This is a genomic window from Phaeobacter italicus, assembly GCF_019801785.1.
GTDB classification, from domain to species: Bacteria; Pseudomonadota; Alphaproteobacteria; order Rhodobacterales; family Rhodobacteraceae; genus Phaeobacter; species Phaeobacter italicus.
The window spans coordinates 334,089-389,914 of sequence record NZ_JAHVIJ010000003.1; the positions used below are offsets into that span (position 1 = coordinate 334,089).

At 61.5% G+C, this 55,826-nt stretch carries 56 protein-coding genes (2 of these 56 cut by a window edge); 27 read left to right on the forward strand and 29 right to left on the reverse strand.

Annotated features, from left to right (window positions below; all coding sequences use genetic code 11):
* The 3 genes in view from KUV39_RS09230 to KUV39_RS09240 are tightly spaced (at most 47 nt apart) and all read right to left on the reverse strand, a layout consistent with a single transcriptional unit that may run on beyond the window.
* Positions 1-781: the 5' portion of a Ppx/GppA family phosphatase gene (locus KUV39_RS09230; protein ID WP_046211037.1), read on the reverse strand. The gene continues 767 nt to the left of window position 1, outside the view; only the first 781 of its 1,548 coding nucleotides appear in the window; the start codon lies at positions 779-781; its stop codon lies beyond the left edge, outside the window.
* Between the two features lie 47 nt (positions 782-828).
* Positions 829-1,632 carry a P-loop NTPase family protein gene (locus KUV39_RS09235; protein ID WP_222459606.1) on the reverse strand — a complete coding sequence of 268 codons (804 nt, stop codon included), beginning with the start codon at positions 1,630-1,632 and terminating at the stop codon, positions 829-831.
* An 8-nt stretch (positions 1,633-1,640) separates the two neighbouring features.
* Positions 1,641-2,708, reverse strand: coding sequence for an AI-2E family transporter (locus KUV39_RS09240; protein ID WP_008561907.1), 1,068 nt, complete (start codon positions 2,706-2,708; stop codon positions 1,641-1,643).
* Between the two features lie 290 nt (positions 2,709-2,998).
* Here KUV39_RS09240 and proS point away from each other — a divergent pair, with 290 nt between their 5' ends.
* The 4 genes from proS (at position 2,999) to KUV39_RS09260 (ending at position 7,327) form a co-directional block, all read left to right on the forward strand.
* Entirely contained in the window at positions 2,999-4,351 is a 1,353-nt protein-coding gene (gene proS / locus KUV39_RS09245; protein WP_008559255.1) for a proline--tRNA ligase, read from the forward strand.
* 139 nt (positions 4,352-4,490) lie between these two features.
* Positions 4,491-5,006, forward strand: a complete 516-nt coding sequence (locus tag KUV39_RS09250; RefSeq protein WP_222459607.1) for a carboxymuconolactone decarboxylase family protein — start codon at positions 4,491-4,493, stop codon at positions 5,004-5,006.
* 334 nt (positions 5,007-5,340) lie between these two features.
* Positions 5,341-6,633 carry a lipoprotein-releasing ABC transporter permease subunit gene (locus KUV39_RS09255; RefSeq protein WP_222459608.1) on the forward strand — a complete coding sequence of 431 codons (1,293 nt, stop codon included), beginning with the start codon at positions 5,341-5,343 and terminating at the stop codon, positions 6,631-6,633.
* The gene (locus KUV39_RS09260; RefSeq protein ID WP_222459609.1) at positions 6,626-7,327 is read left to right on the forward strand and encodes an ABC transporter ATP-binding protein; all 702 of its coding nucleotides are present in this window, start codon (positions 6,626-6,628) and stop codon (positions 7,325-7,327) included. The genes KUV39_RS09255 and KUV39_RS09260 overlap by 8 nt, the downstream gene beginning before the upstream one ends.
* Positions 7,328-7,381: 54 nt before the next feature.
* Here the strand turns inward: KUV39_RS09260 and KUV39_RS09265 are convergent, their stop codons facing one another.
* The 6 genes from KUV39_RS09265 to parE all read right to left on the reverse strand — a co-directional run bounded on the left by KUV39_RS09265 (position 7,382) and on the right by parE (position 15,510).
* Complete coding sequence (locus tag KUV39_RS09265) at positions 7,382-8,152, reverse strand: hypothetical protein (RefSeq protein ID WP_244998301.1); 771 nt, start codon at positions 8,150-8,152, stop codon at positions 7,382-7,384.
* Between the two features lie 133 nt (positions 8,153-8,285).
* A complete protein-coding gene (locus KUV39_RS09270) occupies positions 8,286-10,373 on the reverse strand; it encodes a molybdopterin-dependent oxidoreductase (protein WP_222459610.1) in 2,088 nt (695 codons plus the stop codon).
* A 194-nt stretch (positions 10,374-10,567) separates the two neighbouring features.
* A complete protein-coding gene (locus KUV39_RS09275) occupies positions 10,568-11,320 on the reverse strand; it encodes a hypothetical protein (RefSeq protein WP_008559111.1) in 753 nt (250 codons plus the stop codon).
* A 527-nt stretch (positions 11,321-11,847) separates the two neighbouring features.
* A complete protein-coding gene (locus tag KUV39_RS09280; RefSeq protein ID WP_222459611.1) occupies positions 11,848-12,315 on the reverse strand; it encodes a GIY-YIG nuclease family protein in 468 nt (155 codons plus the stop codon).
* Between the two features lie 424 nt (positions 12,316-12,739).
* A complete protein-coding gene (locus KUV39_RS09285; protein WP_222459612.1) occupies positions 12,740-13,444 on the reverse strand; it encodes a hypothetical protein in 705 nt (234 codons plus the stop codon).
* A 107-nt stretch (positions 13,445-13,551) separates the two neighbouring features.
* A complete protein-coding gene (parE, locus tag KUV39_RS09290) occupies positions 13,552-15,510 on the reverse strand; it encodes a DNA topoisomerase IV subunit B (protein WP_008561322.1) in 1,959 nt (652 codons plus the stop codon).
* Positions 15,511-15,749: 239 nt separating this feature from the next.
* On the opposite strand from parE, the gene KUV39_RS09295 reads away from it, so the two are divergent.
* The 4 genes from KUV39_RS09295 to KUV39_RS09310 all read left to right on the forward strand — a co-directional run bounded on the left by KUV39_RS09295 (position 15,750) and on the right by KUV39_RS09310 (position 20,495).
* Positions 15,750-16,259 carry a hypothetical protein gene (locus tag KUV39_RS09295; protein ID WP_222459613.1) on the forward strand — a complete coding sequence of 170 codons (510 nt, stop codon included), beginning with the start codon at positions 15,750-15,752 and terminating at the stop codon, positions 16,257-16,259.
* A 140-nt stretch (positions 16,260-16,399) separates the two neighbouring features.
* Complete coding sequence (locus KUV39_RS09300) at positions 16,400-17,818, forward strand: pyridoxal phosphate-dependent decarboxylase family protein (RefSeq protein WP_222459614.1); 1,419 nt, start codon at positions 16,400-16,402, stop codon at positions 17,816-17,818.
* A 197-nt stretch (positions 17,819-18,015) separates the two neighbouring features.
* A complete protein-coding gene (ppk2, locus tag KUV39_RS09305; RefSeq protein WP_046211028.1) occupies positions 18,016-18,957 on the forward strand; it encodes a polyphosphate kinase 2 in 942 nt (313 codons plus the stop codon).
* A 143-nt stretch (positions 18,958-19,100) separates the two neighbouring features.
* Positions 19,101-20,495 (forward strand): MATE family efflux transporter, encoded by a 1,395-nt coding sequence (locus tag KUV39_RS09310; protein WP_222459706.1) that lies wholly within the window; start codon positions 19,101-19,103, stop codon positions 20,493-20,495.
* 127 nt (positions 20,496-20,622) lie between these two features.
* Here KUV39_RS09310 and KUV39_RS09315 read toward each other — a convergent pair whose 3' ends face one another.
* Positions 20,623-21,078 carry a hypothetical protein gene (locus tag KUV39_RS09315; RefSeq protein WP_222459615.1) on the reverse strand — a complete coding sequence of 152 codons (456 nt, stop codon included), beginning with the start codon at positions 21,076-21,078 and terminating at the stop codon, positions 20,623-20,625.
* 9 nt (positions 21,079-21,087) lie between these two features.
* Positions 21,088-22,290 (reverse strand): pyridoxal phosphate-dependent aminotransferase, encoded by a 1,203-nt coding sequence (locus KUV39_RS09320; protein ID WP_222459616.1) that lies wholly within the window; start codon positions 22,288-22,290, stop codon positions 21,088-21,090.
* A 97-nt stretch (positions 22,291-22,387) separates the two neighbouring features.
* On the opposite strand from KUV39_RS09320, the gene KUV39_RS09325 reads away from it, so the two are divergent.
* From KUV39_RS09325 to KUV39_RS09335, 3 genes are all read left to right on the forward strand, one after another.
* The gene (locus KUV39_RS09325; RefSeq protein WP_008560282.1) at positions 22,388-22,783 is read left to right on the forward strand and encodes a helix-turn-helix domain-containing protein; all 396 of its coding nucleotides are present in this window, start codon (positions 22,388-22,390) and stop codon (positions 22,781-22,783) included.
* A complete protein-coding gene (locus tag KUV39_RS09330; protein ID WP_008560859.1) occupies positions 22,780-23,064 on the forward strand; it encodes a succinate dehydrogenase assembly factor 2 in 285 nt (94 codons plus the stop codon). Before KUV39_RS09325 ends, KUV39_RS09330 begins: the two co-directional genes overlap by 4 nt.
* A gap of 79 nt (positions 23,065-23,143) precedes the next feature.
* Complete coding sequence (locus tag KUV39_RS09335) at positions 23,144-23,641, forward strand: MarR family winged helix-turn-helix transcriptional regulator (protein ID WP_173644470.1); 498 nt, start codon at positions 23,144-23,146, stop codon at positions 23,639-23,641.
* A 573-nt stretch (positions 23,642-24,214) separates the two neighbouring features.
* Here the strand turns inward: KUV39_RS09335 and KUV39_RS09340 are convergent.
* The 3 genes from KUV39_RS09340 to KUV39_RS09350 all read right to left on the reverse strand — a co-directional run bounded on the left by KUV39_RS09340 (position 24,215) and on the right by KUV39_RS09350 (position 27,126).
* Complete coding sequence (locus KUV39_RS09340) at positions 24,215-24,643, reverse strand: VOC family protein (protein ID WP_222459617.1); 429 nt, start codon at positions 24,641-24,643, stop codon at positions 24,215-24,217.
* A gap of 118 nt (positions 24,644-24,761) precedes the next feature.
* Positions 24,762-26,183, reverse strand: a complete 1,422-nt coding sequence (locus KUV39_RS09345) for a surface lipoprotein assembly modifier (RefSeq protein WP_222459618.1) — start codon at positions 26,181-26,183, stop codon at positions 24,762-24,764.
* Between the two features lie 4 nt (positions 26,184-26,187).
* Positions 26,188-27,126 carry a hypothetical protein gene (locus KUV39_RS09350; protein ID WP_046211024.1) on the reverse strand — a complete coding sequence of 313 codons (939 nt, stop codon included), beginning with the start codon at positions 27,124-27,126 and terminating at the stop codon, positions 26,188-26,190.
* A 221-nt stretch (positions 27,127-27,347) separates the two neighbouring features.
* On the opposite strand from KUV39_RS09350, the gene KUV39_RS09355 reads away from it, so the two are divergent.
* Together KUV39_RS09355 and KUV39_RS09360 are read left to right on the forward strand one after the other, a co-directional pair.
* Entirely contained in the window at positions 27,348-28,181 is an 834-nt protein-coding gene (locus KUV39_RS09355) for a thymidylate synthase (RefSeq protein WP_222459619.1), read from the forward strand.
* Positions 28,182-28,266: 85 nt separating this feature from the next.
* A complete protein-coding gene (locus tag KUV39_RS09360) occupies positions 28,267-28,743 on the forward strand; it encodes a dihydrofolate reductase (RefSeq protein ID WP_222459620.1) in 477 nt (158 codons plus the stop codon).
* A 201-nt stretch (positions 28,744-28,944) separates the two neighbouring features.
* On the opposite strand, the gene KUV39_RS09365 is transcribed toward KUV39_RS09360, so the two are convergent.
* Positions 28,945-29,151 (reverse strand): cold-shock protein, encoded by a 207-nt coding sequence (locus tag KUV39_RS09365; RefSeq protein ID WP_008563275.1) that lies wholly within the window; start codon positions 29,149-29,151, stop codon positions 28,945-28,947.
* A 221-nt stretch (positions 29,152-29,372) separates the two neighbouring features.
* Here KUV39_RS09365 and KUV39_RS09370 point away from each other — a divergent pair, with 221 nt between their 5' ends.
* The gene (locus tag KUV39_RS09370) at positions 29,373-29,693 is read left to right on the forward strand and encodes an arsenate reductase family protein (protein ID WP_046211215.1); all 321 of its coding nucleotides are present in this window, start codon (positions 29,373-29,375) and stop codon (positions 29,691-29,693) included.
* 41 nt (positions 29,694-29,734) lie between these two features.
* Positions 29,735-30,103 carry a hypothetical protein gene (locus KUV39_RS09375; RefSeq protein WP_008560964.1) on the forward strand — a complete coding sequence of 123 codons (369 nt, stop codon included), beginning with the start codon at positions 29,735-29,737 and terminating at the stop codon, positions 30,101-30,103.
* An 84-nt stretch (positions 30,104-30,187) separates the two neighbouring features.
* On the opposite strand, the gene KUV39_RS09380 is transcribed toward KUV39_RS09375, so the two are convergent.
* The 6 genes from KUV39_RS09380 to KUV39_RS09405 all read right to left on the reverse strand — a co-directional run bounded on the left by KUV39_RS09380 (position 30,188) and on the right by KUV39_RS09405 (position 36,287).
* A complete protein-coding gene (locus tag KUV39_RS09380) occupies positions 30,188-30,754 on the reverse strand; it encodes a DoxX family protein (RefSeq protein ID WP_008563181.1) in 567 nt (188 codons plus the stop codon).
* Between the two features lie 6 nt (positions 30,755-30,760).
* Positions 30,761-31,516 (reverse strand): HvfC/BufC N-terminal domain-containing protein, encoded by a 756-nt coding sequence (locus tag KUV39_RS09385; RefSeq protein ID WP_222459621.1) that lies wholly within the window; start codon positions 31,514-31,516, stop codon positions 30,761-30,763.
* Positions 31,513-32,361, reverse strand: a complete 849-nt coding sequence (bufB, locus tag KUV39_RS09390; RefSeq protein WP_050672263.1) for an MNIO family bufferin maturase — start codon at positions 32,359-32,361, stop codon at positions 31,513-31,515. Before bufB ends, KUV39_RS09385 begins: the two co-directional genes overlap by 4 nt.
* 276 nt (positions 32,362-32,637) lie before the next feature.
* Complete coding sequence (locus tag KUV39_RS09395; RefSeq protein ID WP_008559644.1) at positions 32,638-32,943, reverse strand: BufA1 family periplasmic bufferin-type metallophore; 306 nt, start codon at positions 32,941-32,943, stop codon at positions 32,638-32,640.
* Positions 32,944-33,177: 234 nt separating this feature from the next.
* A complete protein-coding gene (gene thrS / locus KUV39_RS09400) occupies positions 33,178-35,124 on the reverse strand; it encodes a threonine--tRNA ligase (RefSeq protein WP_008562321.1) in 1,947 nt (648 codons plus the stop codon).
* 158 nt (positions 35,125-35,282) lie between these two features.
* Positions 35,283-36,287: an Lnb N-terminal periplasmic domain-containing protein gene (locus KUV39_RS09405; protein WP_222459622.1), complete on the reverse strand. Its 1,005-nt coding sequence runs from the start codon at positions 36,285-36,287 to the stop codon at positions 35,283-35,285.
* Between the two features lie 220 nt (positions 36,288-36,507).
* On the opposite strand from KUV39_RS09405, the gene KUV39_RS09410 reads away from it, so the two are divergent.
* The 3 genes from KUV39_RS09410 to KUV39_RS09420 all read left to right on the forward strand — a co-directional run bounded on the left by KUV39_RS09410 (position 36,508) and on the right by KUV39_RS09420 (position 38,760).
* On the forward strand, positions 36,508-37,254 hold the full coding sequence (locus KUV39_RS09410) for an alpha/beta fold hydrolase (protein WP_046211018.1): 747 nt from the start codon (positions 36,508-36,510) through the stop codon (positions 37,252-37,254).
* A gap of 227 nt (positions 37,255-37,481) precedes the next feature.
* Complete coding sequence (locus KUV39_RS09415; RefSeq protein ID WP_222459623.1) at positions 37,482-37,913, forward strand: VOC family protein; 432 nt, start codon at positions 37,482-37,484, stop codon at positions 37,911-37,913.
* Complete coding sequence (locus tag KUV39_RS09420) at positions 37,903-38,760, forward strand: alpha/beta fold hydrolase (RefSeq protein ID WP_222459707.1); 858 nt, start codon at positions 37,903-37,905, stop codon at positions 38,758-38,760. Before KUV39_RS09415 ends, KUV39_RS09420 begins: the two co-directional genes overlap by 11 nt.
* 30 nt (positions 38,761-38,790) lie before the next feature.
* Here the strand turns inward: KUV39_RS09420 and KUV39_RS09425 are convergent, their stop codons facing one another.
* On the reverse strand, positions 38,791-39,363 hold the full coding sequence (locus KUV39_RS09425; protein WP_046211016.1) for a DUF6151 family protein: 573 nt from the start codon (positions 39,361-39,363) through the stop codon (positions 38,791-38,793).
* Between the two features lie 105 nt (positions 39,364-39,468).
* Entirely contained in the window at positions 39,469-40,743 is a 1,275-nt protein-coding gene (phaZ, locus tag KUV39_RS09430; protein WP_222459624.1) for a polyhydroxyalkanoate depolymerase, read from the reverse strand.
* 148 nt (positions 40,744-40,891) lie between these two features.
* On the opposite strand from phaZ, the gene phaC reads away from it, so the two are divergent.
* The 8 genes from phaC (at position 40,892) to KUV39_RS09470 (ending at position 50,495) form a co-directional block, all read left to right on the forward strand.
* Complete coding sequence (gene phaC / locus KUV39_RS09435) at positions 40,892-42,721, forward strand: class I poly(R)-hydroxyalkanoic acid synthase (RefSeq protein ID WP_222459625.1); 1,830 nt, start codon at positions 40,892-40,894, stop codon at positions 42,719-42,721.
* A gap of 163 nt (positions 42,722-42,884) precedes the next feature.
* The gene (locus KUV39_RS09440) at positions 42,885-43,328 is read left to right on the forward strand and encodes a phasin family protein (RefSeq protein WP_046211013.1); all 444 of its coding nucleotides are present in this window, start codon (positions 42,885-42,887) and stop codon (positions 43,326-43,328) included.
* A 310-nt stretch (positions 43,329-43,638) separates the two neighbouring features.
* Positions 43,639-44,199, forward strand: a complete 561-nt coding sequence (gene phaR / locus KUV39_RS09445; protein WP_046211012.1) for a polyhydroxyalkanoate synthesis repressor PhaR — start codon at positions 43,639-43,641, stop codon at positions 44,197-44,199.
* A 153-nt stretch (positions 44,200-44,352) separates the two neighbouring features.
* Positions 44,353-45,357 (forward strand): XdhC family protein, encoded by a 1,005-nt coding sequence (locus KUV39_RS09450; RefSeq protein ID WP_222459626.1) that lies wholly within the window; start codon positions 44,353-44,355, stop codon positions 45,355-45,357.
* Complete coding sequence (locus KUV39_RS09455; protein WP_222459627.1) at positions 45,354-46,370, forward strand: molybdopterin-binding protein; 1,017 nt, start codon at positions 45,354-45,356, stop codon at positions 46,368-46,370. The genes KUV39_RS09450 and KUV39_RS09455 overlap by 4 nt, the downstream gene beginning before the upstream one ends.
* Positions 46,371-46,598: 228 nt before the next feature.
* Positions 46,599-47,084, forward strand: a complete 486-nt coding sequence (locus KUV39_RS09460) for a (2Fe-2S)-binding protein (RefSeq protein WP_008560472.1) — start codon at positions 46,599-46,601, stop codon at positions 47,082-47,084.
* Positions 47,085-47,257: 173 nt separating this feature from the next.
* Positions 47,258-49,621, forward strand: coding sequence for a xanthine dehydrogenase family protein molybdopterin-binding subunit (locus KUV39_RS09465; RefSeq protein ID WP_222459628.1), 2,364 nt, complete (start codon positions 47,258-47,260; stop codon positions 49,619-49,621).
* A gap of 85 nt (positions 49,622-49,706) precedes the next feature.
* A complete protein-coding gene (locus KUV39_RS09470; RefSeq protein ID WP_050672271.1) occupies positions 49,707-50,495 on the forward strand; it encodes an FAD binding domain-containing protein in 789 nt (262 codons plus the stop codon).
* Positions 50,496-50,592: 97 nt separating this feature from the next.
* On the opposite strand, the gene KUV39_RS18735 is transcribed toward KUV39_RS09470, so the two are convergent.
* Both KUV39_RS18735 and infC read right to left on the reverse strand, forming a co-directional pair.
* Complete coding sequence (locus tag KUV39_RS18735) at positions 50,593-51,234, reverse strand: methyl-accepting chemotaxis protein (protein ID WP_222459629.1); 642 nt, start codon at positions 51,232-51,234, stop codon at positions 50,593-50,595.
* Between the two features lie 258 nt (positions 51,235-51,492).
* Complete coding sequence (gene infC, locus KUV39_RS18815; protein ID WP_473763827.1) at positions 51,493-52,353, reverse strand: translation initiation factor IF-3; 861 nt, start codon at positions 52,351-52,353, stop codon at positions 51,493-51,495.
* On the opposite strand from infC, the gene KUV39_RS09485 reads away from it, so the two are divergent.
* On the forward strand, positions 52,352-53,224 hold the full coding sequence (locus KUV39_RS09485) for a hypothetical protein (protein ID WP_222459630.1): 873 nt from the start codon (positions 52,352-52,354) through the stop codon (positions 53,222-53,224). The genes infC and KUV39_RS09485 overlap by 2 nt on opposite strands.
* A gap of 98 nt (positions 53,225-53,322) precedes the next feature.
* Here KUV39_RS09485 and KUV39_RS09490 read toward each other — a convergent pair whose 3' ends face one another.
* The 4 genes from KUV39_RS09490 to KUV39_RS09505 all read right to left on the reverse strand — a co-directional run.
* Positions 53,323-54,189, reverse strand: coding sequence for a ferredoxin--NADP reductase (locus KUV39_RS09490; protein WP_008561336.1), 867 nt, complete (start codon positions 54,187-54,189; stop codon positions 53,323-53,325).
* Positions 54,190-54,346: 157 nt separating this feature from the next.
* Positions 54,347-54,748 carry a DUF934 domain-containing protein gene (locus tag KUV39_RS09495; protein ID WP_008559827.1) on the reverse strand — a complete coding sequence of 134 codons (402 nt, stop codon included), beginning with the start codon at positions 54,746-54,748 and terminating at the stop codon, positions 54,347-54,349.
* A 3-nt stretch (positions 54,749-54,751) separates the two neighbouring features.
* Positions 54,752-55,516, reverse strand: coding sequence for a phosphoadenylyl-sulfate reductase (locus KUV39_RS09500; RefSeq protein WP_222459631.1), 765 nt, complete (start codon positions 55,514-55,516; stop codon positions 54,752-54,754).
* Positions 55,517-55,519: 3 nt separating this feature from the next.
* A protein-coding gene (locus KUV39_RS09505; RefSeq protein WP_222459632.1) for a nitrite/sulfite reductase crosses the window boundary here: on the reverse strand, positions 55,520-55,826 show its end. It continues 1,361 nt past the right edge of the window; the window shows 307 of its 1,668 coding nt (coding positions 1,362-1,668); the start codon falls outside the window, past its right edge — the gene reads right to left on this strand; its stop codon occupies positions 55,520-55,522.

Sequence of the window (55,826 nt, forward strand, 5' to 3'; positions counted from 1 at the left end):
GCAGGGTGTCGCGGACGGATTGCGCGCTCATGCGGTATTCGTGCAGAACCCGCATCGGATAGCCGCGCCGCTCCATGTCGACGCGGGCGATGGCACGCCAGCTGCCGCCGACAAGGAACAGACGATCGCGCTGCTGGCCCATCTGTTCGTGCAGATCCTGAATGACCTCGGTGATATGCGCCTTGCGCCCCCGTCTGCCACCGGGAATGTCGCGCAGTTTCAGCGGGCCAAGAGAGGATGTCACGCGCTTGCCGACCTGACCGTCATGGATTTCGGCCAGCTCCATGGATGAGCCACCGATATCGCAGATCAGCCCATAGGCGCCGGGCCAGCCCAGCAAAACACCCTGGGCCGACAGCCGCGCCTCTTCCTGACCGTCGATCACATGGATCTTCAGCCCGGTTTCGCGCAGCACCTCTTCGCAGAATTCCTGCCCATCGCTGGCGTCGCGGACCGCCGCCGTGGCCACCACCGACAGGGGCGGCATGCCCATGCCCTTGGCCAGATGCTGGAACCGGCGCAACGCAGACAGCGCCCGGACCCGCCCCTCGGGGTTGAGCCGACCGGTTTCAGACAGGCCCGCACCCAGAGCGCACATGATCTTTTCGTTGTAGAAATAGGCGGGGCTGCGGGCCGCGCCGTCAAAGATCACCATCCGGACAGAGTTGGAGCCGACGTCCACAACGCCCACCCGAGACAGCGCGCGCGCGCCGGGGTCATCAAAAATCGGGCGGCCAAACGGCCCCCATTCGGCGGTGGCTGGTTCAGGTGTCACGTCCATGTCAGCTCCGTTTCGTGTCATGAGGATGGGGGATCAGCGCGAAGCGGTCAATCGCCACGCCGATCATCGTCTGTTTTGGTTGCATCTTGGCCCGTGGCTGTCCCCGGTGCTGGGACATCAGCGGGGGCATCAGCGATGGGCTGGGCGATGGGGGGCGGGGCTGCGCCCCTTGCGGCATCTTGCGGGCGGTCAGACATCAGCTGCACCGCAAGCGCGCGCGACACCATCCGCCCCTCTGTCAGCGACAGCTGGTCCAGTTCCTCCACGATCTGCGAGGCCGCGGCAAAGGACCGGTCCATATGGGCGACCAGATAGGGGATCACATCGGGCTTTGGGGTGATCTGGCGGTCGTTGAACAGCTTTGCCAGCACCACCGACAACAGCGCATCATCTGGGGGTTGCAGCTGCGCATGGGGCGCGCCTTCGATCCGGCTTTGCAGATCGGGGAGCGACATCCCCCATAGCCGGGGTGCTGCGCGTCCGGTCAGCATCAGGGCATGGCCATTGGCCAACACCAGATTGTGCAGATGAAACAGCGCATCCTGGGCCTCGGTGTTGTCGGCAATATCCGGCACGTCCTCGATTGCGATCGGCCCTTCCGCAAGCTGCGGAACAGCGGCCTTGGTCAACTGCCAGGCAGGCAGGATCTGCGCGCCGGAATTGCTGGCCCAGACGTGGACAAGATGTGTCTTGCCCGACCGTTTCGGCCCGCTGAGCACGAGCTTGCCGCCGGGCCAGGCAAACGAGGGGTCCAGCATCGCCACTGCCATCGCATTGGAGGGGGCGACAAAGAAATCATCCCGCCCCAGCGCCGGTTTCGCCGGAAGGTCAAAGCTCAGCTGCTGGGCCATTGGTCAGTTCAGTCCGCGTCATTGTGGGCTTTGCCCTGATAGAGTCGGCTGTCCAGATACTGCTCTACCAGGAAACGTGCAATCACTCCCAGCGCGGCTGCGACCGGTACCGCGATCAGCATGCCGACAAAGCCAAACAGTGCGCCAAAGACCGACAGTGCAAGCAACAGCCAGACCGGATGCAGCCCGACCGAGTTGCCAACCAGTTTGGGGGTCAGGAAGTTGCCTTCCACCACCTGGCCGATCACAAAAACGCCTGCAACCATGCCAATGGACCACCAGTCGCCCCAGAACTGGAACAGCGCAAGCCCGATCGCCAGCGCCCCGCCAATCAGCGCCCCGAGATAGGGGATGAAGGTGACGAGCCCGGCGATGAACCCGACCGCAAGGCCAAAGTTCAGACCAACCACCATCAGTGCGACCGCGTAGTAGGTGCCAAGGATCAGGCAGACCGTGCCCATCCCGCGAATGAAAGACGCCAGCACCTTGTCGATCCGTCCGGCAAGGTGGCGAATGGTCGGCGCGTGATCGCGCGGCAGCAGTTCGTCGATGCGGGCCACCATACGGTCCCAGTCCAGCAGCAGATAGACCGCAACCACCGGCACGATCACGAACAGCACCATCACGTTGACCAGCGAGACAGCAGAGCCCACCACGCCCTCAAGGACGGCGATGGCCTTGCTTTGCAGGGTCTGGGCGATGGAGACGATGGTCTGCTGCGCGCGGCTGCCCTCGTCAAAGAGAGAGGGGGCGTGTTGCTGGGCAAATTCGCGCAGATTGTTGAACGCCTCGGGCAGGACGCGGGCAAGGTCCATCATCTGATAGATCAGCGTCGGCACGACAACCAGCAGCATGACCACAAACAGCAAAACCGCGGCCACGGTGATTGTTGCGGTTGCTGCCGTCCGGCTGAGCCCTGCGTCCTCCAGCCGGTCGGCAATCGGGTCGATCAGATAGGCAATGGCCGCACCCAGCACAAAGGGCAGCAGGACATCACCAAGGGCCCACATCACCACCGCAAAGACGACGGCGGCAATGCCCCAGTATTTCAATTGCTTCTGTGCCGGAAGTGCCATGTTTTGCGTCCCTGCTCTCAGCCTGATCCTGCGGCGTCTGTTGGATGGAAGTCTTCGCCGATGCGCCCCGGTGATGCAACCCCAATGACCGCGACAGGGTTCCGTCCAAGGGGCTATCTAGGGACGCGATCACGACGCTCGCCCTGTGGATGCGGCTGAGGTTTCATTCGGGCCGCGGCAGGCCCCACCCGATCCGGGGGCAGGGGGCGTGCAAAACACAAAGCGTGATTGCCCCAGCCGCGCTGATGCCGTAGACCGCTTGGGAAACCAGATACACAAATGAGACCGCCATGCGCCTGTCCCGCTATTTTCTTCCCGTGCTGAAGGAGAACCCCTCCGAGGCACAGATCGTCAGCCACCGCTACATGCTGCGTGCCGGCATGATCAAACAGTCCGCCGCCGGTATCTATTCCTGGCTGCCGCTGGGCTTTAAGGTTCTGAAAAAGATCGAAGGCATCGTTCACGAGGAACAGATGCGCGCGGGTCACATCCCGATGCTGATGTCGACCATGCAGCCTGCCGATCTGTGGCGCGAGTCGGGTCGCTATGACGACTACGGCCAGGAGATGCTGCGCATCAAGGACCGCCACGACCGCGACATGCTGTTTGGCCCCACCAACGAGGAGATGATCACCGACATCTTCCGCAACCACGTGTCCTCTTACAAGGATCTGCCGCTGACCATGTATCAGGTCCAGTGGAAATTCCGCGACGAGATCCGCCCGCGCTTTGGCGTGATGCGGGGCCGCGAATTCTATATGAAAGACGGCTACAACTTTGACCTGTCGAAAGAAGACGCGCTGCATGCCTACAACCGCCATCTGGTGAGCTATCTGCGCACCTATGAGCGTATGGGCCTGCAGGCGATCCCGATGCGCGCCGATGGTGGCCCGATCGGCGGCGACTACACCCATGAATTCCTGGTGCTGGCCGAAACCGGCGAGAGCGAAGTGTTCTATGACAGCGCGGTGACCGATCTGACCTTTGGCGATCGTGAAATCGATTACGACAGCGTAGAGCAGTGCCAGGGCGTTCTGGAGGAGTTCACCTCCAAATACGCCCGCACCGACGAAACCCATGACGAAGCGCTGTTCAACGAGATCCCGGAAGACCGCCGCCGCGTGGCCCGTGGGATCGAGGTGGGCCAGATCTTCTATTTCGGCACCAAATATTCCGAAGCGATGGGGGCCAAGGTGCAGACCCCCGATGGCGAAGTGCCGGTTCACATGGGCTCGCACGGGATTGGCGTGTCGCGTCTGTTGGGGGCCATCATCGAAGCCAGCCACGACGACAAGGGCATCATCTGGCCCGAAGGCGTGACCCCGTTCCACTGTGGTATCGTGAACCTGAAACAGGGTGACGAAGCGGCAGATGGGGCCTGCGAGGATCTTTACAAGGCGCTGGTCGCTGCCGGTCTTGACCCGCTTTATGATGACCGCAACGAACGCGCAGGCGGCAAGTTTGCGACGATGGATCTGATCGGTCTGCCCTGGCGCATCACCGTTGGCCCGCGTGGGCTCAAGAACGGTGTGGTCGAACTCACCTCGCGCCGCACCGGCGAGAGCGAAGAGCTGGCCCCGGAAGCCGCCGTTGCCAAGATCATCGAGATCTACGCTAACCACCGCACCCCGCAGGGGTTCTGAGCCGGTCCGGAAGTCAGAGAGAAAAAGCCCCGCTGGCAAAAGCCGGCGGGGTTTCCTTATACTAGGCAGGGCAGCGGACCGCTGACTGCGCACGGCCTTACTGCTAGCCTTGTCATGTTTCCAAGCGGAAGGAGGGCAAATGGCCAATTTCAACGGTATCGAAGCGGACAGTGGGCTGACGCATGTGCTGTCATCCTTTCCGCGCAATTCCGAACAGCTCATGCTCCTGCTGGACAGTATCATGTGCGGCAGCGGCGCCTTGCCACGGGGCGAACGGGAGGCAATTGCTGCCTATGTCTCCGGTCTGAACGGTGTGGCCTACTGCGTCCACTTTCACAGTCTGTTCTCGGAGGTGTTCTGCTGCAGCCCAGCGGCGGCACAGGACAGGATCAGGCCCCTGCTGGACTATGCTTGCGCCCTGCACGTCGGCAAGGAAGATGGCATCTCTCAGGCTTTCGATGCCGCCATGGACGCGGGCTGGAGCGAAGCCGCGCTTTATGAGGTGGTTGAGATCTGCGGCGTCTTCAGCTTTATCAACACCATCGTCAAGCCTGCCGGGCTGGCCGCGCCGGGACAGGCGCCGGATCCTCGGCCAACGGCGGAGGAGCTGGAAAACTCCTATTCCGCGATGGCGGTGGCGGTGCGTGGTGACTAGGTCTCTACTCAGCGGAAATCGCGACCGGCGTAGCGGCGCTCTCGGGCATATGTGGCAGGCAAGACGCGGCCACTCCGGTTTTCGGGAGGTCCACATCCACGGCCCGCCAGGCACCGGTCAGCAGTAACAGACAGAGCACCCGGTGCTGCCGCCAAGAGGTTCAGGAAAACTCTTGGAAAGTCTTTTCCTTAATGAGATTTGCAATGAGATTTGCGCGTCCGGCGGCGGCCTGAACCGTCGCAGCAGGCGGATATCCGGGCGTATATGCAACCGCACCTTGACCCCACCCGCCTGAACCCCCACTTTGGCGCAAAATTTCCGGGCAGGGACCAACATGGCCACTCCACTACCTTTTTCCCGTTTCGAATGGCTGATTGCCTGGCGATATCTGCGTGCGCGCAGGGCTGAGGGGGGTGTCAGCACGATGACCTGGATCAGCCTGATCGGGATCGCGCTGGCGGTGTTTGCGCTGATTGCGACGCTTGCGGTGCGCACCGGGTTTCGTTCTGAATTTGTCGGCACCATTCTGGGGGCCAATGCGCATGTGACGCTTTATTCCCACGGCACGGTCACCGATCAGGGCCGCATCGACCGCAAGCTGACCGATTATGATGCGCTGGCCGCCCGTGCGGCAGAGGTGCCCGGTGTCATCCGCACCGCACCGCTGATCAAGGGGCAAGTGATGGCGAGCCTGCAGCAGCGCAATTCAGGTGTGGAGGTCTTTGGGATTTCCGCCGAGAACATCCGCACCATTCCGGGTGTTGCCGAAAGCGAGCAGGCGATTGGTGATCTGGACCGGTTTGAAGAGGGGGTCGCCATCGGCTCTGGCGTTGCGCGCGAGCTGGGCGTTCAGATCGGCGACCGGATCAAGCTGATTTCCCCGAACGGGGTGAAAACCGCCTTTGGCACCAGCCCGCGGGTCAATGCCTACGAGGTGGTTTATATCTTTACGGCCGGGCGCTATGACATTGATCGTACACGCCTTTACATGCCGTTTGCCGAGGCGCAGAGCTATTTCAACCGCGAGGGTTTTGCCGATGAGGTGGAGGTGATCGTCGAAGACCCCGAAAACGTCGAGCGGCTGGTTCTGCCGCTGCTGAGCGCGACGGGCGAGATCAGCAATGCCATCGGTGTCTGGACATGGCGCGATGCCTCTGGCGGGTTTCTGCGCGCGCTGGAGGTTGAGGACAATGTGATGTTCATCATCCTGTCGATCCTTGTTCTGATTGCCACGATGAACATCGTCTCGGGTCTGATCATGCTGGTCAAAAACAAGGGGCGCGACATTGGCATCTTGCGCACCATCGGCCTGAGCGAGGGATCGGTGATGCGGGTGTTCTTTATCTGCGGGGCCTTTACCGGGGTGATTGGCACCACGCTGGGTGTTGTTCTGGGCTGTCTGTTTGCGATCTACATCGATCCGATCTTTTCCTTTGTAAACTACGCGATGGGGGGCGGCGTTTGGGATCCGTCGATCCGGGGGATCTATGCCTTGCCGGCAGAGCTGCGGCTGGCTGATGTGCTGTCGGCGGTCGGGCTGTCACTGTCGCTGTCCTTTATCGTGACGATCTTTCCCGCCCGCCGGGCGGCCCGCATGAACCCGGTGGAGGCACTGCGCTATGAATAACCTGTCCTCCGCGACCCCCGTGCTGCATCTTGCCGGGGTTGAGAAGTCCTACAATCGGGGTCTGCCCAATCAGGTGGATGTGCTGTCTGGTGTCGATCTCAGCGTCGCAGCAGGCGAGGTGGTCGCGCTGGTTGCGCCCTCGGGTGCGGGCAAATCCACCCTGCTGCATATCGCTGGCCTGTTGGATACGCCCGATGCGGGCACCGTCGAGATCGCAGGCCAGGCACTGAGCGGAAAATCCGATGGCAAACGCACCGCCATGCGGCGGCAGGATGTGGGGTTCATCTATCAGTTCCACCACCTGCTGGCAGAGTTCACGGCACAGGAAAACATCGTGCTGCCGCAGCTTGCCAATGGAGTGAGCCAAAGCGCAGCCGACGCGCGGGCGCGCGAGCTGCTGGAGCGGGTGGGGCTTGCGGCGCGTGCCGGTCATCGCCCCGCCGCCATGTCCGGCGGCGAACAGCAGCGGGTGGCGTTCTGCCGGGCGCTGGCCAATGGTCCACGGCTTTTGCTTGCGGATGAGCCGACCGGCAACCTGGATCCGGGGACGTCGGATCAGGTGTTTGCGGCGCTGATGGATCTGGTTGCAGCAACCGGTATGGCGGCGGTGATTGCGACCCATAACCTGGACCTGGCAGCGCGCATGGACCGCGTGGTGCGACTTGAGGCGGGGCAGCTGCACAGCGGTTTGTGAAAACGGGGGGAGGAGGTCACTAGGCGCCCCGGCCCGTTTTCTGATGGGCTGCGTTCAGGCGCAGATGGCGCGCACGTCGACGCCCTTCCACGGCAGGTAGACATCGCTTTCGCGGCTTTGTGGCAGGTCGGTGACGGGCATCGCCCCCTTAAGCATCTCATGCAGACGCTGGGTGCGCTTGCCGGTGGGATCAAGCGCACGGCAGCAGACATATTCCTCGACAATGGCGCCTTGCTGTTCATAGCCGAAATCTAGAAACCGGCGGGCGCTCTGATCGGTGCTGAGGTCGAACAGATAGGGGTCTTCACTCGCGCGGTGTTCGGCGGCGGCGCGAAGCGGGTGATAGCCGGTTTTCGCCCTTTGCTGCCATTGCCAGACATGGGTGGCCTCATGCGCAAGGAGCATCGCCTCTACCAGATAAAGCCGTTCGGGGTAGGCGGGCATATAGTCGTCGACATACCAATCCTGCACGTAGAAGATCCGGTTGAACAGCGCCAGCGCCGCGGGGGAGGAGGTGACGATTTCGTCCTTGGCGGGGGGCAGAATGCGTTCGCGGCAGGTGACACGCGGGCGGGGTTTGCGGCGAAAGGTGACTTGGGACAGCGGCGCGCCCTCGTGGATGCGCAGCCGGTTCAGATCCAGTTCATCGCCGTGGATGAGGCTCAGAAATTCTGCCTCTCCGTCAGACACGGGACGACCGCAGGCTGCGATGATCACCCCAAGGCCGACGACAAGCCCGACCCAAAGTCTGCGTCGTATCAGCCGCCCCCGCCCAAAGCGGGAGCGCGCAAGACAGGTGAGCCAGAGACGGAAACGCGCGATCATGCCACCAGCCTAGGGCAACTCTCCCAAGGCGGGGAGTCACAATTCGCAGGAGCTCTCCAATTGCGGCATCGGGCTTGGCGGGATCCTGTCAGGTGGGATTCTGTCAGATGTGATCCGGTCAGGCGGCATCGGATCAGGGCGCGCGTTTGCGCAGCTCTACACAGGTTTCATTGTAGCAGGCGCCGTCTTCGATATCGGTGCGCAAATCAATCGGGATCAACGCATTGACGGTGAGCCCAGTGTGGCTGCTTTTGCGCCAGGTGCCCTTGGGGTTGTAAAGCACGCCGGGGCGGGTTGCATCGGTGATATGCGCCACAAGACCCACGGTCGCCTGATCGTTCAACAGATCCACCTTGTCGCCCTCCTGCAGGTCCAGCCTGCGCGCGTCTTCGGGGTGGATCTCGACGATTTCCTCGCCATCGGAAAGTGGCTGGTCGCCAAAGGTGGCATTGGTGCGCTTGCTGGAAGAGGGCGTGATGAGCACGAAAGGCAGCTCGCGCGTGGCCGGGTCATAGCGGGGCACACCAAAGCCGCCTTCTGCCTCGTATCTGTCGCTGAAGAGTTCGATCCTGCCAGAGGGGGTTGCAGGCAGCACGCTGTCGCACATCACCGGTTCCCGACCGTCAGTGGTGGTGATTTCCAGCGCCCGATCCAGCGGCATATCCTGCGGGCGAAAGCCCTGCAGATAGGGGCTCTGGGCGTCCAGGGCCTGATCCATCAGCTCTGCGTCACTGTCGCGGAATTCTGGCGTGTCATAGCCAAAGCGGGCGGCAAGCCTGCGGAAGATCTCGGTGTTTGGCAGGCTTTCGCCTACCTGCGCGATCACGGGGGCGGCGCGCTGGATGTAGTTCTGACCATAGGCGCCATAGACGTCATTACACTCAAAATGGCTGGAGGCGGGCAGGATCACGTCACACATCCGCATGGAATCCGTCATCACCACATCGCTGCCTGCGACAAAGATGTCTTCCTGGCTCAGCGCCTCGATGAGGCGGGCCTGATCGGGGTGGGTGGCGACCGGGTTGTGGTTGTAGATCATCACGGCCCGGATCGGGATGCGCATCTGCGGGTCCAGCATCTTGCGGGCCACATCGAGGATGTTGATGACCCGCGTGTCCGGGTCGATCAGGTGGTCGCCTTGCAGGCGGGCCGGTGTTTTGGGGGCTGCAAAGCCGGGTTTCGCCATGACGCCCGCGCCGATGCGCCCGTGCTGGCCGGTGAGCGCCTGCAAGGCCATCGCCGCACGCAGGCCAGAGCCACCGGAGCGGCCCCGCTCAATCCCGTTGCCGAGCGAAGTGGACATGCTCCCTGCCGCGCAGATCCAGTCGGCGAGCTGGTTGAACTGCCCCACCGGCAGGCCGCAGATGTCGCGCACCTGATCCGGGGTGTAGCCATGTGCCGCCGCCATGTACCGGTCGGCGCCCGTGGTCCAGCGCGCAATGAAGTCCTGATCCAGCGCGCCGCGACGGTCGAGTTCGGCCGCCAGCGCCATCGCAAGAACCACATCGGTGCCCGGCACCAGCTGAAGGTGCAGGTCGCATTGCTCGGCAATCTTGGTGCGTTTGGGGTCAATCACCACCAGTTTTGCGCCGGCCTTGCGGGCCTGTTTCAACAGGGGCGCCAGATGCAGGTTGGACACGGTGACATTGTTGCCCCAGACCAGAACCAGATCCGAATGCAGAACCTGCGCGGGTGGCATGCCGGGGGCGGTGCCAAACAGGCTCTCATAGGCGCCGCCGCGCACCCCTCCGCAAAGCGGGCCGCGGTTCATGCGGGTTGCGCCCATCTTGTAGAAGAACCGACGGTCGATGGATCCTGCTGCCAGCTCTCCGTGCGGGCCTGCATAGTTCAGCGGCAGGACCGACTGGCCGCCGTGGGCCGCGATCGCGCGGCTGAAGCCTGCGTGGATCAGATCCAGCGCCTCCTCCCAGCTGATGGGTTCAAACCCGTCGCCACCACGCGGTCCGGTGCGGCGCAGGGGCCGGGTGAGCCGATTGGGCCCGTGCACGAAACCGGCATAGCTGCGCGCGACCTTGTTGCAGATCACACCGGCGGTGAACGGGTTGGCATGGGAGCCGTGCACAGCGCGGATCTGGCCGTCCTGCACGGTCACGGAAAGGCTGCAGGTGTCGGGGCAGTCCAGCGGGCAGACGCTGGGCAGGGTCTGGGCCGCGCCACTGTCGGGCGTGCCGGATGGGGTGGGGTGGATGTCATCGCGCATGGCTGGTCGGTCTCGGATCTGGCGGCTGCGGGGCCTGTTGTGGCACCTGCAACGGGGGATTGTCTGCCTGCGAGACTAGGGCCATCACTGCCCTGATGAGAACGGCCAGTTTGCAATGATTTCATAAGGCCAGAGCGGTGTGGACGCAGACAGAGCAACCGGCGCAGCAGTGGTGGCGCGGGGCGCGGAGCCTGTTAGCGCAGCTCTACCACCGATTTGCCCAGCCGGAAGGGCGCGGCAAAGGCGACCAGACAAAGCGCAAGGATCTGCAGCACCAGAATATGAGCGTTTTCCTGCAGGTATTCCCATTCTGCCTTGAGCTGGCCGACCTGATCGATCAGCGCCTCATAGGCGCGCGCAAGGATCAGGAAATCTCCGGCGATGGCAGGCACCTTGCGGCGCAGGTTGGCGACGGCGGCCTCGGTTGGTTCATCCAGCGCGGCAAAGACGATAAAGGCTTCGGGATCAAAGGCATCTGCCTGGGCGGCCATGGTTTCCATGTCGTCACGCACGCCACTGCCGCCAAAGAAGATGCGCAGCCCCTGCAGTGGCGCGACCTGATCGGTGACGGCAATGAACAGCGGCAGTTCGGCATTGCCCGCGGTGGAGGCCGAGAGAAATTCGACCTTGTCGCAGAGCACCGCGATATCCGCATCATACGCGGGATCGCAGAACCGCAGGCGAAAGCGGGCGGCGTCGCGGTCAAAGGCTTCGGTTGCGGCATAGGCGATGTCGATCTGGCGTTCGAGCCGGCCGGTATCGGCCTTGTAGATGCCCGCAAGCACCGCAACCAGCGCGCCGATCCCGCCAAGCACCACCCAGCCAAGATCCGCCAGACGCCAGACCTTGTGTCCTGCGGGGTGGCGAAACAGAAAGGCGGTGGCGACGCTGCCCACGGCAAAGCACATGAGGATGAGCATCAGCTGATTGTCGGCGATGGTCATCATGGGGGTCATCTCCTGCCTGTGTTGATTGCTTCAACCCTAGAAACTGTGCCGGGGCGCGGCAACAGTCCTCACAGAGGTGTCAGGTGGATTTTGCGCAGGATCTCAGCGCCGCAGGCGGTGGGGCTTGCGGGTGGGGGCTCTGGGTCGTCTGGGCCTGTTGTCGGGCCGTGTTGTGGGGCCCTTCTGTTTGACCTGTTGGCCGGTTTCTGGTTGCGCATCTGCGGTGCGATGGGGGTAGCCATGGCCCACGTGTCGGGACACGCAACGGGCAAAAGAGAGGGCGGCGCCGCCAAGGGCCCAATGTCTCCATCAGGGCCAAAGGCGGAGAGTGGGACGGGCAGGGCCCATCTTCGCGAAACGTCTTGTGCGAAACCGCCCCAATGGTGTGCGGGGCGTCCGGTCTCCTGTTGGGGGTGCAGCGTGCCAGGCTGCACCAAAGTCGCGACGCAGACCACTATGACAGAGCGGATTTAACCCACCGTGAGCACTGCGTTCGCAGTTTTGCACCGCAGCGCAACGGGGACATCCTAAGAATTGTCAAAACCATCGGTGTCCAGATTAAGCGCCATTGTGACATAAAGCTCTGTCAAATATTGCTCGATATGGCTCTTGATTTCCAGAAAGCGGAAATCCATGCCTTTGATCCTATCAATCTCTTCACGGAACGTGGCGCCATAAATCTCATGTGCTGTGATCTGAGCTCTGCTCAGCATTGTCTTATATGTTGCCTTGCTGATCTCCTGATGGCGTTTCCGTGTGCGTTTCAATGCAAAGGACGCAGAGTTATGGGAGGCAGTGACATGTGCTCTCAGCCGTTGCGCCAGATTGTTTGTTCGCCCGACATAAACTGGCGTTTCGTTTTCATAGAAGACATAGATGGCAGGAATCTTTAGGCCCGCTGGCCGGGCGCTCATTGAGAAAATAACTTGTTTGTTCAAGAGGTCGAAATTTGTTTTTGCCTTGTCGCAGAAAGCGTCGAAATCCTCAGATGACATTGTGGCGTCCTATTGGTTGAAAAAAACTTTTTGTAGCAGCAGCCCCTTGGGACGTGAGGCGTTAGCCGCACGGCCCGCGCCTTGGGCTTACATACGGGGGTTCACGCTGGTTCGTGAAGGGGCGGCTCGCATCCAACCGTGCAAATCAAAGAGCGGCGCTGGCAGGATGCCCCTTGGGACGTGAGGCGTCAGCCGCACGGCCCGCGCCTGACCTTAGATGCAGGAGTTCACGCTGGTTCGTGCAGGGGTGCCTCGCATCTAACCGTGCAAATCAAAGAGCGGCGCTGGCTGGATGCCCCTTGGGGCGTGAGGCGTCAGCCGCACGGCCCGCGCCTGACCTTCCCCCCGGGAAGGCGCTTCACGCCTCCCCAAGGTCAGGCACGGGCCTTGTTGGGTGGGAGTTGTCTGTGATCCCTAAGTATCTTCACTTAGAAGATTTTTCGTCATTGTTGTGCCTACGATTTTTACTGTCGGCCGACCAAGCGTGACGCTGTGGGTGAGGCCAGTAAAGACTAAGTTGCTGGAGTACAAACCAGCGAATAGAGAACTTATTTTTCCGATATGGCATTGGCGAATGAAAGAAAGCCACATACAGGAGGGAAAAAGTGATTGTCGCGAACCCTAGTGCAGCGGCAACCTTCTCTACAAATGGCAAACCGTTCGAAAGCAACAGGTCGTATTGCAAGCCAGCAAAGTAAATTCCAACTGCACCAACTGGTACGAGGAAGGAAAGTACCAGAAGAAGGAAAAGGAAACCCATCACTTGAGTTAGTGGAAATACCTCTTTGAAAAAGGGGTTTGAAACACCTGGAATTCCAAGAGAATTATTATCGTAGCCACGAATCATTCCAAAAATGTTTCCCGAAAATCCACTAAGAAGAACGCGATTCACTTGTTGAATTTTGAGATACATAGCAGTTGACAAGTGGTTGAACGCCAACGTCGTCATCAAGAAAACAAAGCTAGTAGCAGACAGAAAATATGCGGCAGGGGCGGAAATCGAAACGTCAAAAATACTGATCGAAATATCATCGCCGTGCTTGAGAGACGAAACAACGAAGTAGGCTAGCAGAACCCTTGCTGACGCTTTTATGAAATCCTCAATTGCCCTGTTCTGATGCTTGCTCAAGACCTCATACTTGTTCAGCCATGAGTTTTCTTCTGGGCCGAGCTTTCGAAACGTTGTGTTGAATTCGTGAGCCTTAAGGCTCCGTAAGGAGATCCACCTAAATTCTCTCAAACATCCAGCTCCTCCACGAACTTCGCGTTTTCCTGAATATACTGGAAGCGGAGTTCGGGTTTCTTGCCCATCAGGCGTTCGACCAAGTCGCCGGTCTCGCCCGGTTCGTCCTCGTCGATTGTCACCCGGATCAATTTCCGGGTCTTGGGGTCCATCGTGGTTTCCTTCAGGTCCTTGGCGTCCATTTCGCCAAGACCCTTGAAGCGGCTCACGTCGATCTTGCCCTTGCCGCCCAGACCCTTTTCCAGCCACATGTCGCGCTCTGCCTCGTCAAGGCAGTAGACGCGGCGTGCGCCTTGGGTCAGGCGGAACAGTGGCGGGCAGGCGAGGTAGAGGTGGCCGCCGTCAATGAGCGGGCGCATCTGGGTGAAAAAGAAGGTCATCAGGAGCGACGCGATATGGGCGCCGTCGACGTCCGCATCGGTCATGATGATGATCTTGTCATAGCGCAGATCATCAAGGTTGAACTTGGTGCCAAGGCCGACGCCAAGCGCCTCGCAGAGGTCGCGGATCTCGGCGTTTGATCCCAGCTTGCCCGACGCCGCGCCCAGCACGTTCAGGATCTTGCCCTTGAGAGGCAGGAGCGCCTGATTGACCCGGTTGCGCGCGCCCTTGCCAGAGCCCCCCGCAGAGTCGCCCTCCACGATGAACAGCTCGGTGCCGGAGCGGTCCTTGGAGGTGCAATCGGTCAGCTTGCCGGGCAGGCGCAGCTTCTTGGTGGCGGTCTTGCGCTGGGTCTCTTTCTCCTGCTTGCGGCGCAGGCGTTCCTCGGCGCGCAGGATCAGGAAATCGAGGATGGCGCCGGCGGATTTGGTGTCAGCGGCCAGCCAGTTGTCGAAATGGTCGCGGACCGAGTTTTCCACCATCTTGGCGGCGGCCTCGGTGGACAGGCGGTCCTTGGTCTGGCCGACAAACGCGGGATCGGCGATGAAGCAGCTCACCAGTGCGCAGCCGCCGGTCATCAGGTCGTCGCGGGTGATCTGGGCGGCTTTCTTGTTGTTGACCAGCTCGCCATAGGCCTTGATCCCCTTGAGGATCGCGGCCCAGAACCCGGTGACATGGGTGCCGCCTTCGGGCGTGGGGACGGTGTTACAGTAGGACTGGGTGAAGCCATCGCGCGAGGGCGTCCAGTTGATCGCCCATTCCACATAACCCGGTTCGCCAAATTTCTCGCGGAATTCGACTTTGCCCGCAAAGGGCACATCTGCGTAGACAGAGGATTTGCCCAGCACTTCGGTCAGATAGTCGCGCAGACCACCGGGGAAGTGAAAGGTCGCCTCTGTCGGGGTTTCGCCATCGTCGATGTGGCTTTTCCAGCGGATTTCGACGCCAGAGAACAGATAGGCCTTGGAGCGCACCAGGGTGAACAGGCGCTTGGGTTTGAAACGGTGAGAGCCAAAGATCTGCTCGTCCGCGTGGAAGGTCACGGAGGTGCCGCGCCGGTTGGGGGCTGCGCCGACCTTTTCCACCCCGCCAAGGGGGATGCCGCGGGAAAACCGCTGTTCGAACAGTTCCTTGTTCTTGGCAACCTGCACCACCATCGAATCCGACAATGCGTTCACCACCGAAGAGCCCACACCATGCAGACCGCCCGATGTCTGATAGGCCTTGCCAGAGAATTTGCCGCCGGCGTGCAGCGTGCACAGGATCACCTCAAGCGCGGATTTGTCCGGGAACTTGGGGTGCGGGTCGATCGGAATGCCACGGCCGTTGTCGCGGATGGTGACGGCGTAATCGGCGTGCAGTTCCACTTCGATGCGATTGGCGTGGCCTGCGACCGCCTCGTCCATGGAGTTGTCGAGGATTTCGGCAACCATGTGATGCAGCGCGCGCTCGTCCGTGCCGCCGATATACATGCCGGGGCGTTGGCGAACGGGTTCGAGGCCTTCAAGAACCTCGATAGAGGAGGCGTCATAGGTATCGGCTGCAGGCGTGCTGAGGAGATCGTCGGCCATGTGCGGGAGCTGCTCTTCCTTGGTGTTGGTTGGCGCCCATTATGGCAGGTGTTGGGGCCGGGTGGAAGAGGGACGCAAGGGGCTGTGGATAAGGTGGGCCGGGGCTTTGGTCACGGGGCCGAATGCGGGCAGCCGTGGGCGAAAGGGGGTTTGCGGAACATCAGGGGCGTTCCGGGCCGCGGGTGGGGCGGGTCGGGGGCGTCAGGCCAGAGGTGTCACGACAGAAAGGATGGTTTTCTTTGAACCTGCCCTTAAGGTGCAGCGCAGGATTTGAAAAAAGCGAATTTGAAAAAGTGCAATGCAAGATCAACGTCAAAGAAGGCGCCGGGTGTCCAGGATATATCTGGGGAGAAAGTGAATTGGTAAAACTAACTGTGAAGCCCGCCACTGAACGGCATCTGGGGCGTCAGCGTATTCTGATCCATAAAAATCACAGAGGAACCGCAAATCGATTTGACGTGATCCGAGTGCATCATGGTCAAAAGTCGACTGATGTGGTGGTCATTGGGCAACGAGATGAAGAAAAGAATGTAGTTCGGTTGGACCTCGATGACCGCAAGGCACTTGGCATAGAAGAAACGGGCAAAACCTATGAGTTGTCCATAGAACAGCTCGGTTGGATCGGTCGCTATTGGTGGTACATCCGCGCGCGGGATCCTGCCATATATTTGCCTGCGCGAATAGCACTGTTGTCTCTGGGGCTTGGAGCCTTGGGAGTGGCTCTTGGTTTTGCTTCTCTGTTTAGTTGAAGCGGTCAAGTTAACCAGCTGAGGTGGTCGTAAGGGGCGGTCGGGGCTGATCGGCGGTGCTGGGTTGGGTCCACACTATTTCCGTGCTTGCGGGCGATTGGCGCTGTAGGTCTGTGGCAACGACAGGAGGAGCGCGCAGGATGACAGGGCAGGGAATCAAGACGCAGGACTGGGAGGTCTTTCGTGCCGAGGCGCGGCGCATGCTGGAGGCTGCGCTGGATCAGATGCAGACGGCCTCTGACCATCCCTGGCAGCCGGTGCCGGAGGACATGGATGCACGCTATGCCATTGACGGCATGGCGCATGGGGCCGGGGCGGCGGTGGATCAGATCCTGAGCGATGTGATGCCTTACCATGGCGGCAACACCCATCCGCGGTTCTGGGGCTGGGTGCAGGGATCGGGTCTGCCGAGCGATATGATTGCCTCGGTTGCGGCGGCTGCGGTCAATGCGAACATGGGCGGGCGCGACCACGGGGCGAACTACATGGAGCGGGCCGTGGTGGACTGGACACGCGCCAGAATGGGCCTGCCGGAGGGGGCGAGCGGGATCCTTGTGACCGGCACCTCTCAGGCGACTGTCATCGCCTTTCAGGCGGCGCGGCTCAGGGTGCTAAGCGGCCTGCGCAAGACAGGCCAGGGCGGGGTGCGCCTGACGGCCTATGCGGGCGAGGGGGTCCATAACGCGACGCTGAAGGCGGTGGAGCTGTTGGGGATCGGCTCGGACAATCTGCGCAAGGTGCCATTGGTGGACGGACAGATCGACTGCGCCGCGCTGGCAGAAATGGTGGCCGCGGACAAGGCCGCAGGGGCGTTGCCATTTCTGGTGGTGGGGACGGCTGGATCGGTTGATCTGGGCCTGTTTGATGATTTGAACGCCCTGGCCGATGCGGCGGCAGATCTGGGGCTGTGGCTGCATGTGGATGGGGCCTTTGGGGCCTGGACGCGGATCGCGGATGAGCCTTACCGATCGCTGAGTGATGGGATCGGTCGCGCCGACAGCATCGCGCTGGATTTCCACAAGTGGATGTATGTCGGCTATGACTGCGGCATGGCTCTGTTGCGCGACGAGGCAGAGCATCGCGCCGCATTTGCGGCCCGGCCTAGCTATCTGGAAGGGGCAGAGAGAGGGCTTGCCGGTGGGGAGCCGTGGTTTTGCGACTATGGCATCGACCTTAGCCGGGGCAATCGGGCGCTGAAGGTGTGGACCGCGCTCAAGACCTATGGCGCGGCGGCGTTTGGCGAGGCGATCACGCTCAACTGTCAGCTGGCGCAGGTGATGGGGCAGCAGGTCGAGGCAGAGCACCGCATGGCGCTGGCGGCGCCGGTGGTGTCCAATGTCTGTGTCTTTACGGCGCGGGCGGATCTGCCCGTGCAGGCGCAATCCGACCTGAATGCGCGTATCGCGCAGCGCCTGCAGGAGAGCGGAGAGGCGGTGTTTTCCACCACACGGGTTGGGGATGTCGTGATGCTGCGCGCGGCGATCACCAATCATCGCAGCCGCGTGGCCGATGTTGAGGCCGCGATTGCCGCTGTCGCACGAGAGGCGGACGCGGGCTGAGCGCCTTGCCACAGGGCACGGGCGCAACGGGGTGACGCAGGGCGATGCTGAGCGATGCAGAAACCCGCGGTTTTTCTGATTAACAGGGCGCGGGGCGGCTGTCTTTGACACAGGTCAGCGCGGACAGTCGGCACGAGGGGTAGAGTCCGGGGCTAACAAAACAACTCAGTGTATAGCCATTGGAGAGGGAGCCCCGAATGCCCAAAGACATGACCCGACAGGATGCAGCTGCAAAGACCCCCAAAGCCGAAGCAAAGGTGCCCGCAGTCATCGCGACCAAACCAACGCCGAGCCACGAGGACATCCGTCGCGCCTTTGAGACCGGGAAATACCCCTATTCGCGCAAGATGTCGCGCCCGGCCTATGAAAAGGAAAAGGCCCTGCTTCAGGCGGAGCTGCTGAAAGTGCAGCTGTGGGCCCAGGAAACGGGCCAGAAATTTGTCCTGTTGTTCGAAGGGCGCGATGCGGCGGGCAAGGGGGGCACCATCAAGCGCTTTACCGAGCATCTGAATCCCCGGTTGGCCCGTGTCGTGGCGTTGAACAAACCCACCGACGAAGAGCGCGGCCAATGGTATTTCCAGCGCTATATCAACCACCTGCCCACCAGCGGTGAAATGGTGCTTTATGACCGCTCCTGGTATAATCGCGCCGGTGTTGAGCGGGTGATGGGCTTTTGTGAACCCAATGAATATCTGGAGTTCATGCGCCAGACGCCCGAGCTGGAGCGGATGTTGGTGCGCTCGGGGATACGGCTTTACAAATACTGGTTCTCTGTCACCCAGAGCGAGCAAGGCCGCCGGTTCAAATCGCGCGAGACCGATCCCTTGAAACAGTGGAAGCTGTCGCCCATCGACAAAGCGTCCCTGAACAAATGGGATGATTACACCGAAGCCAAGGAAGCGATGTTCTTTTACACCGATACGGCTGATGCGCCTTGGACGGTGATCAAATCGAACTGCAAGAAACGGGCCCGGCTGAACTGCATGCGCCATTTTCTTGCCTCGCTCGACTATCCCGGCAAGGATTTGCAGGTGGCCGCCGCACCCGACCCGCTGATTGTGGGGCAGGCGCACCATGTGATCCAGCGGTCAGACCACATTCTGGGCAAGGCGCTGCATCCCGACAATCGCGCAGGCTAGCCCCGCGCCACAGCCGTCTGGGGCCGGTATCGTCCGGCCCCTTTTGCTGGCTGCGGGCAAGACCGGACCGGTTGCAACGGATGGTAGAATCAGGCTTGCCGTAATTCCCTGCCGTGCCTAAGGCTGGTGTCATGACTGATACCATGACCCCAGAAAGCGGCCTGCCGCCCACAGGCGGCAGCAAGCCCCCGTCGCCCAATACCGTTCTCGGCCATTCCCGGGCGCTCTTGCTGCTTGGTCTGCCGATGATCGGCGGCCATGTGGCGCAGTTTTCCATCGGTCTCACCGATACGGTGATGCTGGGCTGGTATGGCGTCGCTGAGCTGGCGGCGGTCACGCTGGGGTCGACCTATTTTTTCTCGATCTTCCTGTTGGGTTCGGGCTTTGCCTTTGCGGTGATGCCGATGGTTGCCGCCGCTGCCGGATCAGGAGAAGAGCGCCAGATCCGACGCACCACCCGCATGGGGCTTTGGTTGTCGTTGATCTACGGCGCCTTGGCGGTGCCGCTGTTGTGGTGGTCTGAGCCGATCCTGTTGTTTCTGGGCCAAAACCAGGAGGTCGCGCATGGCGCGGCGGAATACCTGCGCATCGCCGGCTGGGCCATTTTCCCCGCGCTGTTGTACATGGTGGTGAAATCCTATCTGGCCGCATTGGAACGCACTCAGGCGGTTTTGTGGTTCTCTGTCTTTGCGGCATTGATCAATGGCGTGGTCAATTATGCTCTGATCTTTGGCAATTGGGGCGCGCCAGAGCTGGGTGTGACGGGGGCGGCGATTGCCTCACTGGTCACCAATTTCATCTCATTCGGGTTGGTGATCGGCTATGCGCTGCGGATCCTGCCAGAGCATGAGTTGCTGAAAAACGCCCTGCGCCCGGATTGGGAGATGATGCGCCGGGTGCTGCGGATGGGCACGCCCATCGGGTTGACCACCGTGGCAGAGAGCAGCCTGTTTGCCGCCTCTGCCATGATGATGGGCTGGATCGGGACGGTTGCGCTGGCGGCGCATGGGATTGCGATCTCGCTCGCCGGGATCACCTTTATGGTGCATCTGGGTCTGTCCAATGCGGCGACGGTGCGGGCGGGCAATGCCTATGGGCGACGCGATCGGGACCATTTGGCGCGGGGCGCGCGGGTGGTGATGGCGATGTCGCTTGCGATGTCGGCGATCGGTATCGTGCTGATGCTGACCATTCCCGAGCCGCTGATTGCGCTGTTCCTGGATGGCGATGACCCGGAAAAGCCGCAGATCCTTGCACTGGGTGTTGGGTTGCTGGCGGCAGCGGCCCTGTTTCAGCTGATGGACGGGATGCAGGTTGTGGCCTTGGGGCTGTTGCGGGGGGTGCAGGACACCGCCTGGCCGATGGTGATTGCGGTGCTGAGCTATTGGGCGGTCGGCATTCCGGTGTCTTATCTGTTTGGCTTTGTCTTTGGCTGGGGCGGCATTGGGGTCTGGTTCGGTCTGGTGATCGGTCTTTCCGCCGCCGGGATCCTGCTGATGGCACGCTTCTGGATGCGTTCCATCAAGACTGTGGGCTAGGGGACTTTGGGCTAGGGGCAGGGTGCGTTGATCTGACGCCACTGCCGCAGGACGAGCGAAAAAGCAGTGGTTCGGGGCGCGCAGAAATCGGCGCGCTTGCAAACACGTGTGGCGGAGGCGGAGGCGATCAGCCCTTTTCCGGCTTGCTATCCTGTTTGCTGTCCTGCTTGGCCTCTGACTTTGCTGCGCGTTGCAGGCGGTCCGCCTTTTTGCGGATCAGCACGCTGCGCAGGTCATGCATCGCCAGCAATAATTCATCCGAGATCGCATCAAGCTGGTCATCATCGGCGCGGCTTTGGGCCCATTGCGCCGTATGGTTGAGATGGTCGATGGTGCGGCGGATGTCATCAATCTCGCGCGTGGCCAGCAGCGCCTGCCGGTCAGCCATCCACGCCCGGATTGCGCTCAGGTCTGCGTCGCTCAGGCTGCGATCGCCGTGGGGCTTGATCTCGCCATTGCGCAGTTTGACAACCGCGATCTGATCCATCTCCAGCCGCCGCTGTCGGTTTTCGCTCTCCACCCGAAAGACAAACGCCCCGTTGTCACGGACGCGAAAGTAATATTCGGGCAGAGAGGCTGTCATGATCCCGGCTCAGCTCAGGCTGGCGCAGAAGGACTGGATCCGGCGGCAGGCCTCGCGCAGGGTGTCGTCGGAGGCGGCATAGCTCACCCGGAAGTTCGGCGACAGGCCGAACGCCGCGCCATGAACCACGGCCACATCCGCCTCTGCCAGAAGTGCCTTGGCAAAGGCCTCGTCATCGCTGATGACGGTCCCGGCCGGGCTGGTGCGGCCGATCAACCCCTTGATCGAAGGGTAGACGTAAAACGCGCCATCCGGCACCGGGCAGGTCACACCGTCGATCTGGTTCAACATCTCGACCACCAGATCGCGACGGCGCACAAAGGCCTCCTTGCTGGTCTCGATATAGTCCTGCGGCCCTTCCAGTGCCTCGACCGTCGCCCATTGGCTGATGGAGCAGGGGTTCGACGTTGATTGCGACTGAACCTTGCGCATGGCGGCAATCAGCTCTTTCGGGCCGGCGGCATAGCCGATGCGCCAGCCGGTCATGGCGTAGGCCTTGGAGACGCCATTGCAGGTCAGGGTACGCTCATAAAGGCCGGGCTCGATTTCTGCGGGGGTGCAGAAGGTGAAATCGCCAAAGACCAGATGCTCGTACATGTCGTCCGTCATCACCCAGACCTGCGGGTGCCGCATCAGCACATCGGTCAGCGCTTTCAGCTCGTCCGCGCGGTAGCCTGCGCCGGTCGGATTGGAGGGCGAATTGAAGATCAGCCATTTTGTGCGCGGGGTGATCGCCTGTTCCAGCTGCTCGGCGGTGATCTTGAAGCCGGTCTCCAGCTGACCTTCGACGATCACAGGCGTGCCGCCTGCAAGGCGGACCATATCGGGGTAGGACACCCAATAGGGCGCGGGGATGATGACCTCGTCACCGGGGTTCAGCGTTGCCATCAGCGCATTGTAGAGGATCTGTTTGCCACCGGTCCCGACCGAGACCTGCTCGGGTGTGTAGCTCAGCCCGTTGTCGCGCTGAAACTTGTCACAGATCGCACGCTTGAGCTCGATGATGCCGTCGGGGGCGGTGTATTTCGTCTTGCCCTCTTCGATCGCCTTGATCGCCGCTGCCTTGATGTTGTCGGGGGTGTCGAAATCCGGCTCTCCCGCGCTGAGGCCGATGACATCGCGTCCAGCTGCGCGCAACTCACCCGCGAGTGTCGTGATTGCAATCGACGGAGACGGCTTCACGCGGGACAGGCTGTCGGACAGAAATGGCATAAAATGACCTCTGTTTGAATATCATATGGAACTGTCATAGGGTGCGCCTATCTCTCGATCAAGTGAGATCAACAGGCAGACCGAAAGGGGTCAAGTTATGAGCAATGATGACATGAATTGGTACGGGCCAGAGGCCGCAACCTTTGGCGACCGCGTTGCAGCCGCACGCGAGGCCGCAGGCATGACACAGGCTCAACTGGCGCGCCGCCTTGGCGTCAAGAAGACCACTCTGACTGGCTGGGAGCAGGACCTGTCTGAGCCGCGCGCCAACAAGCTGACCATGATGGCGGGGCTGTTGAACGTGTCGATGGGCTGGCTCTTGACGGGTGAAGGCGAGGGCATGGATGCCCCCGCAGGCGAGCAGGTGCCGCAGGATCTGGCTGCGATCCTGACAGAGCTGCGCCAGCTGCGTGAAGAGATGCGTGGCAATGTCGAACGCGCCGCACGGCTGGAAAAACGTCTGCGTCTGGTTATCGAAGGTGTGCCGCAATGATCGACCTGAAGGCCAGCCCGCCACCTGCCGATGAAAGCCGCGAGACCCGGATCAAGCGGCTGACCATGCGTTCCATGCGGCGTGGCATCAAGGAAATGGACATCCTTCTGTCGGCCTATGCCGCCCAAAAGCTGGCCGCGATGAGCGATGCCGACCTTGATCTGTACGATGCGCTTTTACACGAGAACGATCAGGATCTGTACCAGTGGGTGACGGGGCAGGTCGCCGCGCCACAGGGCTATTCTGTGCTCATTGCGGATATCGCGCAAACCCACCAATAAGAATAAAATCCGAGCTTAACGGATTTTTCGGGAATTTTCCGCATTGTGTTCCGAAGTAACCCTCGAGTCGGAGATGCGGATGAGTATGGAATTGCCAATCGGCCAGCAGGACCAGAAGGGGTTCATGACTGGCTATCTTGAGGCGCTCGCCCTGGTTGAGCGCCTTCACCGTTTGCTTTTGGATGTGATCAAGGACGAGTTTGAGCGCGTCGGCGTGCTGGAGATCAATGCGGTCCAGGCCCTGCTGCTGTTCAACATCGGCAACAATGAGGTCACGGCAGGCGAACTGAAATCACGCGGCTATTATCAGGGCAGCAACGTCAGCTACAACCTGAAGAAGCTGGTCGAAATGGGCTATATGCACCACCAGCGCTGCGAAATTGACCGTCGTTCTGTGCGCGTGCGCCTGACCGAACGTGGTCGCGAAATCCGTGATATCGTCGCGGCCTTGTTTTCGCGTCATGCCGAAGGTCTGGAAGGCAAAGGTGTGATCAGCAGCGAAGGTATCGAAGATATCACAGCCTCGCTCAAGCGTGTGGAACGGTATTGGTCGGATCAGATCCGCTATATCTACTGACGCGGCTTTTGCTGGCGATCGCGAGGCCCGTCGATGGCGGGGCGCGCAAGACTTAGGCTGATGGTGACGACCGCGAACAGGTCGGACTTGGCAGAACACGGGGCAGAACGCCGCGCGCCAGAGCACCACAGCGCAGATTGAGCTGTCAAAACGGACAGGTCAGACACCCAGGCCAACCCCGATCTTCCTGTGCAGAATGCCGTGAATGGATCGGATGCAAGGACCAGAATGGACCTTTCGGCCCGGATTTTCCCGAATAGATGATGACCACCACGGGGGTGTGCCCTGTTGGTGATGTTGGTGTTGCCGCCTTTGCCTTGTGACCTTTGCCTTGTGACCTTTGCCTGATGACCTTCGCCTGAGGTGAGAGGGGAGGGACGCCGCGGCGATGGTCCGCATCAAGGCGGCGGTTTCAGCTAGCCTCGCGGGCGTCCTTGTATGGCTGCCCCGGCAAGAGCCGTCCAAGACACGTTCAAGCCCCGCCAAGACCGCGAAAAAAAACGGCCCCGCCCGAATGGGGCAGGACCGTCGAATGCAATTCCTGCAGCGCAGTTTCGGCGCACTGCGATGGGCTTACCAGTAACCGGTGTTTTCCATGCTCGCCCACGGCTCTGCCGGAGGCAGCGCGTCACCATGCTGGAGCAGCTCGATCGAAATGTTGTCAGGCGAGCGCACAAACGCCATGTGGCCGTCACGCGGCGGGCGGTTGATGGTGACACCATTGTCCATCAGATGCTGGCAGGTCGCATAGATATCATCCACCGCATAGGCGAGGTGGCCGAAATGACGGCTGTCGCTGGGCAGCGCATCATCGCCGTCCCAGTTGTAGGTCAGTTCAATCGGAGTGTCTTCCTGGCCTTCGGCGGCCATGAAAATCAGAGAGAAGCGACCGCCCTCGCTGTCATGGCGTTTGATTTCCTTGAGACCCAGCAGCTCGTAAAACGCCATGGATTTCTCAAGGTCCTTCACGCGCACCATGGTGTGCAGATATTTCAGCGGCATCTGAATGCTCCTCTTGTCGGTCTGTCGTTCCCTGTCAGATGCGGATCCACCGACAGGGATTCAAGGCGCTAACATTAATGCAATGTGCCCGCGCGGCCAGAGCGAAATCACCGGTTGATTAGAATTTGGACTGAATTCCAAGCGAGACAGACACTTCGCGCGACTGAAAGCGACTGTGATTGCTGTCCCTCTTGCCCGCACGCAGGCGCAATGTGGGGGCAAAGCCTGCATAATCGTAGTCTTCGAAAAAGATGTTCAGATCCGCATAGATCGAGGTGTCTTCGCGTCCGTCCGGCAGATAGCGGGCGGGAAAGCCTGCGATATACTGGTCGTAGTCGGTGCGCCCCAGGATCAGCCCGGTTGAGATCCGCGCCGGGCCGATGGCGTCTGCGAATTTGTAGCCCAGCCGCAGGGTTGCGGTCTGGCTGGTGGCATTGACATGGCCTGCACGGGTGTCGCGCAGCGCGAGGCTGACATCCAGCTGGTCACCGTTGCCCAAGCGCCGGTTGAGCCGCAGCCCAAGCCCATAGACCTGCCCGTCCTGTGCCGGGCTGCGCGGATCAAACCGCTGCTCGCCGCTTACATCGACGATCAGGGCGTTCTGGGCCGACAATTGCCAGCTGCGCCGACCATTCAGCCGCATCAGGTCATAGCTTTTGTCGCCGCCATACCACGCGCTGCCAAGCGCCACGCCGACCGCTGCGGTCCCTTTTTTGTCGGCCGGGCCAACGGCAAAACCGTGGCTCAGGGCCAGTTCCCCATAGGTGGAGCCAAATTCGCTGTTGCGTGGCACCGTGGTGCCCGATTGCTGGGCCAGAAGCGCGGCCTCCGCCTTGGCGCCAGAGGACAGTGCCACCCGTTGCACATAGGCCCGTGCGCTCAGCGTGGTGCGGCTTGTTGCCGTTTGATGCAGGCGGCGGGACAGGCTGGCATCGACCACGCCGACCACACCGTCCAGAGCCACCGCACGCGGGCCAAACCGGCCAAGGGTCGGCACCCCGTCGATCACCTCAAGGGTGCTGTCTGCGCCGTTGTTCACATTGTTTGACGGGCGCAGCTCGCCGCGCAGCTGAAAGGCCCAGGGGTTCAGGTGGCGCAGCACCTTATAGTCCTGTGCGATCCGCTCTTCGCTGGTTTCATCCGGGGCGTGGATGGCCGTCCGGCGCAGCCAGATCTGTGCCAACGTATGGCGTTCTTCGGTGACGGACAGGCGCGCGGCCAGCTGGGCTGCGCGAAACTTCCCTGCGCTGTCGGGCGCAAACCGATAGGCCCGTGCTGCAGATCTGCGCCCGGCACCGGCTGCGTTCAGCCGTGCCTGGGCTGCGGCACGCAGATACCAGGCCAGCGAATCCTGCCGATCTGCCCGCAGCAGCGCCTTGGTCAGATCCAGCGTGAGTTCCGGCTTGCCACTGCCAAGCGCCTGGGCCGCCAGCAGGCGGCCCTGATCCAGGCTCAGGTGATATTCGGGTTTGGGCTGTGCCGAGGGCAGGGCTGGGAGCATCCCCACCAGCAACAGCGCAGCGGCCAGCCGCCTGCGCATCGGATCAAGGGACCGGCTGGTTGCAGACGTCCGAACTGGAGGCAGTGCCGCACTGGCCAAGAACAAAGATGCCAAACTCTTCCTCGCCGGTGAAACCGTCGAGGTGTTCGCTGACCCTGACTGATCCGGCAACAGAGGTCGCATCGGTGCCCGCAAAGATACCGCCGTATTCGCCAACCACGGTACGGGTGCCGTTCACAGTGATCGAGGTGTCGCCAGCAAAGGTCCCGTTGGCTTCAATCGTTGTGGGGGCGAGGTTCAGCGTGGTTGCGTCAATGGCAGCTGCGCCATCGGTCAGCGGCTGGATCTGTCGGTTGTAGATGGTCCCGTTCACGACATTGTCGCGGAAACCGGCGTTGATGAAGGCATCGCCTGTCACCTCTGCGACCTGGGTCGGGCGCACGGCTGCGGGGGTACCGGTCGCGACTGGCAGCAGATCACCGCCGTCGCCTTCGATGTTCAAAAGCCCGACATAGGTCCCCGCATAGCTCACGATACCGCCGGAGGCGACGTCCTCGGTCGGGGCGCTATAGTTGCCGCGGCGACCATAATGGGTGCCTGCGAAGTAATAGGAAAACTGCCCGCCTGTCGCGACCGCAACCGCAAAGGCGCCATCCTCGATTTCGCGCACATAAGCCGTAACGTGCCGGTCCAGCGATGAATCCTGCGCGGTGTAGGCCAGATACCCCTCACGGTCGAGCGCGGGCCGGCGCCGATAGGTTGCCGAAAACGGTGTGTCATCCAGGCTCAACCCTGAAATCACCAATGTCCCCGCATCGGGGTCATAGGCCACGCTGTCGAGATCAGAGGCCAGATTTTCGGGGATCGTGATCCCGCTGCCGGTGCCGCCGTCGGTCCCGTCACCTGTGTTAAAGGGGTTTGTTCCACCACCGCAGGCTGACAGCATAGCCGTCGCCGCGAGTCCCAGCATAACCCGTTTCATTTCAACTGCCCTCAAAAATCATTTTTGTTTGCGCCAGTGTCCGGCCCGGGCCTGCGAAAGTCAATTGAATTGGCCGGGTGGGGGATGTGTTGGCTGCAACCGTGGCGGATGTGTTACCACAGCCCAACGCCGCCAAGTGCGGTATTGGACCTTTTGACTTTGCCATTGACCTGTGGCAACGACAAAAGAAAGCAGGCAGAGGCCAGGGGGGACAGGACAGAATGCGCCAGTATCACGAGGCTCTTGAACAGATTCTGACCCATGGTGAGGCGAGCACAGACCGCACCGGGACCGGCACGATTTCCTATTTCGGGATGCAGACCCGCTATCCTCTGGCCGATGGCTTTCCGCTGGTGACCACCAAGAAACTGCATCTGCGCTCTATCATACACGAACTGTTGTGGTTCCTGTCTGGCGACACAAATATCCGGTATCTCAAGGAAAACGGCGTCTCAATCTGGGATGAGTGGGCCGATGAAAACGGGGATCTGGGGCCGGTTTACGGCCATCAGTGGCGGCATTTTCCGCGGCTTGAACTGGCCGAGGGCACAACCGGTGACGAGCCGCTTTATCGTGCGGGCAGTGTCGATCAGATTGCCGATCTGGTGCGGATGATCAAAACCTCGCCCGACAGCCGCCGTCTGATCGTCTCTGCCTGGAACCCCGCCGATGTGCCCGACATGGCGCTGCCACCCTGTCATACGCTGTGGCAGGTGCGGGTGCAGGGTCGTAAGATGCACCTGCAGCTATATCAGCGGTCTGCGGACATGTTCCTGGGCGTGCCGTTCAATATCGCCTCTTATGCGCTGCTGCTGAAAATGCTGGCGCATGTCACGGGGTATGAGGCCGGGGATTTTGTTCACACGATCGGGGATGCGCATATCTATTCCAACCACATGGATCAGGTGAAGCTGCAACTGTCACGCACCCCCAAACCGCTGCCGGAGCTGCACATCAAACGGGATGTCCCGTCGATCTTTGACTTCACATATGAAGACTTTGAGGTGGTGAACTACGACCCTGATCCGGTGATCAAGGCCCCGGTTGCCGTCTGATCCGGCCGCCTTGTCCCCCGCTGCCTGATGCAGTCTTTTCCGTCACGCCAACCGGCCCCATGACCCGCCCCATGAAAGGTATCTCATGATTACCCTTATCGTTGCACGCGACCAGAACGGCGCGATTGGCAAGGACAACACCATCCCCTGGCACGCGCCCGAAGACCTGAAGTGCTTTCAGCGCGAAACCCTGGGTGGGGCCGTCATCATGGGGCGCAACACCTGGGAGAGCCTGCCGTTCAAGCCCTTGAAAAACCGGCTCAATCTTGTGGTGTCATCCGATCCGAACGCAGCAGAGATTGTCTGCCCCAGCATCGAGACCGCGCTGGCAGAGGCGCGAGCGCAGGGCTATCTGCGGATCTATGGCATTGGTGGGGCGGGGATCTACCGAGAGATGCTGCCGATTGCCGACCGTATGGTCATCACCGAGGTCGACACCGTGGTCGACTCTCCCGACACGCATTTTCCGGCGTTTTCGGCAAGTGAGTGGGCCATCGCAAGTCAGACCGCACTGCGCAGCGAGGCGCCGAACTGCGTTGCGGTGGAATACCTGCGCCGCTGACACGCCCCGATACGGCCAGACACGCCCCGGCGCGCGCGGCCAAATGTCAAAACAAACAGACCCCGGCAGGCAGCTGTCGGGCTTTTCCATGCTGACCGTGCGCGTCAACCATCAGGCCAAGTGAAACATGAGGCCAAGTCAACCATCAGCAGAGAGCTGCGCCGGGCTGGCCCCCGCCGCAACTGGTGTTCATGTGCTGCGTTATTGCGGGCGAATTTCGGAAGCCATTTGACGACCGTCGCGACCTTCGATCATTTCAAATTCAACTTTCTGGTTGTCCGCAAGGCCGGTCAGGCCAGAACGTTCTACCTGGGAAATATGCACAAAAACGTCTTTTCCGCCGCCTTCGGGCTCAATAAAGCCGTAGCCTTTGGTGGTGTTGAACCATTTCACGGTGCCATTTGCCATGTTCCCGTGTCTCCTTCTCATTTACTCTTCACCCTCAACACAACGGAATTTTGCGCTGCAGGTTGAACTGGTCGGTCCTGCCGCAGTGTGCTTGCAGAACAGGGCAGGGAATTTGTCCTACCCCGGTTTCAAGTTTTGCACGGGTCATGTAAAAATCAAGCGAAACAGCGCGTTTCTACCGTAAATTGTGCAGAATGCCGCGAAAAAGAGAGGAAAACACCGTGCAGCTCTACGGACTGAAGACCTGTGACACCTGCCGCAAGGCGCTCAAACTGCTGCCAGATGCCACATTTGTAGACGTGCGCGCAGAGGGGGTGCCGGATGATCTCTTGCAGGCGGCGCAGGCTGAATTTGGCGACAAGCTGCTCAACACCCGCTCAACCACATGGCGCGAATTGGGCGAGGCCGAGCGGGCAGGCGACCCGCTTGATCTGATCCGCGCCCATCCCACGCTGATGAAGCGGCCGCTGATCCGATCCGGTGATGCGCTTTATCTTGGCTGGGACAAGAAAACCCAGGCGGCTCTTGGCGTTGGGGCCTGACGTCCCCATCTGATCTGGGTCACAACAAAAGGAGAAGCGCCATGCGCAATGCCGCGCTTGTTTTGGGGATCATTGCCGGGCTGTTTGCCATGGTGGTGGGGTTCTTCGGCTATGGCTATACCACGGCGGTCGAGCATTTCGGAGAGATCGACGGGTTTGCGCGGCAGGTCGACAATGTCGGGGAACTGCGCCTGTTGTCGGTGATTTCACCGCTTTTGATCCTTGCTGGTGGTGCAATGGCGCGGGCCCGGGCGCTGTGGGGCGGGGTGCTGATGCTGGTTGGTGCCGGCGGCGTTTATGCGGGCTACGGGCTTGGGTTTTTCACCATCTTCCCGATTTCGATGGCCTGCCTCGCAGGTGTTCTGGCAGTGGCAGCGGGCAAGCCGGACGAGGAAAAGGCGCATTTCTGATCCCGGTCTTTGGGGGCGAGATCCACGAAAAAACGCGGACCGATGGGCCCGCGTTTTTTGTTTTCGAAGTGTCGTGTGGGGCGATCAGGCCATCACGGGCTGGGCGCGACGGCTGCGCAGCAGGGCGTCGACAGACAGGGCGCCGGCGCCTTTGATGACAAGGATCGACAGAACAAAGACCCAGAACAGACGCTGATCAAGGATCACCCCATCGGAGAACCGGTCAAACCAGGCGCCAAGGGTTTTGAGGTCAGTGGCGCCGTGGCCGTAGACGTCGGTGAGCGACTGAACCACGACAAAGCCGATCATGCCAAGGGAGGCGAGACGGGTGAACAGGCCGATCACGATCAGCAGCGGCAAGATGAATTCGGCGTAGGTGCCGGCCATCACCACGGCCCATTGGAAGATGCCGAACTGCGACACATCATAGCCCGCGGCTTCCAGTTGCTTAGGGAAGATCTGGCTGTAGGCGCCGATCGAGGGGCTGAAGATACCCAGAACCCCATCGCCCAGTTTGGTCAGGCCCGAGTTCCAGTAGTACACCAGAAGGGTCGCGGCAAAGACAAAGCGGGCACCAAGCGGCAAAAGCCAGGTTCCGGCCCGGTCTACCAGGTCAAAGATCTTATCGTGAAGCGAGACGAGCGCATGCATGGGGGGTCATCCTTTGCTGTCCAGGTGAGTGATTGCACCGCCTTGCAGCAACAGGGCGAGTACGTGGGAAAGGTCAAAATCAGGGTGCTGGGCCTGAATGGTGCTCAGCGCACCCTCCAGCGTGGCGCCGCGGCTCATGGCGTCGATCCAGTCGGCACCACCGGCAGGCAGATGCTGCACCACAGGGTCAAACTCTGGCCGGGTGATGAGGATATCCTGTGCCTCGTGCCGGGGTTTGGGGGCATCCTCTTCGGTGTTGAACCGCCAGATATCAAACAGCGGCCAGGGCGACCGCAGAACCTGCATCGCGGGCGCAAAGGACAGCCGTGCGCCCATCAGCGCCTCGGGTGCCAGCGCGCCCAATTGCGCCGGGTCAACCGGTGTGGCGTCGCCTGCGTGATAGGCCCGGCGCAGGGCAAGGTCGAGTCGCGCCGCATCCGGCAGATAGCCGAGGTGTTTCAGCTGCTCCATCCCGGCGAGGAACTCCGGGAACTCCACCCCGTAGTGCATCATCAGCGGCGACGACGGTGGGTGCGCCCGCAGGTACAGACCCGCCAGCCCGTCGAGGTTCTGCTTGCCCAGCAGCTTGCCAATGAGGGGAAAGGCGCTGTGCATCGCTTCGGTGAGAGAGACCGCCACATTGTTGCGATAAACGCTGAAGCGACGCCCAGCAGGCCCACCGGAAGCATCAAGCAGCCCCTCTGGCACCGGCTGGTTTGCATCCATCATGGCGCGGGTGAAGTCTGTTTGCGAAACACTCATGCCGGGATGCGCTCCAGCGCGGCGGCGGCGCGCGCAGCCTCGGCGGCGAGCACCGGCCATTCCGGCACATCGGTGTCCCATTCCACCAGAACCGGCTTGGGGCCCGATTTGGCCAGCGTATAGTCCAGCAGCGCCCAGACCGGATCCACCACCTCAGCGCCGTGGCTGTCGATCAACAGCGGCTTGCCGTGGTCGTCTTCATCCTCGTCATGGCCGCCAAGGTGGATCTCGCCGACCTGATCAAGCGCGAAGGCATCGATATAGCCCTGCGGAGAGAAGTCTAGATTGGTGGCGGAGACAAAGACGTTGTTCACATCGAGAAGCAGGCCACAGCCCGTGCGCCGGGTGATTTCGGCCAGAAACTCGGGCTCTGACCATGTGCTTTCGGCAAAGGCCAGATAGCTGGAGGGATTTTCCAAGAGCATCCGCCGCCCGATGGTGTCCTGCACCTGATTGATATGGTCACAGACCCGCGCAAGCGTTGCGTCGGTATAGGGCAAGGGCAGCAGGTCGTTGTAGAAATGGCTGTCATGGGTGGACCAGGCCAGATGTTCAGAGAAACTCGCAGGATTGAGCCATCCGACCAGATGTTTCAGCCGGGCGAGGTGATCGCGGTCCAGCGCGCCTTCACCGCCGATGGAGAGGCCGACACCATGAACAGAGATCGCGAATTCCTCGGCCAGATGGCGCAGCTGCGCCAGGGGGCGGCCGCCATCGCCCATGTAGTTTTCCGCATGGATTTCCAGCCAGCGCACGTCGCCTGCATCCTTCAGGATGTCCGCAAAATGCTGCGGTTTGTATCCGACACCAGCGGCGGCAGGGAGGGTTTGAGCGGCGTCCAGCATATCAGTGATCCCGAATGACGTTAGAAATCAATTGGCTGCGCGAAAGGCAAAGGCATGATCCGGGCGCGGTCGCTTGCGATGGGTCAGGCATCTGCACCCGAGGCCGCAATGGCCCATGATGGGCCGAGGCAGAGAGTGCGGTCTGACCAGACACGCTTCGAAGCCGCGCTTCGAAGGGGAAAGGGAAGCCGGCAGGGCAGTGACCTGTCCTGCCGGAAGAGCCTGCCGCATCAGACGTGGGTTCTGTGCGGCGGGCTGATGTCTGTCAGGCGAACCTTATGCGGGCAGGTCGCGCTCCAGCGGCTCCAGAGAGCCTTCGCGGGCTGTGCCATCTGCCATTGCGGGCAGTTCCATGCCTTCGCAGGTGCCTGCGTCAACCAGGGTCCAGGCGTTGCCCTGATAATCAACGGTCGAGGTGCCTGCGCAGGTGGTGCCGGGGCCGGCAGCGCAATCGTTCTGACCGGCCAGGGAGACGCCATAGCATTTCTCTTTGGACTGGGCGGCAGCCGGGGTCACGACAGCAGAGGTCAGTGCGGCAGCGACGGCACCAGCGACGGCGAGGGTTTTTGCAGTGTTGGACATCGGTGTCTTCCTTCTATCAAGTGTAGTTGCGATGGCGTGTTTGTAAGACTGACACTAGCCCAGCCGGGCAAGGCTTTGAATTCACGAGGCTGTGTCTCACGCGGGCGTCAGCAGCTGTGACCGAATATTACAGGCGGCTGGCGGTAATTCCCCTGAAAACATGCCCAAAAAGAAACCGGCCCCGCAAGTGGAGGCCGGTTTGACAGTTAATAGAAGCTGTATCGCGCCGAAATGTTACAGAAGATCCGGCGGGGTCGCTTCGGTCGCGAGGGTCTTTGTTACAGTCTCAAGGCTTTCGACCTTGGTCTGCTTTTCACCCAGTCGACGGACAGAGACGGTGCGCTCTTCCACTTCGCGCGCACCGACGGCCAGAATCACCGGCACCTTGCCCACGGAATGCTCGCGGACCTTGTAGTTGATCTTTTCGTTGCGCATGTCGGCCTCGGCCCGCACGCCTGCGGCTTTCAGCTGCTCGACCACCTCAAGGACATAGTCATCCGCCTCGGAAGTGATGGAGGCCACAACCACCTGACGCGGCGCCAGCCAGAACGGCAGTTTGCCTGCGTGTTCTTCGATCAGGATGCCGATGAAGCGCTCAAAACTGCCAAGGCAGGCACGGTGCAACATGACGGGGCGGTGCTTGGCGCCGTCCTGACCGATAAAGGTCGCCTCCAGACGTTCCGGCAGGTTTGCATCCACCTGCAGGGTGCCGCACTGCCAGTTCCGCCCGATTGCATCGGTGAGGGTGAACTCCAGCTTCGGACCGTAAAAGGCGCCTTCGCCTTCGAGGATCTCGAAATCATAACCCGCCGCCTTGCAGGCCTCACCAAGCGCCTGTTCCATGTGGTCCCATGTCTCGTCCGAACCGATCCGTTTTTCCGGACGGGTGGAGAGCTTGATGGTCCAGTTGTGGAAGCCGAGATCGGCGTAGACTTTGGACAGGAAGGCGATGAATTTGGCGGTTTCCGAGGTGATCTGATCCTCGGCGCAGAAGATGTGACCATCGTCCTGCGTAAAGCCGCGGACCCGCATGATGCCATGCAGCGCGCCCGAGGGCTCATAGCGGGCGCAGGACCCGAATTCGGCCATGCGCAGCGGCAGATCGCGGTAGGATTTCAGACCCTGATTGAACACCTGCACGTGGCAGGGACAGTTCATCGGCTTCAGCGCGTTCACCGCCTTTTCGCGGGCGTGATCCTCGTCCACCTCGACGATGAACATGTTTTCCTGGTATTTGTCCCAGTGGCCGGATTTTTCCCACAGCTTGCGATCCACCACCTGCGGGGTGTTCACCTCGACATAGCCGTCACGGTCCTGCATGCGGCGCATGTAGTCCTGCAGCTGTGTGTAGATACGCCAGCCATTGGGGTGCCAGAACACCTGACCGGGGGCTTCTTCCTGCATGTGGAACAGACCCATTTCCTTGCCCAGCTTGCGGTGGTCGCGCTTGGCGGCCTCTTCCAGCATGGTCAGATGCGCCTTCAGCTTTTCCTTGCCGGTGAAGGCCACGCCGTAGATCCGCTGCAGCATGGCGCGGTCGCTGTCACCACGCCAGTAGGCGCCTGCGATGGACATCAGTTTGAAGGCATCCCCCGGCACCTGGCCTGTGTGCTGCAGGTGCGGACCGCGGCACAGATCCTGCCAGTCGCCGTGCCAGTACATGCGCAGCGGCTCATCGCCGGGGATGCTCTCGATCAGTTCGACCTTATAGGGTTCGTTGTTGTCGGTGTAATGCTGGATCGCGCGGTCGCGCTCCCACACCTCGGTGCGGACTTCATCACGCTTGTTGATGATATCCTTCATCTTTTTCTCGATCGCGCCGAGATCTTCGGGGGTGAAGGGCTCTGCGCGGTCAAAGTCGTAATACCAGCCGTTGTCGATGACCGGGCCGATGGTGACCTTGGTGTCGGGCCAGATTTCCTGGACTGCACGGGCCATGATATGAGCAAGATCGTGGCGGATCAGCTCATTGGCCTGCTCTTCGTCCTTCATGGTGTGGATGGCAATGGCGGCGTCGTCGTTGATCGGCCACTGGAGATCCCAGTGCTGATCGTTCACCGTTGCTGAGATCGCCTTTTTGCCCAGCGAGGTGGAGATGGAGGCCGCGACTTCGGCAGGGGTGATACCTGCGTCATAGGATCGTGCATTGCCATCGGGGAAGGTGAGAGAGATCTGGGCCATATCGGCTGCTCCTCGTCGGTTTGGCGCCCACTGAACGCCCGGTTGCGGGTAATATGTGTTCCGCCCGTTTGGCAGGGGTGTGCGGGCCTGTCAAGCAGGCGAGGGGCCAGCCCCTCGCGCTCCCCGGGATATTTTTGCCAGAAGATGAGATCCTTGGATCAGGGGGCGGGTGCGGGGACGCCTTCGCGGATCAGGACAGAGTAGTCTTGCGTAATGCCCTGGGCCTGCGCCTTGGCGGTGATGCTGCCGCGCTCGCGCAGCTCTTCGGTGCTGTAGCCTGCCGCCAGAACCCCCTGATCATGGGCGTATTCGGGCAGGTAGCCATTGGCCAGAACGCGCCAGTCCAGCGGGACGTCCTCGACGATGGTGCGGATCATCGTCATCACAACGGTGGTGCAGTTTGAGGTGAGCGAATTATACCATTGCGGCTGCGCGGCCAGCTGGTTGGCGGCCTCGACATATTGCAGCAACAGCGCGCGGGCGGTGTCGGGATCGGTGTTGATGCGAAAGAGCTGCACGTCCTCGCCACGGGCGTTGGTGCGGGTGCCGACCAGATCCCGTTCATCGGCGGCAACCAGCACCAGCGTATTGGTCTTGAACAGATCCGCAATGGGAGAGAACCCGCCGCCCACCTGCCTGCGCACCTCGACCGACCAGGCGATCTGGGCCCCATCGGCAAAGCCGAAGCTGACAATCATGTGGGCCATCTCGGGCCCGGCCCAATAGGACATGAACAGATCAACCGTCTGCAATTGGCTCAGATCATAGCTGCGGGTTTCCCAGCGGGGGGTGAAGTCCTGTGGCGTGCGCCAGTCGAAATTGCGCACATCTGTCAGCGTCAGCTGGTCGCCCTTGATTTCGCCGGTGACCTGACGGGCCACATCGGGCGACCAGTTCGCCTCTGCCGGTGGGGTCAGCGTGCCCCACCACCAGGTCACCGCCGCCAGCGCCAGGCAGAACGTGGCCATCCCGCGCAGCGCGCGCCCCCGGATCACCGCCCAGAGCGTGGCAAGGCCAAGGCCTGCAAAGGCGGCCGCAACCCCCGTGCGCAACGCGCCGTCAAACGGCAGCCGATACCACAGCGCCATCGCCCCCCAGACAGTTGCTAGGATGAGAGTAAGGCCAAGAAGCCCAAGCAGAAAAAGGCGCATGAAACGGGGCAAAATACGGATCCTGATAACTGTTCGCGCGCGACCGTACTGGCCCGCCCACAGCGGCGCAAGGCCAAGCGGTGAGCGCGCGCCGGCCCCTGCCATGACCTCCGCCATGTTGCCCAACTGTGGTGATTGCGCAAAATCGCTGGCCGTGGCAGATCTGGGGCAACATACCGGCCCATGCGCAAGGGATGCAGGCCGGAGCCAAGCCCAACGACGGAGACCCCAGATGGCTGAGACCGCATTTCTCGACACCGCAGAAGGCCGCCGCATCGCCTATCACAAGACCGAAGGCACAGGCCCGACCGTGGTCTTTCTGGGCGGGCTCAAATCCGACATGGAAGGCACCAAGGCCATCCACCTCGAGGCCTGGGCCAAGGCGCGCGGTCAGGCGTTTTTGCGGTTTGACTATTCCGGCCACGGCGAAAGCTCTGGCCAGTTCGAGGAGGGCTGCATTGGCGACTGGCATGAGGACACGCTGGCTGCGGTGGGGGCGCTGACCACGGGGCAGATTGTCCCGGTGGGCTCTTCCATGGGGGGGTGGCAGGCGCTTTTGCTGGCGCGCGCCCTGCCTGAGCGGATCGCCGGGCTGGTCACGATCGCAGCCGCTCCGGATTTTACCGAGGATGGCTATTGGGCCAATTTCTCGGATGAGCAAAAGGCCGATCTGGAGCGCCTGGGCCGGGTGGAGCTGCCCAGCGATTATATGGAGCCCTACATCGTGACCAAACGCATGGTGGAAAACGGGCGCGAAAACCTCGTGCTGCGCTCTGAGCTGGCGTTGCCGTTCCCGGTGCGCTGCCTGCAGGGTACGGCGGATACGGCTGTCAGCACCGAAACCGCGCTGCGCCTGATGGATCACGCCACCTGCGACGACATGCGCCTGACATTGGTCAAGGACGCCGACCACCGGTTCTCTGATCCGACCTGCCTGGCTTTGATCGAACAGGCGGTCGAGGATGTGCTTGACGGCTGAGCACGGGGCTATCTGCGAGGTATCAAATCGCGTAAGACTGAAACTGTGGGGCAGGGCGCATTGACCTGCCCGCGCATGGGTTTGATTTGAGTGGTTTTGGCCCCGTCTGCGCGGGATCGAACCGTTGGATCCGGCCGGGCCCTGGTGGGGGCGTGGCATGGGCACATCGGTGCGTCGCAGAGTGTGGCCTGAAAAAGCATGGCCTGAAAAGGAATGGAGCAGAGCGGATGGAGCAGCGTGTCAGTCTCATCACCCTGGGTGTCCCCAACGTGGCCGAGGCCGCAGGGTTTTACGAACAACTCGGCTGGCGCCGCGCCGACAGTCCCGATGGGGTGGTGGCCTTTGATCTGATTTCGCAGACACTCGGTCTTTATCCGCTGGAGGCACTGGCCGAAGATATCGGCCTGCCGGTGTCGGAACTGGGCCATGGCGCAATGACGCTCAGCTACAATACCCGCACGGTAGAAGAGGTCGCAGCCCTGCTGGACAAGGCCGAAGCAGCAGGCGCGACCATCCTGCGCCCGGCCGGAGAGGTATTCTGGGGCGGCACCATCGGCTATTTCCGCGCGCCCGACGGCCATATCTGGGAAATCGCCCACAATCCGTTTTCACCACTCGCCGAAGATGGCGCCTTTCGCTGGAATGGCTATGACAGCTGAGGCGCAGACCGGAGAAGGCCCTGCCGCAGCCGGGCTGAGCGAGCCACTGGTGATGATCCCCGGTATATTCGGGGACGCGGTGCTGTTTGGCCCCCAGATGCGGGCCCTGTCCGGGGTTTTGCCGGTCATGGTTGCGCCGCCGCTGGGCGGAGAGCGGGTCGAGACGATCGCCCGCCATCTGCTGGACCAGCTGCCGCCGCGATTTGCCCTGCTGGGACATGGGCTTGGTGGGGTGGTCGCGATGGAGATCATCCGGCGCGCGCCAGAGCGTGTGGCGAGGCTCTGCCTGATGTCCACCACGCCGCTGCCGGATACCCCTGATCAGGCGGCCGCGCGGGAGCCGCAGATCATCGCCGCCCGCACCGGCCGGCTGGAAGAGGCCCTGCGCGCCTGTTTGCCTGCTGATGCCTTGGGGGCAGGGGCGCACCCGTCGATACTGACGTCTCTTTACGAACAGGGGCTGATGCTGGGAGAAGCGTTTTTCATCACCCGCAGCCGCGCCATGCAGCGGCGCAGCGATCAGCAGGCCAGCCTGCGGCGCTATCGCGGGCCGACGCTGGCGCTTTGCGGGGGGGCGGATCCGATCACCCCGCCCATGCGCCATGAATTTATCGCCAACATGATGCCCAACGCCCGCCTTCAGGTGATCGAGGGCGCGGGCCATCTGCCAACGCTGGAAGCGCCGCAGGAGGTGACAACCGCGCTGGCCCATTGGTTGGCCGCACCTTTGGAGGATGCGGATCTGCGCGCCGCTGCAGCCGGGGCGCAGAAGGTATCAGAGGAAAAAACTGACCCACCGGCGACCAAGGCGCCGCTGCCACCGCTGACGCTGACCAATCCGCTGTGATCCTGTCACGCAGGAGGCACGCGCCAGCGCCTAACGCAACAGCGCGTCCCGTGCTTTCTTGCTCAGCACCTCGGCCTCTGCCACCGGTGCGCCACTTTCGACGTCGAAAAACGGTGTCTCGCGCCAGCGCCCGGACAGGCGCGAGGTGATCATCCGCGTCACGATGCCAAATGCCATCCGACCCGCGCCCTTGCTGCGTGGGGGTTGACCGGGGCGCGAGATAAACGCCTTGGCGCGCACCTTGCCCAGGGTTGCGGGATCGGTGAACAGATGGCTGTTCAGCCCGACAAATGGAAGGCCGGGTTTGCCCAACGTGTTGCCGATGGGGGTGCCGCAGCATCCGGCATACCAGCGCATCAGCCCTCGCGGGCTCAGCCGCAGCAGGCGCAGATTGTCGGCGCCCTGAGTGATGTGCAGCCCGTCGGGTGTGGTCTGGAACAGGTCCACCGGGTGAGGGGCCGGATCGCGTTGGGTCAGGTGAATTTCGGCCGCGCGGCAATCGGCACAGAAACACTGCACCCGCGTGCCCGCCTTGCGCGCCGCAACAGAGAGATGGCCCTGCACCTCCCCGCATTTACAGGAAAACGTCAGACCATCTGCCATTTTTGTTCCAATCTCTTGCCTTGGGCGTCATACCCATATCCCGGCCCGCATCCCAGCCCAGGTCCCACGGGGGGATCTGCCGACATGCGGCGCCAATGGGCGCGCTCAGCTTGCGGCCTTGGCCCGTTTTGCGGCGGGTTTCTTGGTGGTGCGGGCATTGGCGTTCATGAACTCGATCACCAGCGGGCGGATATTGTCGCGCCAGCTGCGGCCCGCAAAGATGCCGTAATGGCCTGCGCCGGGCTCCACATGGCTGGCTTTCTTTTCCTCCGGCAGGCCGGTGCACAGATCCAGCGCAGCGATGCATTGTCCGGGCGCAGAGATATCGTCATTGGCGCCCTCGACAGTCTTGACCGCCACATCGGTGATCTTGCCGATATCGACCTTATGGCCCGCGACGACAAATTCATTGCGGGCAATCTCGCCGCCCTTGAACACGCGTTCAACGGTGGACAGGTAGAACTCTGCGGTCATGTCCATCACCGCGAGATATTCATCGTAAAAACGGTTGTGCGCGTCGTGGTCCGAGGCTTCCCCACGGCTCACCCGCAGGATCTGGTCCATGAACGCTTTGGAATGGCGCTCGCCGTTCATCGACATGAAAGAGCTCAGCTGCAGCAGGCCGGGATAGACCTTGCGGCCCACGCCCTTGTATTTGAAGCCCACGCGCTGGATCATCGTCTCTTCCAGCTGGCCCATGGTCACGCGGCGGCCAAAATCGGTCACATCGGTGGGGGTCGCGTCCGGGTCAACCGGCCCGCCAATCAGTGTCAGCGAAGAAGGCTGCGCCGCTGGATCCTGCTCTGCCAGATAGGCGGTCGCCGCCAGCGTCAGCGGGGCCGGCTGGCAGACTGCGATCACATGGGTTTCAGGCCCCATTTCGCGCATGAAATCAACAAGGTACAGCGTGTAGTCTTCGATGTCGAACTTGCCTTCGGACACCGGGATGTCGCGCGCATTGTGCCAGTCGGTGACATAGACCTCGCAGTTTTCGATCAGGCTTTTGACGGTTGAGCGCAAGAGCGTCGCGTAATGGCCGGACATCGGCGCCACCAAAAGAACCTTGCGCGGCTGCTCGGCGCGGCCTGCGACACGGAAATGGATCAGGTCGCCAAAGGCGCGTTCCACCACAGTATCGATTTCGACCACGTGATCCCGACCGTCCGCGCAGGTAACGGTGCGAATGCCCCAGTCGGGTTTGACCACCATCCGCTGAAAGCTGCGTTCGGTGACTTCGCCCCATGCGGCCATCCAGCTCAGCGCCGGGTTCGGCAGCGCGGCAAAGGCCGGGACCGACGCCATCGACAGCGCGGTTGCCCCCAACCATTGGTTGGTGTTGCGCATGGTTTCCATCAGATCGTAGGACATCATGTAACGCATGTGTCTGCCTCTTCATTGAGCGGTCCGTCGGACCTGATCCCCATTAAACGTGCGGTTGTGTCACAACCCATCGGACGTTTCGTCTCTTTGTCGTAAGATGGTGCAAAGGTATTCTGCACAGCAGAAAGGTTACGGGGGATTTATTAAGATGACAACAAGTGACGGTGCCGGGACGATAGTGTCACCAGAACACCTTGAACGAATTAAACAAAATATGGAGCAGGTTGAGCAACTTTCAAAACGCCTGGTGGAAGTTCTGGCTCAGAAAAAACCTCACCCCCCCTCTCTGGACGGTCCGAATCAAGAGCTTTTTGCACGCGCAGCAACGGCCTATTGGTCTGAAATGGTCAAAAATCCGGCCAAGCTGCTCGAAAATCAGGTGGCTTACTGGGGGCAGGCGGTGGTGAATTTCGCCGAAGCCCAGGCTCTTCTGGCCAAGCAGATGGAGCAGATGACAGGTGAAGACAGCGACGCCGAGACCCCCAAATCCAAACCGGGTGATCGCCGCTTTGCCAATCCGATGTGGGACACCAACCCGTATTTCCATTTCATCAAACAGCAATATCTGACCAACGCCGAAGCCATCCAGAGCGCGGTGGCCGAGATCGACAACCTCGAAGACATCGACAAACGCCGGGTGCGCTATTTTGCGGATCAGATCGTGCAGATGATGGCACCGACCAATTTCCTCGCAACCAACCCCGATGCGCTGGAAAAGGCGGTGGAGACCGAAGGCAAGTCGCTGATCCAGGGGCTGGAGAACCTTGTTGCGGATCTAGAGGCCAATGACGGCGAACTGGTTGTGCGGCTTGCGGATGAAACCGCCTTTGAGATCGGGCGCAACATCGCGACGACCCCGGGCGAGGTGGTGTTTCGCAACGAGATGATGGAGCTGATCCAGTATCGGCCCACCACCGAAACCGTGCATGAAACCCCCGTTGTTCTGTTCCCGCCCTGGATCAACAAGTTCTACATCCTAGATCTCAAGGCGCAGAACAGCCTGATCAAATGGGTGACAGAGCAGGGCTATACGCTGTTTGTGGTGTCCTGGCTCAACCCGGGGCAAGAGCACGCCGATCTTGGCCTTGATGACTATGTTGAAAAGGGGTTCCTGACCGCAATCGACACCGCCAAGTCGATCTGCAAGGTCAAACAGATCAACGCGGTGGGCTATTGCATTGCGGGCACCACGCTCAGCCTGACGCTGTCGCTGATGAAACAGCGCGGGGATACCTCGGTCAAATCTGCGACGCTCTTTACCGCGCTCACCGATTTTTCCGATCAGGGCGAATTTACCCCGTTCTTGCAGAATGATTTCATCGACGGGATCGAGGAAGAGGTGAACAACAACGGTCTGCTGCGCTCTTATATCATGGCGCGCACCTTCTCCTTCCTGCGCTCCAACGATCTGGTCTACGGCCCGGCCATTCGCAGCTATATGCTGGGAGAGACCCCGCCTGCGTTTGATCTGCTGTACTGGAACGGCGATGGCGCCAATCTGCCGGGGCGCATGGCGATGGAATATCTGCGCGGGCTGTGTCAGCGCAGCGAGTTCGCAGATGGCGGGTTTGAACTGCTGGGCCACCGTCTGCACCTGCGCGAGGTGACCGTGCCGGTCATGGCGATCACCTGCGAAACCGATCACATCGCCAACTGGAAAGACTGCTATCGCGGCGTGCAGCAGATGGGGTCGCGTTCCAAGACGTTCGTGGTCGCCCAATCCGGCCATATCGCAGGCATCGTGAACCCGCCCAGCCGCAACAAATACGGCCATTACACCAACACCGACCTCAAGGGCGACGCCAACGCCTGGATGGAGGGGGCAACCTTTCACGAAGGCTCGTGGTGGCCCCGCTGGGAGGCCTGGCTCAAGAAACGCTCGGGCAAGCAGGTCACCGCCCGCGAGCCCGGTGATTCGAAACATCCGCCCCTGACACCGGCGCCGGGTGACTATGTTCGGGTCAAGGCGCGTCGCTAGACGGGCCTGCCCCACCTCATGCAAGCCGCTGATATTCCTTGCATCTGAAAAATATTCTGCATTGCAGCAATGAAAACCTTGAAATGCTGCGATGCAGAAAGCATATTCATCTCATGCGAAGGCGGCGGACCGTCCCGGCCGCGTAACCAGAGGAACAAGTACGATGGCTAAGACCCAAGATTTTACCGCAATGATGAAAGACATGATGGGCGCATTCCCGGTGGACACCACCGCGATGGAAGAGGCGTTCAAATCCACCGCAGCTCTGAACGAAAAACTGTCCAGCGTTGCCCTGGAAGCCGCTGAGAAATCCGCCGAGATTTCCAACAGCTGGGCAAAAGAAACCCTGTCCAAGATGGGCGACATGTCCAAGGCCAAGACCGAGCCTGCAGACTACGCCAAAGCCGCAACCGATTTCGCATCCGCTTCCGCTGAAGTGGCTGCCGAGAACATGGCTGCGTTCGCTGAAGTCGCCAAAAAAGTCCAGATGGACACCGTTGAGCTGCTGATGTCGGCTGGCAAAGACATGTCCGAAGAAGCGTCTGCTGCCGTGAAAAAGGCAACAAACGACGTAACCGCCGCAGCCAAGAAAGCTGCTGCGAAGTAAGCCACGACCGCAAGGAGGCGTTACTCCTCCTCCCTCTTATGTCTCCTTGCACAAGGCGGGGGCAGGCCGAAAGGTCTGCCCCTTTTCTTTGTCCTTATTGGGGCACACCGCCGGGTCAGATGCTGCGCAGCATGGGGCGGTCCTTTGCAGGTGCAGCATTTATCGCAGGGGCCGCCGGGTCCGCGCTCCTCTACGATCACTTGCCGATCACTTGCGCGATCAAATCTTGCGCGGGACGGTGTAGTGCTTCCCTTTTGTTCTGCGCTCGCATAGGCTTTGCTGCAACGCATCATGTCTGGGGAGTAATGACATGTCGGATCAGGACAAACCCTTGTTGATCAAACGATATGCCAGCCGACGGCTCTACAACACCGAAACCAGCGATTACGTCACGCTGGAAGACATCGCAGGCTTCATCCGCGAGGGCCGCGAAGTGCAGATCGTTGATCTGAAATCCGGCGACGACCTGACCCGCCAGTATCTCCTTCAGATCATTGCCGAACACGAAAGCCGCGGGGAAAACATCCTGCCGGTCAACGTGCTCAACGATCTGGTGCGCAGCTATATGGTGCCCGGCGGCGGTGTCATGCCGCAGTTTCTGCAGTCGTCATTCGAGATGCTGCGCGAAAGCCAGGACAAGATGGTCAAGAATATGAACGCCATGAACCCGATGGCACAGATCCCCGGGTTCGAGGCGATCAAGGCCCAGCAAGAGGCCTTTCTGAAGGCCATGACCGGTGGGTTTTCTGGCGGCTGGACCGGCGGCGCAGAGACGGACAAGCCCGAAGCCGACAACGGCGAAGGCGGCGATCTGGATGACATCAAACGCCAGCTGGCCGAGCTGCAGGACAAACTGTCCAAAATGAAATGACCCCCGGGTGAATTGGCGGCGGCGGACGTCTTGTCCGCCACCAAAGTCGCAGTCACACAGCGGGGCGAACCGGCTACAGTTGGGCCTTCGAACTAGGCGGGCGACGACATGCCCGCGCCGCCGATTTGGCGCGGCCACTTGATAGGTGAGCTCATGACCACAGCCCGATCCTCAGCCAATTCCGGCCTCCAGCGGTTTGATGCCATCCCGGAACAGGCGCTTGCCTGGCATCGGGCCGGGCAGGGGGCTGCACTGGCAACAGTGGTGGAAACCTGGGGATCAGCCCCGCGCCGCACCGGCTCCCAGCTCGTCGTGGCTGGCGATGGCCGGATAGAGGGGTCCGTCTCGGGCGGCTGTGTCGAGGGCGCGGTGATCCTTGCCGCACAGGACGCCATTGCCGATGGCCGTCACCAGATTCTCGAATTCGGGGTCAGCGACGAAGATGCCTTTGCCGTCGGGCTGGCCTGCGGCGGCACCATCCGCATCCTTGTTGAACCCGTCGGTGGCTCTTTGTCCGAAACCACTTTGGCGGATCTCGTCGCAGCCCGTGCAGAGCGCCGCGCGGTGAGCTATGTGGTGGATCTCGACACCGGCGCAGGGCGGCTTGATGCAGAGGGTTACACCGACCGCAAGCGCATGGACCGTTCCGGTGTGGAAGAAGACGGCAAGACATTTGTCGCGGTTCACAATCCCCCCCTTCGGCTGATTGCAGTGGGGGCGGTGCATATCACCCAGGCGCTGGTGCCGATGGCGCGTATCGCAGGCTATGACCCCGTCATCATCGACCCGCGCGGCGCCTTTGCCTCGCCAGAGCGGTTCCCGGATGAGGTGTTGATCGACGACTGGCCGGACGAGGCAATCGCAGCGATCGGGCTGGATGCGCGCTGTGCCGTTGTCCTGCTGACCCACGACCCGAAAATAGATGACCCCGCGCTAGAGACGGCCTTGCGCTCGCAGTGTTTCTATATCGGTGCCCTTGGATCCAGCCGGACCCATGCCAAACGGATCACCCGGATGCAGGACGCAGGCTTTGACGCGTCCACGCTGGAACGGATCCACGGCCCAATCGGTCTGGACATCGGGGCCGCTGGCCCCGCCGAAATCGCGGTTTCGATCATAGCAGAGATGACGGCGGTTCTGCGGGGACGACAGGCGTGATTTTCGCAAAGGTGCCTCTCAATCAGGCGGCGGGCTGCTATCTCGCCCATTCCCTGCAGGGGGCAGAGCATCGCATCGCCAAGGGTACGCGGCTGGCGGCCCCCGATCTTGCTGATCTGGCGGCAGCGGGCCACACAGAGCTGACAGTGGCGCGGCTGGAACGCGGCGATCTCCATGAAGACCGCGCCGCCGAAATGCTGGCACAGGCCCTGCTGCCCGATCCTGCCTCGCTCGGCCTGCGCATCTCCGGTGCCGGGGCTGGGCGGGTCAATCTTCATGCGCTGCATCCGGGTGTTGTGCGGGTCGATGCCAAACGCATTCACGCGTTGAATGCGGTGGATCCGATGATCACCCTTGCAACCGTGCCCGACTATCACCGCGCGGATGCAGATGGCATGGTCGCCACCGCCAAGATCATTTCCTACGCGGTGCCGGAAACCGCCCTGCAGGCTGCGACACAGGATGTGGCGGGTGCGATCCGCCTGGCGCCTGTGACCTGCGCGCGCGCCACCTTGATCGAAACCCGCATCAGCGCAGAAACGCCCCCGGACAAGGGGCGCGCTGCAATGGTCGGCCGGCTCGACCGGTTCGGCATGGCACTGGCCCCGCGCAAGGTGGTGCCCCACCGCGAGGCGGATCTGGCCGCAGCCCTGCGCGACGCCGCCGCACAGACGCCGCGCTCTGATCTGATCATGGTGCTTACGGGGTCTGCGACCTCCGATCCGCTTGATGTGGCACCCGCCGCTGTGCGCGCCGCCGGTGGCAAGGTGCTGCGCTTTGGCATGCCGGTGGACCCCGGCAACCTGCTGTTCCTGGGAGAGCTGTCTGGCCGCCCGGTTCTGGGTCTGCCGGGCTGTGCCCGCTCGCCTGCGCTCAATGGGGCGGATTGGGTGCTGGAACGGCTTGTCTGCGGGATCGACGTCAGCAGCGCCGACATCGCCGCGATGGGGGTTGGGGGCCTGCTGAAGGAAATCCCCACACGCCCCCGCCCACGCCGCAGCGACGCGCAATAGGCACAGATACCTTTGCGGCAATTGCTGCATCCGCACGCTACCATGCCGCGCCTGCATCCCGTTCAGCCACCGCCCCGCTGTGGTCTGACACGGGCCGCACAGGCAGAAAAAGGCCAACCAGCGGGCTTTTGCGACTTTAGTCCAAACGATGCGAATAATGCTTCGCGCCAGCAACTTTGCCGTGCTTAACTTCTGCCAGCGAGTTCACGCGAGCCAAGGGAGGAGTAGATGGTGAAAGTCACAATGACCGTAAACGGTCGGACTGCCAGCGGAGAGGTCGAGGGGCGCACGCTGCTGTCCGGCTTCCTGCGAGAAGAGTTGGGCCTGACCGGCACCCATGTGGGCTGCGACACCAGCCAATGCGGCGCCTGTGTCGTCCATGTGGATGGCAAGGCGGTGAAGTCCTGCACCATGCTGGCAGCCGAGGCTGACGGCGCAGAGATCGCCACTATCGAAGGGCAGGCCGCCCCGGATGGCACGCTCAACGTCATTCAGCAGGCGTTTCAGGATCACCACGGGCTGCAGTGCGGGTTTTGCACACCGGGCATGGTGATGTCTGCGGCCGCCCTGTTGAAGGACAACCCCAAACCCAGCGAACAGGAGATCCGCGAGTATCTCGAAGGCAACCTGTGCCGCTGCACCGGCTACCACAATATCGTCAAGGCGATCATGGCGGCTTCGGGTCAGGATGTATCTGCCGTCGCGGCAGAGTAACGCCGCAGCTGCGGTGCAAACCATCCCCACGCGGCAGACCACCCCACCCAGATAACGACAATCGGGGCGGCTGGCAGATCGGGATGGCGCAGCTGCATGCGACCCGTTTCAGAACCAAAGCATGACCAAGAGGTCTGCCCAGAGGCGGACCGTCCAGGGAGGAGAATTGGACAATGCCCAAGGATAGCGGCATCGGCGCCAGCCCAAAACGGCGCGAAGACGTGAGGTTCCTGACCGGAACCGGCAATTACACAGATGACATCAACCTCAACGGCCAGGCCTATGTTCATTTCCTGCGCTCGGATGTGGCTCATGGCCGACTTGTCTCGGTCGACACCTCAGATGCCGCCGCCATGCCCGGCGTCGTGCGCATTTTCACCGGTGCCGATTTCGAAGGCGTCGGCGGTCTGCCCTGCGGCTGGCAGGTGACCGACCGCTTTGGCGAGGTTATGCAGGAACCGGCCCACCCGGTGCTGGCCCAGGGCAAGGTGCGCCATGTGGGCGACCCCATCGCTGCGGTTGTGGCCGACACGCCCGAACAGGCACGTGACGCAGCCGAGGCCATCGCCGTTGAAATGGAAGAGTTGCCCGCCGTCATCAACATGAAAGAGGCGGTCAAGGACGGCGCCACCAAGGTGCATGACGATCTGACCTCAAACCTTTGTTATGACTGGGGATTTGTCGAAGAAAACCGCGAGGCGGTAGACAAGGCCATTCAGGACGCCGCCCATGTCACCACGCTGGAGCTGGTCAACAACCGTCTGGTCGCCAACCCGATGGAGCCGCGCGTTGCGGTGGGGGATTTCAATCGCGCCACGGGGGAGAGCACGCTTTACACCACCTCGCAGAACCCCCATGTGATCCGCCTTCTGATGGGGGCCTTTGTGTTGGGCATCCCCGAACATAAACTGCGCGTGGTGGCGCCCGATGTGGGTGGGGGCTTTGGCTCCAAGATCTTCCACTACGCGGAAGAGGCCTTCTGTACCTTTGCCGCCAAGGCGCTGAACCGGGCGGTGAAATGGACCTCATCGCGGTCCGAGGCCTTCATGTCCGACGCCCACGGCCGTGACCATGTGACCAAGATCGAACTGGCGCTGGATGCGGACAACAACTTTACGGCGCTGCGCACCGAGACCTACGCCAATATGGGGGCCTATCTGTCGACATTCGCGCCCTCGGTTCCGACCTGGCTGCATGGCACGCTGATGGCGGGCAACTACAAGACGCCGCTGATCTATGTGAACGTGAAGGCGGTGTTCACCAATACCGTTGCCGTTGACGCCTATCGCGGTGCCGGCCGGCCAGAGGCGACCTATCAGCTGGAACGCGTCATCGACAAGGCCGCGCGCGAGCTGGGCGTGGATCCGATTGCGCTGCGCCGCCAGAACTTCATCACCGAATTCCCCTATGCCACGCCGGTTGCGGTGGAATATGACACCGGTGACTATGTGGCGACGATGGACAAGCTGGAAGAGATCGCCGATCTCAGCGGCTTTGCCGCGCGCCGTGCCGCCAGCGAGGCCAAGGGCAAGCTGCGCGGGCTTGGCGTCAACTGCTACATCGAGGCCTGCGGCATCGCGCCGTCGAACCTCGTGGGGCAGCTGGGCGCCCGTGCAGGCCTTTATGAAAGCGCAACGGTGCGGGTCAACGCCACCGGCGGCATCGTCGTCATGACCGGCAGCCACAGCCACGGGCAGGGTCACGAGACATCCTTCCCGCAGGTGATCGCCGATATGATCGGCATCCCCGAGGATATGGTCGAGATCGAACATGGCGATACCGCCAATACGCCGATGGGCATGGGCACCTATGGCTCGCGGTCGCTGGCGGTGGGCGGCTCTGCCGTGGTGCGCGCGACCGAAAAGATCATCGCCAAGGCCAAGAAGATCGCCGCCCATATCCTGGAGGCATCGGATGCGGATATCGAGCTGAAAGACGGCCAGTTCACCGTTGCCGGCACAGATAAATCGCTGGCCTGGGGGGATGTGACCCTTGCGGCCTATGTGCCCCACAACTACCCGCTGGAGGATATCGAGCCGGGGCTGGAGGAAACCGCCTTTTATGATCCAGCGAATTTCACCTACCCGTCAGGCGCCTATGCCTGCGAGGTGGAGGTGGATCCCGACACCGGCAAGGTCACCATCGAAAGCTTTGCGGCGGCCGATGACTTTGGCAATATCGTCAACCCGATGATTGTCGACGGCCAGGTTCATGGTGGTATCGGTCAGGGCATTGGTCAGGCGCTCCTTGAGGGCTGCGTTTATGACGAGGACGGGCAGCTGCTGTCGGCCTCTTTCATGGATTACGCCATGCCGCGTGCCGATGATCTGCCGTTTTACAAGGTGGATCACTCCTGCCAGACGCCCTGCACCCATAACCCATTGGGCGTGAAGGGCTGCGGTGAGGCAGGCGCCATCGGCACCCCGCCTGCGGTGGTCAACGCCGTGGTGGATGCGCTGCAGTCGGCGGGCAAGGATGTCACCCATATCGACATGCCCCTGAGCCCGGCACGGGTCTGGGCGGTGATGAACGGCTAACGGTCATGGGGGCGCTGCCCCCATACCCCCGGAGTATTTTCGGAAAGATGACAGCCGGTCAGCCGGTTTTCGGAAAGGATACGACATGTATGAATTCGAGTTCGAGAAGCCCTCGACCATCGCCGATGCGGTGAAGGCTCTGGGCGAAGAGGACGCGCAGGCACTGGGTGGGGGGCAGACGCTGATCCCGACGCTGAAACAGCGTCTGGCGATGCCCAGCACCCTGGTCAGCCTCAGCGGTATTGCAGAAATGCGCGGCGTCTGCCCGGATGGTGATGCCATTGCCATCGGTGGCGCAACCACCCACGCAGAGGTCGAAGCCGCAACCGCCGACAGCTATCCGGCCCTGTCTGCGCTGGCGGGACAGATCGGCGATCCGGCAGTGCGCAATCGCGGCACCATCGGTGGCTCGCTTGCCAATAACGACCCGTCGGCCTGCTATCCGGCCGCGGCGCTGGCCAGTGGGGCCACGATCGTGACCAACACCCGCGAGATTGCGGCAGATGACTATTTCCAGGGCCTGTTCACCACCGCGCTGGACGAGGGTGAGATCATCACCAACGTCCGGATGCCGGTGCCACAGGCGGCGCATTACGAGAAGTTCGTCCAGCCCGCCTCGCGCTTTGCCCTTGTGGGGGTGTTTGTGGCGCGGTTCGCTGATGGGGTGCGTGTTGCTGTCACTGGCGCCTCTGAGGAGGGGGTATTTCGCTGGAGCGAGGCCGAGGCGGCGCTTGCGGGGAATTTCGACCCCGCCGCCATCGACGGTCTGAGCGTGGATGCAGAGGGCATGATCGGCGATCTGCACGGCACCAAGGCCTACCGCGCCCATCTGGTTGGTGTCATCACCAAACGGGCGGTGGCCGCTGCGGCCTGAACCCAGGACCCGAACCCAGAACCCGAACCTGGGTAAGACACAGAAAAACCAGCCCCGGCCAATCGCTGGGGCTGGTTTTTCATGGATCCTGCATGGATCAGGCGCGCAGATAGTCCGACATGGTGTCCAGAAGCGTCTGCGTGCGGCCAGAGAGGTTGCGGATTTCGGTCGCAATCACCGCAAATCCCTTGCCCTGATCGCCAATGCGCGCCGCCTCGATTGAGGCGTTGAAGGCAATCAGCTGGATATGCCGCCCCACGGTTTCGGCATTTTCAATCGCGTCGCGCATTCCCTCGTCCCGGGCGCTGTCGCGGGATTTCTGCTCGTCGAACATGTTCTTGGTCATGTCGATGAGGAAACGTGAGACGATGGGCTCGACCTGGTAGAGCGATTGCGACGTCAGTGAGGGCCTGGCTGAAATCCGCTCCAGAAGGCTGGATTTGCCGCCTTCACCGATCACATCGGTAAACGGTTGCAACGCCTGGAGTGAGTTTCTGCGCTGTTCCTCAAGGTCGGCAGGCAGTTTATGTTCGGCCTCTTCCAGCAGCCGGTCGAGGCCACGGGTCAGCATGTCATGGGCAGATGTGATGCGGCTGACGGATTGCTCCAACAGGGTTGCGCCGTCTTCGGGCGATTGCTGCGCGCCATCGCGGGCCATCAGCACCAGCGCAAGAGACGCGGCCCGGCAGGGGGCAATGGCCATGAAGGCACTGTTCTGAATGTCGGAAAGAGGCTTCATGGGGGCTCCATCTTCTGTCGGTCGTGGTGTCGGCTGCAGCCGATCTGCCCCAAAGGAGCTAGGGCCTGGACGTAAAGAAAACGTGAGCGTGCCATGTATCTATTGGATAAATTGCCTCTTTTTTGAGCGGGCAGCAGCGGGGCAGTGGCCGCCCCATCCGACAGGCGCGGCGGGATCTGGTTTGCCTGGGGCGCAAACGCAAAACACCCCCGCACGGATCAGGTGCGAGGGTGTCGGCAGTCCGGCCTGTGGCGCGGATTATTTCTGGGGCAGCGGCGCGATCATCATGATCATCTGGCGGCCTTCCATCTTGGGCATGTTTTCGACCTTGCCCAGTTCCTTGATGTCTTCGGCAACGCGCAAAAGCAGGTCACGGCCCAGGTTCTGGTGGGCCATTTCGCGACCACGGAACCGCAGGGTGACTTTGACCTTGTCACCGTTTTCAAGGAACTTGAAAACGTTCTTCATCTTGACCTGATAGTCATGGGTATCCGTGTTCGGACGGAACTTGACCTCTTTGACCTCGATGATCTTCTGCTTCTTGCGTGCTTCGCTTTCCCGCTTCTGCTGTTCATACTTGAACTTGCCGTAGTCCATGATCTTGCAGACGGGCGGGTTTGCGTTGGGCGAGATTTCTACCAGGTCAAGACCGGCTTCTTCTGCCAGTTGCATTGCCTTGGCAGGGTGCACCACCCCGACATTTTCCCCGTCGGCGCCGATCAGGCGAATTTCAGGAGCACGGATTTTTTCGTTCGTGCGCGGGCCGGTATCGCGTTGCGGCGGCGCATTATGAGGTCTGCGGGCTATGACGTCTATCCTTCTGTCACTTCGGAAAAGTGCCCGGAAAATAACGTCCCCGGGCCAGCGATTCAAGTCAAATGCGGGTATGACCGGCCCCACCGGGCATTTCAAGGTTTCTTTGGGACACAAGGGGAACTTGTGCGCTGATTTCGCGTTTCTGTCATGTTGTCTGCGCCGGGTCGGCGGAAAATCTGGCGCGATCAGCGGGGCTTGGCCGATGAGGCGGGGGGCGGATTTCTCCCCCTTGTTGTTGCGCAGGTCAGGGGCCAAGTGCAGGGCACAATTATTCCGACAGGAAACCAGAAGGAGAATGACCATGAAACCGATCGTCGTAGCACTTGGCGTGGGCGCCCTTGCCTTGGGTGGATATGTCTATGTCTCCTCCCAGCAGGCCGATGACATCACCGCAGCGCCAGAGCAGGTCAACGAGGCCCCCGCCGAGATCGTCGCGCAGGAGCCGCTTGCCACGGATGACACCACCATCACCCAAGAGCTGGAGCAGACGCTGAACAACGCTGCCGATGCCGCCGCTGATGCCGGGGCCGAGGTGCAGGAACAGGCCGAAGCGCTGGCCGACAATGTGGCGGATGCGGTCAATGACGCTGTTGCGGGGGCGGTCTCTTCGGCCAATGACGCGGCGGCGGCTGTTGCCGAAAGCGTCGAGAACACCGCCAGCGGCATTGCCGAGGGTGTCAGCAACAGCGCAAACCTCGCAGAAACCACGCTGAGCGATCAGGCAGAGGCGGCGCAGGACAGCGCAAACGCCCTGAGCGAAGAGCTGGCAGAAGGGGCATCGGATGCCGCCAATGCAGCCACGGCAGAGGCCGGAGCCGCAGTTGACGCAGGCGCCGGGGCGGTTGCCGAGGGGATCGAAGCCGCAGGTGAGGCCGTCACCGGCGCTGCCGATACCGCTGCTGATGCGCTGAGCGAGGGGGCCGAGACCGCATCTGATGCCGCCAGCGCGGCGGCCGCTGATACACCGGTGGCAGAGCTGAGCGATGCGGACAAGAAAACCCTGCTGAGCCCAGAAGGCTTTGATTTTGACAAAGTGGCCGAGATGATCGACGCCTCTGCGCTGGACGCAGGCCAAAAAGCGCTGCTGACAACCACGCTGGATCAGGTGCGCAACAACCCGGCCCTGCTGGAGCAGACCCTGACCCGCATTCAGGAAGCGCTGGGTCTGAAGTAACAGCGCCCGTCAGCGCCCCCGGAACGAACATCCAGAAACGAAGAAACCCCCGCCAATCCGGCGGGGGTTTTGCTGTCTTGTCCGCTGTCTGACCGAGATCAGTCGAGGAAAGCCTTTTCCACCACGAAATGCGCGGGCTTGGAATTTGCGCCTTCTTCCAGACCATAGGTGTTTTCAAACAGGTCCTTGAGTTCCAGATTGAAGGCCAGGTTGCCGCAGATCATGGCGCGGTCGCTTTCCGGGTTCAGCGGCGGCACGCCGAGATCGGCAAAGGCCTCGCCCGAGCGCATCAGGTCGGTGATGCGACCCATCTTGGCGCTCTCTTCGCGGGTGGTGGTCGGGTAGTATTTGATCTTCTTCCAGAAGCCTTCGCCGATCAGCTCGTTCAGCAGCTCGTCCTCTTTCAGGCTTTCGATCAGTTCGCGGCCATAGGTCAGCTCACCGGCCTCGCGGCAGGTGTGGGTGATGATGACCTCGTCGTAATCTTCATAGGTCTGCGGCTCGCGCAGGAGCGACGCAAAGGGGGCAAAGCCGGTGCCGGTGGCAAAGAACCAGATCCGCTTGCCGGGCAGCAGGGCATCATGCACCAGCGTGCCGACGGGTTTGGGGCGCAGGATGATTTCATCGCCCACCTTGATGTGCTGCAGCTTGGAGGTCAGCGGACCGTCCTGCACCTTGATCGAGTAGAATTCCATTTCCTCGTCCCAGGAGGGCGACGCGATGGAATAGGCGCGCAACAGCGGCTTTTGCTTGCCGGTCTTGGGGTCGGGATCGTTCATCAGGCCGATCATCACGAACTCACCCGAACGGAACCGCAGCGACGCGGGGCGGGTGCAGCGGAACGAAAACAGGCGGTCGGTCCAGTGCTTCACCTCGGTCACGGTCTGTGCGTCGGGCAGCGCGGGGGTGGCTTTGGCGGGCTTCTGGTCGGTTGCTGTGTCGGTCACGGAGGTCATCTCATTCATCGGTTGCACTGCCGGAGGAGTAGCCGGCACCTCTGATTAGTCTTTGATACATGTCAGGAAAACCCCTGTTTTGTGAAACCGGCCCCGCGCTTTTTGCAACAGGACCGGCGTCAGGGTCAGGTTTCGCTGGTTTTCCCGGGCTCGGGGTCCGGCTGGCTCAGGCGTGATTGGAGGTCGCGCGCATGCGGGCCTGGTAGTTGTGGCTCTGCCAGTTGGCGCGGAACTGCCACTGGTCTTCGGGCTGGCGGGCGGCCAGCTCGTCTGAGATTTCCACCTCATCAAACCCGGTGCGGCGCGCCATCGCGTATTGGTCGGAAATCACATGACCCTTGGCGCGCAGGCGGCCCTTGTAGCCGATGAGGCGCAGATGCCGGGCGATGGTAAAGCCGCGACCATCCGCAAAGGAGGGGAAGTCGACGCGGATCATCTCGATCCCGTCCAGCTTGCCTTCCAGGGTGCGCGGGTCGGTGTCAGACGCCAGATCCAGCACATTTGCGCCGTCAAAGCCTGCGTCCCAGGTTTCAGGGCCAAAGCCCTCGTCGGTGATGATGACAGTCATCTCTCAAGCTCCTGTGCGGACGAATGTGCCATCCACCACGTGGATGCCGCATTCTTCCTTGTTCTGGTTGCGCCAGCGACCGGCGCGGGGATCTTCGCCTTCGGCGACCGGGCTGGTGCAGGGGGCACAGCCGATCGACGGATAGCCCTTTGCCACAAGCGGGTGCCGGGGGAGGCGGTTTTCAGTCATGTAGGCGCGCACATCATCGGGCGCCCAATGGGCCAGCGGGTTCACCTTGATGCGACCGGTGCCGTCTTCGACCTCAAAGAAGTCAAGCGCGGCGCGGGTGCCGGACTGGAAGCGCTTGCGCCCTGTAATCCAGCCATCAAAGCCAGCCAGTGCCTTTTGCAGGGGCACCGTCTTGCGCAGGGCACAGCAGGCATCGGTGTCCGAGAACCGCAGCGCGCCATAGGGGTCTTTTTCGGCAATGTCATCGGCCTTGATGACCTGAACATTGCGCAGCCCCAGACGTTCGCTCACCTCTTGCTGGTAGACCAGCGTTTCGGTGAACAGCAGTTCGGTGTCCACAAACAGCACCGGCGTCATCTTGTCCGCCAGCGCCGCCATGTGCAGCAGCACCACCGATTCCGCCCCAAAGGAGGACACCAGCGCAATGTTGCCCGCATCATTCAACGCAGCTTCCATAACGGCAGTGGCCGAATGGTGTTTGTAGCGGGCGTTCAGCTCGGCAACCTTTTCGACCAGATCCCGGTCGGTCTCGGTTACGGAGCCCGGACCCGCTGTCGGGGCCTGGTCAAATCCAACCATGGGTCAGGCCACCTTTTTTTCGGACGCCGGATAGAGCGCTGCCTTGAAGGGATCCATGCCAACGCGGCGATAGGTCTCCAGGAAGGTCTCTTCTTCGGTTTCGCGGATGTCCAGATAGGTCAGAACGATGCGTTCCACCGCCGGGACGATTTCGTCATAGGCAAAGCCGGGACCGGTGCGGGTGCCGATGGCAGCGGTTTCGGTGGCATCGCCGCCCAGTGTGATCTGGTAGTTTTCCACACCTGCACGGTCGAGACCCAGAATACCGATGTGACCGACATGGTGGTGGCCACAGGCGTTGATGCAGCCC

Bases quoted from the DNA above. Each gene is read 5' to 3' on its own strand.
- KUV39_RS09235 (WP_222459606.1), bottom strand. From the start codon at position 1,632: ATGGCCCAGCAGCTGAGCTTTGACCTTCCGGCGAAACCGGCGCTGGGG.
- KUV39_RS09240 (WP_008561907.1), bottom strand. From the start codon at position 2,708: ATGGCACTTCCGGCACAGAAGCAATTGAAATACTGGGGCATTGCCGCC.
- proS (WP_008559255.1), top strand. From the start codon at position 2,999: ATGCGCCTGTCCCGCTATTTTCTTCCCGTGCTGAAGGAGAACCCCTCC.
- KUV39_RS09250 (WP_222459607.1), top strand. From the start codon at position 4,491: ATGGCCAATTTCAACGGTATCGAAGCGGACAGTGGGCTGACGCATGTG.
- KUV39_RS09255 (WP_222459608.1), top strand. From the start codon at position 5,341: ATGGCCACTCCACTACCTTTTTCCCGTTTCGAATGGCTGATTGCCTGG.
- KUV39_RS09260 (WP_222459609.1), top strand. From the start codon at position 6,626: ATGAATAACCTGTCCTCCGCGACCCCCGTGCTGCATCTTGCCGGGGTT.
- KUV39_RS09265 (WP_244998301.1), bottom strand. From the start codon at position 8,152: ATGATCGCGCGTTTCCGTCTCTGGCTCACCTGTCTTGCGCGCTCCCGC.
- KUV39_RS09270 (WP_222459610.1), bottom strand. From the start codon at position 10,373: ATGCGCGATGACATCCACCCCACCCCATCCGGCACGCCCGACAGTGGC.
- KUV39_RS09275 (WP_008559111.1), bottom strand. From the start codon at position 11,320: ATGATGACCATCGCCGACAATCAGCTGATGCTCATCCTCATGTGCTTT.
- KUV39_RS09280 (WP_222459611.1), bottom strand. From the start codon at position 12,315: ATGTCATCTGAGGATTTCGACGCTTTCTGCGACAAGGCAAAAACAAAT.
- parE (WP_008561322.1), bottom strand. From the start codon at position 15,510: ATGGCCGACGATCTCCTCAGCACGCCTGCAGCCGATACCTATGACGCC.
- KUV39_RS09300 (WP_222459614.1), top strand. From the start codon at position 16,400: ATGACAGGGCAGGGAATCAAGACGCAGGACTGGGAGGTCTTTCGTGCC.
- ppk2 (WP_046211028.1), top strand. From the start codon at position 18,016: ATGCCCAAAGACATGACCCGACAGGATGCAGCTGCAAAGACCCCCAAA.
- KUV39_RS09310 (WP_222459706.1), top strand. From the start codon at position 19,101: ATGACCCCAGAAAGCGGCCTGCCGCCCACAGGCGGCAGCAAGCCCCCG.
- KUV39_RS09315 (WP_222459615.1), bottom strand. From the start codon at position 21,078: ATGACAGCCTCTCTGCCCGAATATTACTTTCGCGTCCGTGACAACGGG.
- KUV39_RS09320 (WP_222459616.1), bottom strand. From the start codon at position 22,290: ATGCCATTTCTGTCCGACAGCCTGTCCCGCGTGAAGCCGTCTCCGTCG.
- KUV39_RS09325 (WP_008560282.1), top strand. From the start codon at position 22,388: ATGAGCAATGATGACATGAATTGGTACGGGCCAGAGGCCGCAACCTTT.
- KUV39_RS09330 (WP_008560859.1), top strand. From the start codon at position 22,780: ATGATCGACCTGAAGGCCAGCCCGCCACCTGCCGATGAAAGCCGCGAG.
- KUV39_RS09335 (WP_173644470.1), top strand. From the start codon at position 23,144: ATGAGTATGGAATTGCCAATCGGCCAGCAGGACCAGAAGGGGTTCATG.
- KUV39_RS09340 (WP_222459617.1), bottom strand. From the start codon at position 24,643: ATGCCGCTGAAATATCTGCACACCATGGTGCGCGTGAAGGACCTTGAG.
- KUV39_RS09345 (WP_222459618.1), bottom strand. From the start codon at position 26,183: ATGCGCAGGCGGCTGGCCGCTGCGCTGTTGCTGGTGGGGATGCTCCCA.
- KUV39_RS09350 (WP_046211024.1), bottom strand. From the start codon at position 27,126: ATGAAACGGGTTATGCTGGGACTCGCGGCGACGGCTATGCTGTCAGCC.
- KUV39_RS09355 (WP_222459619.1), top strand. From the start codon at position 27,348: ATGCGCCAGTATCACGAGGCTCTTGAACAGATTCTGACCCATGGTGAG.
- KUV39_RS09360 (WP_222459620.1), top strand. From the start codon at position 28,267: ATGATTACCCTTATCGTTGCACGCGACCAGAACGGCGCGATTGGCAAG.
- KUV39_RS09365 (WP_008563275.1), bottom strand. From the start codon at position 29,151: ATGGCAAATGGCACCGTGAAATGGTTCAACACCACCAAAGGCTACGGC.
- KUV39_RS09375 (WP_008560964.1), top strand. From the start codon at position 29,735: ATGCGCAATGCCGCGCTTGTTTTGGGGATCATTGCCGGGCTGTTTGCC.
- KUV39_RS09380 (WP_008563181.1), bottom strand. From the start codon at position 30,754: ATGCATGCGCTCGTCTCGCTTCACGATAAGATCTTTGACCTGGTAGAC.
- KUV39_RS09385 (WP_222459621.1), bottom strand. From the start codon at position 31,516: ATGAGTGTTTCGCAAACAGACTTCACCCGCGCCATGATGGATGCAAAC.
- bufB (WP_050672263.1), bottom strand. From the start codon at position 32,361: ATGCTGGACGCCGCTCAAACCCTCCCTGCCGCCGCTGGTGTCGGATAC.
- KUV39_RS09395 (WP_008559644.1), bottom strand. From the start codon at position 32,943: ATGTCCAACACTGCAAAAACCCTCGCCGTCGCTGGTGCCGTCGCTGCC.
- thrS (WP_008562321.1), bottom strand. From the start codon at position 35,124: ATGGCCCAGATCTCTCTCACCTTCCCCGATGGCAATGCACGATCCTAT.
- KUV39_RS09410 (WP_046211018.1), top strand. From the start codon at position 36,508: ATGGCTGAGACCGCATTTCTCGACACCGCAGAAGGCCGCCGCATCGCC.
- KUV39_RS09415 (WP_222459623.1), top strand. From the start codon at position 37,482: ATGGAGCAGCGTGTCAGTCTCATCACCCTGGGTGTCCCCAACGTGGCC.
- KUV39_RS09420 (WP_222459707.1), top strand. From the start codon at position 37,903: ATGACAGCTGAGGCGCAGACCGGAGAAGGCCCTGCCGCAGCCGGGCTG.
- KUV39_RS09425 (WP_046211016.1), bottom strand. From the start codon at position 39,363: ATGGCAGATGGTCTGACGTTTTCCTGTAAATGCGGGGAGGTGCAGGGC.
- phaZ (WP_222459624.1), bottom strand. From the start codon at position 40,743: ATGCGTTACATGATGTCCTACGATCTGATGGAAACCATGCGCAACACC.
- phaC (WP_222459625.1), top strand. From the start codon at position 40,892: ATGACAACAAGTGACGGTGCCGGGACGATAGTGTCACCAGAACACCTT.
- KUV39_RS09440 (WP_046211013.1), top strand. From the start codon at position 42,885: ATGGCTAAGACCCAAGATTTTACCGCAATGATGAAAGACATGATGGGC.
- phaR (WP_046211012.1), top strand. From the start codon at position 43,639: ATGTCGGATCAGGACAAACCCTTGTTGATCAAACGATATGCCAGCCGA.
- KUV39_RS09450 (WP_222459626.1), top strand. From the start codon at position 44,353: ATGACCACAGCCCGATCCTCAGCCAATTCCGGCCTCCAGCGGTTTGAT.
- KUV39_RS09460 (WP_008560472.1), top strand. From the start codon at position 46,599: ATGGTGAAAGTCACAATGACCGTAAACGGTCGGACTGCCAGCGGAGAG.
- KUV39_RS09465 (WP_222459628.1), top strand. From the start codon at position 47,258: ATGCCCAAGGATAGCGGCATCGGCGCCAGCCCAAAACGGCGCGAAGAC.
- KUV39_RS09470 (WP_050672271.1), top strand. From the start codon at position 49,707: ATGTATGAATTCGAGTTCGAGAAGCCCTCGACCATCGCCGATGCGGTG.
- KUV39_RS18735 (WP_222459629.1), bottom strand. From the start codon at position 51,234: ATGAAGCCTCTTTCCGACATTCAGAACAGTGCCTTCATGGCCATTGCC.
- KUV39_RS09485 (WP_222459630.1), top strand. From the start codon at position 52,352: ATGAAACCGATCGTCGTAGCACTTGGCGTGGGCGCCCTTGCCTTGGGT.
- infC (WP_473763827.1), bottom strand. From the start codon at position 52,353: ATGGTCATTCTCCTTCTGGTTTCCTGTCGGAATAATTGTGCCCTGCAC.
- KUV39_RS09490 (WP_008561336.1), bottom strand. From the start codon at position 54,189: ATGAATGAGATGACCTCCGTGACCGACACAGCAACCGACCAGAAGCCC.
- KUV39_RS09495 (WP_008559827.1), bottom strand. From the start codon at position 54,748: ATGACTGTCATCATCACCGACGAGGGCTTTGGCCCTGAAACCTGGGAC.
- KUV39_RS09500 (WP_222459631.1), bottom strand. From the start codon at position 55,516: ATGGTTGGATTTGACCAGGCCCCGACAGCGGGTCCGGGCTCCGTAACC.